A 56,587-nucleotide genomic window follows, 5' to 3' on the forward strand; every position below is an offset into this window, starting at 1 on the left:
CAACACGATTTTTACCGTAAGGCATAGATAGGCCTTGCTGTCCGATAGAGTCTTTCTGTTAATGACTCTGAAACGCCATAAAGTCGCGCAACTTCGTCGCGTCGAACTGATGGCATTGCTAATGCTGGCATTCGTAGGGCGGATGAGGGAGGTACGACCGTGATCCGCCGCTGGTGCAGGCCCTTTCCCACAAGGGGACAAGTGCCCACGAAGGCGGGAACCAATCTCTTGTGGGCTAGGGCGGGGTTATCTCTTTGTTGTGTCTCGTCACGATCTTAACGCTAAAAAACACACAATATATTTATGGTTTTCGCTTTTANCCCGCGAAGGCGGGAATCAATCTCTTTTCGTACTTTTGGCTTCATTCAAATACTTTGTATTCCCGACTTTTTTTCCGCTCTGCTGAGCGGGTAACTTTTGTCCAGAGCCACAAAAGTAACCAAAAGGTCTCTTTATCGGGCTATCGCCCAAACGTCTCATTCGCTTTGTTTAAGGTAGCGTTTAGCAACACGATTTTTACCGTAAGGCATAGATAGGCCTTGCTGTTCGAGAGAGTCTTTCTGTTAATGGCTCTGAAACTCCATAAAGTCGCGCAACTTCGTCGCGTCGAACTGATGGCATTGCTAATGCTGGTTTTCGTAGGGCGGATGAGGGAGGTACGACCGTGATCCGCCGCTGGTGCAGGCCCTTTCCCACAAGGGGACAAGTGCCCACGAAGGCGGGAACCAATCTCTTGTGGGCTAGGGCGGGGTTATCTCTTTGTTGTGTCTCGTCACGATCTTAACGCTAAAAAACACACAATATATTTATGGTTTTCGCTTTTAACTTCTTGTACTCTGTAAAGAAATGGTCAGGGAAGACGAGTGAATAACACATATCAAATTAACACGTCTTTCTCCCTTCACCTGATCTACATTAAATTTGAAACACTCGATTTTGCTTAGTTAAAATAGTGACTACAAGATAAGTAAAAACATGACTTAGAAATTCTGGTACTAACATCGTTTCGTTGAAAACGCCAAAATGATTACAACCAAGTCAGCGCTGCTTTTTTGCAGGAATAGCATCAGGGATAAAAGCATTAATTGCTTTACTAAAAATCCGAATAGATGGCTGCAAAACGACTCTTGTTAAAGCTTGATTTTGCTTGCAAAAAAACGGTGTGTCCATAGATGTTAGAATTTTTTGGAAGTATAGGGATATCTGATGAAAAGAGGTAGATATTATCTTGGACGAGTCGTTAAAATAAATCTCGATCAAAAAAGCTTGATGGATGCGATGACGAATGCTCCTATCATCACGGTAGGAAAATTCGACTGGACTATTACTGACATCGAGGACAATAGGAATGATGAATTCCCATATGTTTTCGGAAAGCTATCTAAGTATGCAAAGGATGGTCACGCAAAAGTAATTGACGAGATTAGCCGTTCTCAAGTGGACACCGATGTTCCGAACTTGCTTGAGGCTAGTTCATCATTTGTATATTTGCCTGAATGTTCAGGTATAGCGTTTTTGCATGTATGGAATGGGATACAAGAAGATGTATTTCCTCGGCGATTCAAGTCTGTAATTGAAGCGGCCTTTGATGGTTTTATGGTCGCTTGTGATATCGAGCCAATATCTGACTACAGAGCGTTCACTAGTAGACTAAAGAGATTGAGTCATTTTACAGAGTTTTCAGCAACAGTTTACCCACCAAACCCATTGTTCGGCCGATTGTGGGGTAGCCTAAATGAGTATATTGATAGTCGAAATGCATCTGAAGTAGCAATCAAAGAACAGACTTCTAAGCCAAAAGGTCTGAAATCAAAAATAGTTGAATTGATGGATAGGATCATGGAGTCGCCAGAATATGAACCTGAAGAGGTTCCTGCGATAGGCGATGCTGCAATCCTTATGGCTGCAGATGGTTATGGTCGAGGCAAAGTAGTTGGTATTGAAAACGGCGATGAAGTAGTTATAAAAACAAGTGACACCCAAAAAAGTTTTCTTCATGAGAAAGAGCCAGAGCCGCAAGAACTTGCTGTAAAGACTAAATCCCAGTTTGACAAAGTATCAAACGAAAGAGATATGAAGCATTAATGAAAGCAATCTACTATTTAAGGGTTTTCCTTGTCAGCTATGAGTTCGTTTTTCTAATTTTTAGCGCGGCCCTCTATATCCTCTTCGGAGAGTTACTTGAAAAGCATTTTCTTGTAGTTTCAATAAATGAGGATGCTTTAAAGTGGGCAATGCTATTCCCTATTAGCATTTCTGGGTGGACCTTGAAGGATGGTGTTAGTGTGATTTTTCCTGATGATAAAACATCGAAAACTTTACATGAATGGCCTGATTTCTGGAAACTTAAAGTTCATTTTAATGTTGGTATCATGAACAGCATTATTTACCTTCTACCGTGCGTAGCAGTCTGGTTTATTGGCGGACTGAATAAATTTGATGGCGCTTGGTTATTTTTCATGTTTGCTGTCGCAACGTCACTCAACGCATTCAGTTTTTATACCGCAAAAATAGGCATTCGGAGCGCTTTAATTAAGACTAATGAGTAGAAAAATTCTAACAAGCGCGTCAATTAGGACACTCGCAAGCTCGCGCCTATTTCGCGGGCGTTAGGCTATGCTCTCTTACCATGTATGCACTTGGTGGCTTTTGATATGTTATTATCTCATTAGATACACAATAATTCAGGCCGTTATTTTGAAGAAAATTTTGAGTTTAATTTTAGGCCTATCATTAATCGGTGTTCTTTGGGTGTTATCTACTGAAGAGCTAAGCGCTCGAGAAACTTCTTTATTTAGCTCCGTACTAGCTCTCCTTTCTATAGCAGTTTCTTGGTTGATCACTGACTTATACGCCGAAAAGAGTAAACAGTCTGCACTAGAAGAAGCAAAGCAATTTCACCTGGATAGTTTGAAAACGTACGTAATAAATGCGTCTGAAAAAGTAAACAATATTTCGAATGAATTAAGTCGACTAACACGTAGATTGAAGTCTATGGGAAATTCAGATGAAGAGATAATCTCCAGAGAAGTCGTTGGCGAGAGAATAGATAATGTTATTCACATTATCGAAACATTGAAGTCAGTAAACGATACCACAATCAATGATTGGCGTGGGATTATCGGCTTAGAAATCAAGACATTTAAAGAGCAGCAAGAGGAGCAACGAGAAAAAGAGATAAATAGCCTTCTGTTGAGAATTGAAAACTTGGAAGCATTGGAATTATCAGGTTCGGAAACAGAGCAATCTGTAGTAGATGCTAGATTATCACTCGATGATCTCTTAGGTGATACAGGGTATTCTTTGAACGAAAGTGAAAGTATTAACAGGGTTACGCGTCAGTGCCCAAGTTGTAGTACGATGTTTAGTTATGATCAACATACTCGAAGTGACAATTATCGTCACCTTAGATGTCCTAAGGCTTCGTGTAATACATTTCTTATTTCAGTCTATAAAAATGCTACGAGAAAAATAGATCTTCGGAAACCAAGAATGATACTTCATCAAGTTTCGTGTGCTATTTGTCAAGATATGAACGAAATTAGTGTACCTGACTGTGACGGCGGAAGAGGTAAGCAGAAGTGTAAATGTGGGAACATCATAACACTAAAGTATGACAAGAATTATGAGCTAATCGAGCATAACAGTAAGGCGCTACCGAAATCGCTCGAAGATGATATGCTTCCGATATCCGAAGAGCTCATTCAGGCTGTTAAGTCTAGGCTTCCTCAACAACCATGGGAAAAACATATCCATAAAACAATAGCTCAAGAATTAGGCGCTTCAAACTCTCAAGTAAACAAAGTTACTCAGGAGCTAATAAGAAGGGGTGATTTCTATCAGCAAGTCGATGGCGTGCTGTATGAAAGAGTCAAAAGCACTGCCTAACAATCTGTTTAAGAGGGATTAGCAATGCGTGGCATTTTCAGCATGCATTGAGTTCTGTGATTAAAGCGGTGTGCGGTAGCCTATCTAGTGCATTGCTCACCCCTTAGCAGAACTAGCATCGGTATTACTTGGCAATCTATATTTATAGAAACTAATCTTATCAAGGTATTCATTTTTAAATTGAACTGCGCTGCCGAGAAGGGTGTGTTTCGTGTCAGATCACGCCTCGTTCCTTGTCTCATCTGACCTACATTATCTGTTGGGTGAATATTTGCCTGATCACATTCTATCAATGAGGCTTAGAATTACTAATGAGTCGTACCATTAAACAATTATTCAAGGGCTATTTGTTACAGTTGGAGACGATTGTTAATAAAGTGCCGCCTGAGTTGTTCGCTGTGTCTTTAACGGATGATATGTTTTCTCTTGAGATGAACGCAAAAATAGCCGCCAATTTTGTGTTAAGAGGATATTACCCACTGTTAGAGAAAGAGGCTGTTTCGTTAATGTCTGATGAGCAGGGCAAAGCCGCCGTCGTTCGTCAAATCATAGAAACCAGAGAGTTATTAGAAAAGCTTCCTGAAATTCATAACCTTGATGATAGTAAAGTCATAACCGATAAGGCTGGTTTCTCAGAAATACACCTGTGCCAGTCGGATTTCATTCATCAATACACAGCGTCGAATTTCTTCTTTCATATGGGAATGGTTTACGCTATCGCTAAAAGCAAGGGTGTCGCGGTGAGTAAAGGCGATTTTGATGGTCTTCATTCTTATCCTGCTGACTTTAGCTTTGTAAAAAGTTAAGTATGGCTGGCTAAAAAGCTATTCGCCTTTGCGTATCTAAATTTATTGTGTTTTTTAACAAGGAGTGTTTAATGCGTATGTTCAAAATTGAGACATTCTCCCACGATAGTGGGGAGTTAATAGATTCAATGTCCGTTCCTACTGTATTGGTAAAATCTATGCTGACGTTGCTACCTAAAAAATTCATGTCTAAGTTTGATGAAAATGGAGATCAGCTAGAGGTGTTACTTTCTGCAGTGTTAAACCCTGATTACAATGGGGTTATTCTTGATTTGGTAGACGTTGCAGATAATGAGCGAGTTGTTTTTTCAGTGACTTAGTTGTGCCCATAAAGAGTTAATATCAAAGCTTTTATATATGCGGTCAGATGAACCCCCGTACTCTTCATCTGCTCCAATTCATTTACATCAAAAATTTAATTTTGTAGTTCATGTTCAGACTCCAATTTATCTCAAGTCTTCATCTTGAATATAATTACAACGTAACTACAATGTAAGTCATGGATGACTTAAAATTCGAATGGAATGTCGACAAAAGCGTATCAAATATAAAGAAGCACGGTGTCTCTTTTGATGAGGCAAAGACTGTGTTTACGGATGAGTATGCGCGATTAATTGGCGATCCTGATCACTCGCAAGATGAAGATCGCTTTTTGCTACTTGGTACAAGTATAGAATCTAACTTACTCGTTGTTTGTCATTGCATACGAGAAGCAGAAAGGATTTGTATAATTTCTGCACGTAAAGCAGGCAAACAAGAGCGTAAGATATATGAGGATTATCGCTATGCGTGATCATTATGATTTTTCAAATTCAGTCAAAAACCCTTACGCTAAAAAGCTTAAGAAGCAGGTCACGATAAGGCTTGATGAAGATACTGTTGAGTATTTTAAGGCGTTGGCGGATGATAAGGGAATTCCTTATCAAAGCTTAATCAATTTGTATTTAAGGGATTGTGCGCAATCACACCGTGACTTGAAGATGGAGTGGCAATAAGCCATTTTTATACATCCTAAAAAAAGAGTCTGCAGCATCTTTAAATTCAGACACTCAGACTCTAATTTATTTCTCAAACACGACATTCACTTGATGTCGGTCTAAAAAGAGACAAAGTATTGTTTGTCTCTGATAACGAATATTATACGTCAGCGCCGCCTAGAACTTTGTCTAGTTGCATTTCTGTCAAAACACGGTCCTGAATAGGCTGTTTGGCAGCGTTAATTTCATCCACTCCCCAGACCAAGCCAACAGGTGTGCGTGTTGGGCGTTTACCAGCAGGCATGTCTGCTAGGGCTAAATAAGCATCTACGACCATTTGTGGATTAGGTGCTTGATCACTCTGCATAAATTTACCGAATTCTTCGAACATGGCGGCAGGGATGTTTGCCAATTCACCGTAGCTGTCCAGTATATCTGTACGTGATGGTTGTTGTCCTGATGCGCTTAAACCTGTTGGGAATGGGCCAGGTTGTACGATGGCGACATCGATACCGAATGGCGCTACTTCGTAGCGTAAACCTTGAAGGTAGCCTTCTAAAGCATGTTTGGTTGCAGCGTAGGTAGAGAAATACGGAGCAGAAATTTGGCCAACCATGGATGAGGTGTTGATGATAAGGCCAGACTTAGCTTCACGCATCGCAGGTAAAACGGCCAGAATAGTGCGCATAGCGCCATAGTAGTTGGTTTCCATTTGCTCGCGAGCTTGGTCAATACTAAATGCTTCGGTAATACCAAGATACATTACGCCCGCATTGTTTAGCAAAACATCAATTTTTCCGGCTTTATTTAGTACGCTCGCAATGGCGTTTTTGACTGATTCGTCGTTGGTAACATCCATATCAACAACTTGAATTGAATCGCTATACGCTTCCAGCTCTGCTTTAACTGCAGAATTTTTACCTTCTGGACCGCGCATAGTGGCGAACACTTGATAGCCTTTATCTGCAAAATCTTTTACTGATTTTTGACCAAAGCCACTGCTGCTTCCTGTAATAACGATGCTTTTTTTTGTATTGCTCATTTTTTCTTTCCTATTCGATTTGCTAATTAAGTACCAGGCGGTACAATAAGCGCAAAAGATTAGTATGTCAAATTAAAATACTAGGTGGTATTAAAATGAGTTTAGATTCAATTAAGCCTTCAAGGGGGCGACCAAAGACCCTAGATCGCGATCATATTTTAGATGTGGCAATGAATTCTTATTGGAAAGAGAACATAGCCAATTTGTCTCTTAATGAAATTTGCAGGAGGTCTGGTGTATCAAAGCCTGGTCTTTATCGTGAGTTTTCAAATGAAGATGGCTTGATGAAGGCTGTGCTTATAAGGTATCAAGAGCAAGTGTTAGGTCCAGTTCAGCAGATGCTCAATAGTGCAACTCCATTTCGGGACGCTCTTGATAATCTTGTGGTGTTTGCTACTTCAGTTAGTTGTAATCATGAGTCCCCAAATGGCTGTCTTTTTATAAAAATGCGTGAATCACGAATTCATTTGGGTGAAGAAACACGAGCGCAAGTCGATTTTCTTGAGGGGCAGGGATTAGTTACTTTCAGAAAGTGGGTAGAGCGCTCAAAGGCCAAAGGTGAATTTACTGCCGATATGTCACCAGAGTTTGCTGCTACTTATATTGATGCTCAGCTAGGTAATGCTTCGTCACAGCTTGCACGAGGCGAAGACCCACAGATGGTCAAGAAGATACTTGTGGCTGCTTTTTCTATCTTGAAGTAGGCATCTGTTAGCTCAAAGTGCTTTTGGATAATCAAATTTTGCTGAGTTCTGTGTAAATGGTTCAGAAAACCTCATTTTCATAAAAAAAAGGGAGTCTTGTAGCGTTTTCTCATCTAAAACGCCCCAGACTCCAATCATCTCACTTCAATCTTTTCTCAATCACTGCACTGACCTTGGCGTTTGCGTGAATAGATAGCTCACGGCTTGTGCCAGTTGTGGGCTGATGTGTCCGCTGCGTAGCAGTGACCAAAGCGGTTGTTTGGTTTCTGGGTGTTGGCTTAGTTCGGCTGCGATTTGTTTGAAGGCTATATAGCCATCTTCTCGATGTGCCAGTTTTTCCATGATGATGCGTAGTAGCTGTGGGTTTTGGCCTAACCAATGTGGGCATTTTGCCGCGAGTGCGGCGATAGGGTGAAGGTCGTCGTCTTTGCATTCTGCTAGGCTGCCAAGCAATCCAAACAGTGATAATAATAGTGTGTCGTTTAAGTCTGCTCTGGACAGGGCGCGTAGGTAGCTTGCTTGCATGAGAGCATCTTGCTCGGTTTGCAGTTGCGCGATAAGCGTGTCTTGTAATTTACTAGACAGGTTTTCGTGCTCAAGAGCGTGGCATAAAGCGCTAACAACAGGTTTGGTAGCTTGTTGAATGGCTTTTTGTATTAGCTTTTGGTATTTGTCTTCGTCTACTCTGGCAGCGAGTTCTGCAATACCTTGAAGTCCTAGTGTTTGCCAGCTGTCGTCTTCTTCTGTTAGGTCTGATGACAGGTACTGAACAACGTCATCGAAGTAGTGCGATGGTGCTTTGTGTAGGTCTTTGCCTAGAATGGCATGCAAACTTGCCATGCGCTCTTGATCTGGTTTGAAGGCATAAGGGCTGTCTTCAAGGGCTTCTGATAATCCTGCTTCTTCGCCTTTATGCAATATTTTATCGACGATGCTTTTGATAAAATGATCGCGTGTGCCAAGGTTTAAACAGCCAGCTTCGTCTAGCGGTAGTTTAATAAACCAAATAACGCCTTGATCAATGATGTCTGTTTTTTTAAATTTTTTACCTTGTTGGCTTCCCATGTTTAATAAACATGCCAGCCAAGCATGCTGGCGGAATGGGAAAGGGTAGGCTTGTTGTTTACGGTCGAATTGTACAGTTTGTTGTGGCGTGATTTTGGTGATGTTGCGACCTATGTCATAGTAGCTTACGTCACAACCAACCAGATCAAATAAGTCAGACAGAGATTCTATTTTGTTCATGATAAAGTTTTGGCTCTTGTTGCCGATAAGGGCGCTAGTGCGCGCCGTTATACGTGTGCTTTTATATTGAGTTAAAGTTGCGCTATCTTACCGTTTTTCAAAGGAGAAATCAGGTTGAAAAAAGCCTTTTCTGCCCATCATGTGTTGGCTGATTTATTGATGGACTTGCAAATGGCAATGCAAGATTGCGATGTTTGGGAATGTGAAGCGCCAAGCGATAAAGCGTTACAGAGTTCTGAGCCTTTTTGTATTGATACAATGAGGTTCGAGCAATGGTTGCGCTTTGTGATGATTGAGCGGTTTAAAACAATGTTAGCAACGGGAAGTGATCTACCTGTGCGTTGTCATATTTCGCCAATGGCTGAAGAAGCGTTTAGTGATAAGCCACAGGCTAAAGTTGGTCATATTGTCACCTGTTTAAATCGGATCGATCAGCATTTAAGTGGTAGTTTGTGATATCTGATCAGGTTCGTCATCCACTGGTCAAAGATCTTGCCTGGCTGGTGGAAGGTCATTATATCGAGCGTGATTTTGATCTGCAGCCTTATTGGGTTGCGGATGTGAATGAACGTTTGTTAGTGCTGGACAGTGACCCAGAACCTTTGGTTGCGGCAATGGCAGCATGTAAGTCGCACTTTCTTGGTAGTTACTTTGAGACGTTGTTTTCGTTTGCGATAGTACATTTATCCCATTTGAAAATCCATTTAGAGCATTTCCAAATTGAAAGTGAAGGAAAAACGCTGGGTGAAGTGGATATGCTGGTTGAAACGCCTAATAGTGAACTTCACCAATTTGAAATAGCCATTAAGTTCTATTTAGAAAGGCCTGATCTTTTTCCTCATGATTGGATCGGGCCAAATAAAAATGACAGTTTATTAAAAAAAGTCACTCGAGCAAGAGATCATCAGTTACAAATTTTGCAAACAGAAGAAGGTTTGTCTGTGATTGAGGACGTTGCTAAAGGGCGACATCCTATTTCAAATCTATTGGTATTTGGGCGATTGTATTCTGCTTTAAATAGTCAGGAAGAGGTGAGTACCTGGTTTAACCAGGCCAATCACGGCGGTTGGATCCGTGTATCAAATATTGATTTACTAATGTCGTATTTTTCACACTTTACAATCTTACAAAAGCCTCATTGGTTGGCTTCGCCCAATATTAATGATAATTTTCCTTTCAATTCTCTGCAATCTGCCTACAATCTTGTAGGCGAATTCCTACTTGATGACCGACCTCAACATGTATTTTTATGGCAGGCTTTTAATACAGCAGAAATATTCAGTGACAGTACAAACAGAATAAGCCGATGTGTGTTTATTGTGCCCGACTCATGGTGAGAGGTTCGACAGAATTTAATATCAGAATGAATAAAATGTATTTTAGTAGCCTTCAAAAGAAATGACTGATTTATCAAAATTACTGCATCGTAAAATGCCATTAGCTGCTTGGATTATAGACATAGAGCAATCCAGTGTGCCATGGTGCAATGAGGCTGCAGAAATTCTATTGATGGACTCATTGAGTGACATTAAATCGGGTCAGCGTGTGATTGGGTCTGAGTTAAAAGATCGCTTGTCTTTGTATATAGAGGCGCTTGATGTTGGCGAAGCTCTGCCGTTCAAATGGCCATTTGTTTCGAAAGATGGCTCGCATTACAATGTAAGTGGCTCTGTTATTTCTTTAGGTGGTGCGCGCAAGGGCTTATCGGTCGAGGCGCATCCTGTTTTGCCTCCTCGTGTGTCTAACAACAATTCCAACTGCGGTCTTCTTTCACAATTTAGCACCTTATCCTTTGCTGTTTTTGAACAGAGCGGTGTCTACGTGGAATCCAGTAAGCGTTTCGCTGAGCAGTTTGGTGATATCAAGCATGTGCGAGATTTATTTGCGGTATCTGGTGCTGCCAATAGTTTTATTCGTCGTTTAGCCCAGCGGGAGAGTTTGTCTCAAGAGATAAGGCTTTCTACTAAAAATGGGGTTCGTTGGCACAAAATTGAAGTGTCGCATCAGCCGACTACCGATGTTGTCTATTTGTTAACTCACGATATTCAAGAAGAAAGAGATCACGAAGTCGCGCTTTATCGTCTTAACAATTACGATGGTTTGACTCATTTACCGAATAGGAACTTGTTGTATCAGCAGTTAGAAAGTGCCTTGGTGAATGCGCGTAAGCGTCATCGTCAATTTGGTCTTTTGTACTTGGATTTAGACGGTTTTAAAGTGATCAATGATAACTTTGGCCACAGGGTGGGTGACGAGCTTATTCAGCGAGTTGCAGAACGCATAAAAGACAGTATTCCCACTGCTGCTTGTTTGTATCGATTGGGTGGTGATGAATTTGTGGTGGTATTGGAAAATACCAATACCATTGAAGAGTTAGAAAGCATTGCTCAAAGCATCATGCAAAATGCGAGTAATACCTATCCTGTTGCCAAAATGGAAATGATGATTACCGCCAGTATTGGTATTGCAAGCTATCCGCAGCATGCCGACGATATAGATAATTTGCTCAAAAATGCGGATGCCGCCATGTATCGAGCCAAGTCTACAGGCCACAATATGTATTGTGTGTATGAAGATCACATGGCCGATAACATCAATGCGCATCTCACATTGGGCGGTGGTTTGCGCAAGGCGATAGAAGAAGAGCAATTCATTCTTCATTATCAGCCGAAGGTTCGACTTCCTGATGAAGTCGTAGTGGGCGCAGAAGCCTTGATTCGCTGGGTTCATCCTGAGCTTGGGATGATCAGTCCTGATCAATTTATTCCCTTGGCAGAAGAAAGCGGTTTGATTCTCCCTTTGGGGGAGTGGGTCATTCGAAGAGCTTGTCGTCAGCTACAAGAGTGGCGTGAAGCGGGTTTGGCACCGATCAAACTGTCGGTTAATTTATCTAGTCGTCAATTTATGCAAGCTGATTTGGTCGATATGGTACAGCAAGTGTTAGAAGAAACGGGTGTTGATCCAGAGTATTTTGAGATTGAGCTGACAGAGAGTATGTTGATGGCAGATGCCCAGCAGTCGATTGAAAAACTACATGGCTTTCGTAAGTTGGGTCTGACTTTATCTATAGACGATTTTGGTACTGGCTATTCGTCGCTCGCTTACTTGAAAAAATTCCCAATACAAACCCTAAAAATAGATCGTTCTTTTATTCATGACCTAGGTCTGGATTGCGATAACGATGCCATTGTGAAAGCAACCATTGCGATGGCAAATAGTTTGAATTTAAAAGTTATTGCAGAGGGTGTGGAAAATCGCTCACAAGTCGATGTCTTAAATGGTTACGATTGCCAAGAAGTACAAGGTTATTTGTTCTCTAAACCTTTATGCAGTGACGATTTTCTTATTTATCTGAAAGATCATAGCGAAAAGATTTAGACGCTATAAGTTAAAATGAAACGTTGAAATAAGAAAGCTTTATAGCTTTAGCTTTTTTTTGATGTTCTGCTTGCGGCTAATAGGTTATTCTCCTTGCTCAGCGCCAATTAATAAACAATGGGTACACTGTGTCGACGCTCGAAAACCTTTCTTGTCCGATAGATGCCGCACCGTTAAGCCGTGATGAACGTGTTTTAAAGTGCGAACATGGACACACTTATGACGTAGCCAAAACGGGTTACGTAAATCTTCTTCCTGTACAAAATAAACGCTCTAAAGATCCTGGTGATAGCAAAGAAATGGTTGCAGCGCGGCAAGCCTTTTTAAATCAACAGCATTACTTTCCTATTGTTAACGCTATTTTATCTTCTTGGCCAAAAGACCATTTAGTCAAGGGCGTCCGAATTTTCGATGCAGGCTGTGGCGAAGGTTATTATCTTAGCGAAATAGGTAAGACTTTAAGCGATCGAGATATTGCTATAGAGCGCACAGGGCTCGATATTTCAAAATGGGCAATTTTAGCAGCAAGCAAGCGTGATAAAACGGTGAGTTGGTTAGTTGGTAGTAATGCAAGTTTACCAATGCCAAAGGATCGTTTTGATGCCGTTTTATGCTTATTCGGTTTTCCTGTGTTTACTGAGTTTTCACGGGTACTAAGTGGCGATGGATTGTTGCTATTGGTCGAATCTGGCTCAGATCATTTGATTGAATTGCGCAAAATACTTTACCCATCGATTCATGAATATAAGCAGACCTTTTCTGAGGGGCTCGCAGATTTTGATTTGGTCTTGGAGCAAGCGGAAACTTTCACTTTCACCCTAGATTCACAAATACAAATTCAAGATTTATTAAGTATGACGCCTCATATTCATAAGGCGTCATACGAAGGTCGAGAAGCTGTTAAGCAGCTCGATTCTATCATCCTAACTGCGGACATTAAGCTTCGCTGGTATCGAAAGAAAATTAAGGAAGTGAATCATGTCTAGCCATTTAGATGACCTTTTTAATAAAAACAGAGAGTGGGCTGCGAAGGTTACGGCTGAAGATCCAGAGTTTTTCTCTACATTGTCTAAGCAGCAACAACCAGAATACCTCTGGATTGGCTGTGCTGATAGTCGCGTTCCTGCTAACCAAATTGTCGATCTATTGCCCGGTGAAGTCTTTGTTCACCGTAACATTGCTAACGTTGTGGTGCATACCGATTTGAACTGTTTGTCGGTTATTCAATTTGCGGTTGATGTGTTGAAAGTGAAGCACATCATGGTTGTTGGTCATTATGGTTGTGGTGGTATCAAAGCTGCAATGGGAACCGAAGAGCACGGCATGATAGATAACTGGTTGCGTCATATTAAAGACGTTTACCGCTTACACAGAGAAGAGTTGGACGCTATAGAAAGCGAACATAGTCGCTTTGATCGTATGTGCGAATTGAATGTAGTCGAACAAGTTGCGAACGTTTGCCAAAGCAGTATTGTACAAAATGCATGGAAAAATGGACAAGAATTGCATGTACATGGCTGGTGTTACAGCATTGATAATGGTCATATTACGGATCTGAAAAGAACCGTGTCCAGTGCTGAGGAATCACTTGAGCAAATGAACAATATGTAAAAAAGCGAGCTTTACGTTATTTTGTAAGCCTTCTTGAAAAGTAAAAAAACGAGCCATGTGCTCGTTTTTTTGATTACTTGGCGATGGATAGACAATTATAAATTGTTGTTTTCCGCAATGGTCTTGGCGCAGCCTGCGATAGTAGAGCGAAGCCAGATATGGCCCGGATCGTGTTGCAGCAATGGGCTCCACAGCATTTTTAATTCGACCGGTGGAATTTCAAATGGTGGAGGAAGAACCACAACACTAGTGTTACCCTTCATTAGACGAGTTGCCAATGACGGTAAAGTCGCAATTAAACCAAGCTGTTCTGTTGCTCGCATAGCAACATTGTAGTTACGAGTAAACAAGCGAATATTGCGTTTAAAGCCTAGATCAGCTAATGAGCCATCTACCCAGCCTAATTTTTGAACTTCTTCTGGTTGAATGCCAACGCCTACACCAAATCCTGTTTTACTTACCCAGACATGAGGAGAGGCAAGATAGGTTTCTAACGTGAAGTTTTTGGCAATCTCAGAATTGGCTGGTACCAAACAAGAGAAGTGGTCAACCCAAACAGATTTTTGGTGAAACGACTGTGGCAAGGTATCGAAGCGATTGATGACTAAATCGACTTTACCTTTTTCAACGTCATGAAAGCTCACATCACTTGGATTCATTACATCGAGAATGACGTTTGGCGCTTCTGCTTGGAGCTTTTTCATTAGCGGTGGAATGAGTGTGGCTTCGGCGTAATCGCTGGCCATAATGCGAAAAACACGAGAGCTGGATTCCGCTTCAAAGCTTTGTCCTAAGTGCAGAACTTCATCAACAGATTGTAAGATACTTTGTACACGCGGCTGCAATTGAATCGCCAGAGCAGTAGGCATCATGCCATCACTGGTTCTGACTAATAGTGGGTCATGAAATAGATCTCTTAAACGTCTTAACCCGTTACTCATCGCTGGTTGTGTGATACCTAGTTGGTTGGCGGCGTGAGTGACATTTTGCTCCCGAAGTAAGGAGTCTAAATAACGAAGTAAGTTAAGATCTATTTTGTCTAACTGCATAAGGGAAGAGGCCCGTGTCCACTAATCGTAGGGGCTGCATCATACTCCATTTTAGCAATGAATAGAATGTTAGCCCCCACTCAGTAGAGAGATTACACAATAAGGTTATTAAGATTGCTTGGTGAGTTGGTCGATAACTTCATAACAAGCGCCCATAGTGTGATAGTCGGTTTTGCCTGCTGGGCTCTTGCAGTCATCGAAAGCCTTATTGTCTCTAGTCAGAATTCGAAACCAAGCGCCGTATTGATGGTCGATCATGTGTGACCAGCTGTATTGCCAAAGTTGTTGGTATTTATCCCAATAATGCTCTTCTTTGGTGGCGAGGGCTAACATAGCGGCAGCTGCAAAGGATTCGGCTTGAACCCAGAAATACTTGTCACCGTCGCAAATATTACCCTCTGGGTCGTAGCCGTAACAAAGGCCGCCGTTGGTTTCGTCCCAGGACTTTTCCCATGCTGAATTAAACAGTTTTTGAGCGGTTGGTACTAGCCAGTCTAGAGGCGAGCGCTGGTTAATCAAAAGTAGTAGTTTAGCCCATTCTGTCTGGTGGCCTGGTTGGAATCCCCAAGGGCGAAACAAATGTTTTGGGTCTGCTTTGTTGTAGTCCCAATCAACTTGCCAATCAATCGTGTAATGTTCCCAAATTTCACCGCCAGCTAGAGCGGCTTGGCGCAAGCAAATGTTATTTGCTAATAATGTAGCGCGTTCAAGGTAATGAGGTTCTTGCGTGGCGTCGTAAGCGGCAAGCAATGCTTCGCAGCTGTGCATATTGGCGTTTTGTCCACGATAAGGCGAAACATCTTGCCAGTCGCTGGATATTTCGTCTTTGTATAACCCAAACTCGGCATCCCAAAAATGCTTTTCCATGACATCAAAGGTTTCTTGAATCCATGGTTTTGCTTCTTCTACACCAGCTTTATAAGCGGTTGCATAAGCGAGTATAACAAAGGCAAAGCCATAACAATGATTGGTTTCATCAAGATTTTGTTCTTTGTTGAGTAACCAGACATAGCCGCCGTTTTCTCGGCGATGACGATTTCTCAAATAGCTTAAGCCGTGACGTGTAGCCTGTAAATACTCAGCTTTGCCTTCCGCTTGATAAGCTTTAGCATAGTTGAATATGAAGCGAGTGCTGCTGACCAAGTGGCGAGTATTTGCGTCGTAAATGTCGCCACTGTCTTTGAAGAATTGAAAAAAACCACCCGCAGGGTCAATGCAGTTTGGGTGATAAAAATTCATTGTTGATTGAATGTGGTCTTTTAAAAAAGCGGCAGATGTAAACTCTGGAAAAGAAGGCATGTTGTCGTCCTTTGCTTCGGCTCTGCTGTATAATCTGAGCCTTGTTATTTTTGTAAAGCTGATTTCTCATCTTAATGAGTTATGCGATTAAATCAATTAGATTTATTAAATGATGGCAATCCTTTGAGATCTTTGCACAATGTTACGAGTGAAGTAGAGAAAATCTTCCTAATTTATTGGCTCAATATAAGAATAGGGTTATATGAAATCGTCAGGTAGTACTTCTGAGCAAAGCCGCATTTATAATGAGCGCATCATTCTTCATTTGGTTCGACAGCACCCTGAAATCTCTCGAGTAAAGATTGCCGAACAGACGGGATTAAGTGCTCAAACGATTTCTGTGATCACCTCGTCTTTGCTTGAAAGGCACTTATTACAAGTTGATGGCAAGGTAAAAGGTCGTCGAGGCCAGCCTTCTATAAAGCTTAGCATCAATAAAAAAGGCGCTTATGGTTTAGGCATCAATGTCGATCGTGATCATATCAGCGCTGCTTTGTTAGATTTCAGTGGCGAATGTGTTTTGCTGTTAGAACGAATGGTGTCGTTCTCCACTGAAAATTTAGCTAAGAAAATCGCTCAAGATTTGATTGAAGAAGTGAAAACAACACTAGGAGAAGATTGGAGCAAGATTCAAGGAATTGGTCTGGCAAGGCCCGATTATATGGATTCTTGGTTGGAAACCTTGGTGACGGACTCGGATCAAAGGGCGGATCTAAGCAATCTAAAAGCCGCTTTGGCCTATTGGCAATCGGACGCGTTTGAGACTTGGTTGACGGATTTAACCGGCGTGCCCTGTTTCTGCGAAAACGACGCTGTCGCTGCGGCGACCAGTGAGTTGTTGCTGGCATCGATTACGCCACAACGGGACTTTTTTTATCTATTCGTGAGCACTGCTTGTGGTGGCAGTTTTGTAGCTAATGGTGAATGTTACTTTGGTGCTCACGGAAAAGCCGGTAGCTTTGGTTTAATTCCCACTGCAACGGGCAAGCATGGCAAATGGATTCTTGAAGCCTTGTCTTTGTCGTCCTTGCGTCGTTTTTTTGCTGATCAGCAAACTCAATGGCCTTTGTCTGATGAGCTATGGTTTGGCTCTGAATACACTACACTTATCGAGCAATGGGCAAATGAAGTGGCGTTTGAGGTGACTCCGGCTTTGGCATCGGTGATTGCTTTATACGATCCAGAGGCGGTTTTGATTGGCGGTCGTTTACCGTCTCCTGTATTGGCTGCGTTAATTGTCTGTCTTGAAAGTGCGTTAACAGCACACAGTATGTTGCCGTTACCAGCGATTCGTATTGCACAAACCGGTCATACCGCCGGTGTTTTAGGTGCTGCCGTGTTGCCGCTTTATGGGAGCTTTGCTCCGCAGCAAAATCTATTGTTGCTAAGTTCAAAATCCGCCGTTTCAGTCTCTTAAAGAGAGCAAAATAGAAAACTAAAGAGAGAAGTGATGAGGTTAGAAATACAATGTGAAGACAGAATAGGTATGGTGCGAGAAGCCCTCGACTTATTTATTCCTCATGGTATCGATATGCGCTTAGTGGAAGTCGATACCAAGCGTCGTTGTATTTATTGTGGCTTTTCCGATATACCTTTTTCAAAACTGCAGCAGTTGTTAGCGGATATCCGTCGCTTAGATAGCGTAGAAGACGTTAAAACCGTGATGTTCACGCCATCTGAAAGAGAACACAACGCGCTTTATACCTTGTTAGAAGCCTTACCCGATGGTGTGATTTCTGTTGATTTGAAGGGCAATATCACCATGGTAACGGAGCTTGCTGCACAAGATCTGAATGTGCCTGTGTTGAACCTGCTACACAAACCTGTTCAGCAGTTTATCAAAGGAATTAATGTTTCCAAAGAAGCATGGGCGAATCCACGTGATGGCATGAGTAAACGAATTCGCATTCGTAACAAAACTTTATTGCTGGAAATGAAACCGATTTTTGTCAGTGACGACGAGGGTGTTGCCAATCCTGCTGGCACTGTAATTTATTTGAAATCTAAAACACGTTTGGATCGACAAGCTGAAAGTTTAAAGCAAGCGCCAGATGCAGAGAATCATTTAGAAACCTACTTCCAGCCAGCGCTAATTAAAAGCGCCGTTATGAAACGAACCTTGTTGCAAGCAAAAGCCTTTGCACAAGTACCAATGCCTTTGCTGATTCAAGGGGAAGTGGGCACGGGCAAGCGAGATTTGGTTGATGCGCTGTTTCAGTATTGGCAAAAGCGTCAGGGCGAGCTCGAGGCGCAGCTTATTATTCGCCATGCCAGAGAAATAGTGAAAGACGACATCATCGCATTAGAAAAACTGTCTGGCTGGTTTGTGATTGAAGATATTGAATTCCTTGATGAGCAAGCTCAAGTCGCCTTAGCAGATTGGTTGTCTCGCCAACCAGGTGAAAGTACTAGCCTTGATAGTAATGTTCGTTTGGTTATTTTGTCTTCGTTAAGCCAAATGCAGCTTGGTAAAGGCGATATTTTAAACAAAGATTTGTATTTTTCCTTGGCTGCTTTGGTGTTACCTATGCCATCGATTAGGGAGCGAAAAGAGGATATAGAAGGGCTTGTGTTGCAAATTGTATCGGTTCAAGCGGAGCGTTATCGCATGCCTGTACCTTCTATTTCAAAGGGGGCTTTAACTAAGCTGGCTTTGTATTCTTGGCCTGGTAATTTGAAAGAGTTACAAAACACTTGTCTACAAACCTTATTGACGACTCAAGACAAAGAGTGGCAAGCGGATGATGTGCAGTTACCAGAGAATAATTACATGGCTGACATGGTGTTGATTGATGATTCGTTGGAAGTGACAGTAAAGCAATGGGAGGCTGAGTTACTAAAACGACTTTACCCCAGCTTTCCAAGTACAAGGCGGCTAGCTAAAGCTGTTGGCATGAGTCATAGTGCAATAGCGAATAAACTAAAAGAGTACGGGATAAATACGTATTTGCCAGACTGAAAGGTTTCAATCTGGCAAATAGATAGAATGGAGAAAGGGTTAGTTAGTATGGGCGTCTATGACGTGGTACAGGACGACGTACTTCTTCGCGCTCAATCTTGATTGGTTGTAGCTTTGTTTTCGGTTGTGCGGTGTTTTTCTGGATATTGGCTACCAAGAAAGCAATTGCTGCGCAGGCAGCGACGAATAACAAAAATTCAAACATGGCATTTCTCCAAACTAATTATTCTTTTAACAATCATGGTTCAAAATGATCGTTGGGTAAAGGCTAAATATGTTGTCTTTAAGTTAATGGAGGAGATTTTTTGTAAATCAACCCCAACCTTTAAGATTACAAGTTATACCTTTTAAGATTACAAGTTATACCTTTTTCTTAGATACCTTGCTACGCCATCTTCATCATGATGACCAATGACATCGGTAGCAGCATCTTTCACATGAAGCAATGCGTTATCGGTTGCAAAGGCTTCATCTGAAGCAGAGAACATAGATAGATCATTGTCTCCATCTCCAAATACTACCAACCTTTCGGCACCAATTTCTGCTTTTAGTTCCATCAATGCAGAACCTTTACACACATTGCTGTGGTGGATGTCTAACCAGAATGCATCAGGGTTATAAATGCCACCACCGGAATAGGCGGTTAAATGGCTGTGTTTTTGGCTATCTAGGACAATTTTTTCAATAAACTCGGGGCGGCCCATCGCACTAATATTAGTGATTCTTGCATTATGAGATAGCTCCGCTATGGGGTGAAGACTCATATTTTTATGGTTGCCCAGCTCATTGGCGATGTGGTCGCTCAAATGTCCAGTCAGCGGCGAATGGTAAACTCTGTGCGAACCATCGTCTTCTAGGCAAAAAATAAAAGGCGTGACTTGGTTTTCTTCAAAAGATGTAAGCAGCTCTGAAATATGGCTTTGTGATAGTAGGTTGCGATGACGATATAGATTTTGTTGAGGATCCCACCATTCAACACCGTTCTTAAAAATCTGCCAGTTTGGGAATTCATGTCCTTCAATACAAGGCATGGCTGCAAAGTGAGTTCGGCCTGTCGCAACCGTGTAGAAAACCCCTGCAGATTTTAAACGCTCAAGGGTATCGAGTGTGTAATCAGACAGGCGTTGATGTCGATTAAGTAGAGTTCCGTCTAGATCAAATGCCACTAATTCCATAATCACCTCATATATGCAATGTTCAACACTATCGCATTTTATGAAAGGGGAGTTCAACCATTAAGGCATGCGTTAAGCTATTTTTTGGATTGCTTGGAAAGGCCACAGCGAACAGTAAGTGTGTGTTGTGGCCTTTTAAGAGACTAGTCTTTCTGAACAAGCGCTGTCGCTGTGAATGTAATACCGCTCCAGCCATTTTCAATAAATTGGCGAATGTTTTGATGGTCGCTGGCTTCTGGATTGTCTAACACATCGACACGGTAAAAATCACCAAACAAATTCAGTGTTTCTATTTCAGTTAGCTGGTGAATAGATCCGAAAGAAAAAATCTTACAAGAACCATTGTTTTCATTAATGCCATTGGTCTGCTTGCCATTAGAAAACGCAGCAGGCGTGAATTCGTACTCGCGCTCAATGACATCAATGACTTCTTTGAATTGAACCTGTTCTGGCGTGCTTTTGATTTTTTCGATTAGCGTTTGTGTACTTAGCATTGGTACTCCGTCAATTAGTCGGTTTAATAAAAAATGTCGGTTTAATGTAATAATTTGATGGATTATAAAGTTAGTGATCAGCGGTTGGTTCAGCGTATCGAACGGTCACTTTGAAACAAATAAAAGCAATTATGCCACAAGCGGCAATGGTGCCAAGCATGGGGACAAAAGTGCCATTGTGAAGAATACTGATGACGGCGCCACCTAAGGCACCAAAGGCGAAACGAGAGGTTCCGGCAAGTGCTGTGACGCTACCGTTATGACTACCTGCATGTTTTAACGCGCCTGCCATAAAGCCACTTCCTAGAATTCCCATTGGTCCCATAAATGACATACTGGCAATGATGATAATCCATAGTGGTGGGTGATCGAAAAAGCTAAGAGCAATCATTAATATTGAGGCAGCCAATGGAATATATATAGCATATTTAGATAAAACTTCTGTTCCAAGCTTTTCAACATAACGACCATTAATGGTTGAGGCCAGCATCATAGAAATAACGTTTAAGCCAACTAAGAAGCCGAAGTTTGCCGGATCAACGCCATATATTTCAATGTATACAAAGGAGCAGCCAGTAATAAAACTCATCATGCCCGCAAAGTAAAAGGCAGAAGCCGCGATATAACCCATGACCGAGCGATTTTTAAGCAAAATTATGTAGTTTCGAATCGCGTTGCCAAATGAGAAGGGGGTGCGTTTTTCAACGGGGAGCGTTTCAGGTATGGTGCGCAAAAATAGCACAATGGCGAGAATTGCTAGAATGCCTAGCAGGACAAAAATATAGTGCCAATTTAAAATGGTGAGGATGGCACCACCGATAATCGGTGCCGCCAAAGGTGCCAATGCCATCACTAACATGATCATCGACATGGCTTTGGCAAATTGATTAATCGACATACCGTCTTTCACCAAAGCAGGAATGCACACAGCTACAGCGGCACCGCCCAAGGCCTGAACTGCTCGTCCCACTAGCAACATTTCGTAACTTTGTGTCAAGGCACAGATAAAGCTGCCAATAGCAAAAACCGTTAAACCACCGACCACAACTTTACGTCGGCCAATAGCGTCGGAAATAGGGCCAAAAAGAATCTGTAGAAAGGCAAACACCAGCAAATAGATACTTAACGTCATCTGAATGAGGCCAATATCAGTGTTTAGGCTCTTGGAAATAGTTGGGATACTTGGTAGATAAGCGTCAATTGCTAAAGGTGTCAGTCCTGATAAAAGACCGAGTACTAAAATAATAGGGAATGTGAGTTTCATATGGCAACTTAAAAGATTGGTTAATCGGTTTTATCGAGTTGCACTCATAAATCCGCAAAAGGTTTGATAAATTATAATCTGTTTACGTTTGATCGTTTAGTTTAATTGTGCAAACACTGAGTAAAACCCAGTAGGCTACAATTTGTAAGGGTTATCTTTTCTGGTTTTCATTTATGGAACGTGGTTCAATTTCGCTTTCATTTCTAGTGGGTAAATAAAGTCCATTTTATTGCCCTGTCCAGCACCCATTTTTGTTTCATTTTGTTTTTCTAGTGGTGTCAAGTTTTAAAGGTTTAATAAGGAATCTTATGTTACGTTTTTTTGAAAAATGGGTGCCTGCTTACCCTGATATAGAAGCCATACAGGCTCCAAAAACGCTGTTTGCGTTTTGTCGTTACTACTCAAGAGGGGTGGAGCTTCCGCTGTTTCTAATGTCTCTTTTGACCGCCGCGATTGCTATTTTAGAGGTGACGTTGTTTAGCTTTATGGGGCAATTAGTCGATTGGTTGATTAATAAGGACCCAGACACTTTTTTTGCTGAAGAGGGCACGCATTTATTATTAATGTCTTTAATGATTCTTGTACTGATGCCTTTAGTGACCTTTTTTCATTCGGCAATTATTCATCAAACCCTATTGGGTAATTACCCAATGCGTATTCGCTGGTTGTCGCATCATTACATCTTGCGTCAAAGCATGTCGTTTTTCCAGGATGAGTTCGCTGGGCGTATTTCCACCAAGGTGATGCAAACGTCACTTGCGGTTCGTGAAACCGTGATGAAATTGCTCGATGTCTTGGTTTACATCGGTGTTTACTTTATTTCTATGGTCGTGCTGATCGCAAAAGCAGACTATCGCTTGATGATCCCAATGTTAGGTTGGTTGGTTTGCTATGTTTTGCTGCAAATGTACTTTGTTCCTAAACTGAAAAAAATCTCCGCTGATCAAGCCGATGCCCGCTCAACCATGACAGGACGAGTGGTAGACAGCTATAGCAATATTTCAACCGTTAAGCTTTTCTCTCATCATCAACGTGAAGCGGATTATGCAAAAGACGGCATGGATGGTTTCTTGCAGACGGTTTACAAGCAAATGCGTTTGGTCACTATGCTCAGTGTAGGTGTGCAAACTTGTAATTATATTTTGGCATTTTCGGTAGCAGCTCTGTCTATTTGGTTATGGACGGGCAGCATCATTAGTGTTGGTGCAATTGCTATTGCAGTGAGTTTAGCACTTAGGCTAAACGGTATGTCTCAATGGATTATGTGGGAAATCAGCGCGCTATTTGAAAACATCGGTATGGTTAACGATGGTATGAAAACACTGTCTCGACCTATCGAGATAGAAGACAAGCCAAACGCGCCAGCACTTTCAGTACCTCATGGGCTTATTGAATACGATGCGGTCAATTTTCACTATGGTAAGCAAGACAGTAAGGTCATTGAGAACCTTGTCTTGTCTATAAAAGCGGGTGAAAAAGTCGGCCTTGTCGGTCGCTCTGGTGCCGGTAAGTCAACGATTGTTAATCTATTGATGCGTTTCCATGACATTGAATCAGGTCAAATTCGCATTGACGGACAAGACATCAGCGCTGTTCAGCAAGATTCGTTACGTGGTCAAATTGGTATGGTGACTCAGGATACGTCTTTACTACATAGAACGGTTCGCGAGAACTTACTTTATGGTCGACCTGATGCCACGGAAGAAGAAATGATCGCTGCTGCTAAGCAAGCAGAAGCTCATGACTTTATTCTAGACCTGACCGATCCGTTCGGTAATGCAGGTTACGATGCCATGGTCGGTGAGCGTGGTATCAAGCTTTCCGGCGGTCAGCGTCAACGTATTGCCATTGCGCGAGTCTTGTTAAAAGATGCGCCTTTGTTGATTCTAGATGAAGCAACATCTGCATTGGACTCTGAAGTAGAAGCTGCAATTCAAGAGAGCTTGTACAAACTGATGCAAGGTAAAACTGTGATCGCTATTGCTCATCGCTTGTCGACCATTGCGGCAATGGATCGTTTGATTGTTTTGGATAAAGGCAACATCATAGAGCAGGGCAGTCATGATGAGTTGATCCAGCATGCTGGTATTTATGCATCACTTTGGGCGCATCAAACCGGTGGTTTCTTAGCTGAAGACATTGATATCGAAGATGTTGAGCTGGAAGGCGCGAAGTAAAAATACAGTTCCTGTTGGAATCGATAACTTAGAGAAGGGCTTATGACGTATTTTATTTTGTTTCTGGCTATCTTAGCTGAAGTCATTGCTACGACTGCTTTAAAAGCGTCAGACTCCTTCACTAAATTGGGTCCAAGTATTGTGCTGGTGGTTGGTTATGCTATGTCGTTTTACCTTTTGTCCATCGTGATGCGATCTATGCCAACAGGCGTGACTTATGCAATTTGGGCTGGCTTAGGCATTGTTTTGATTTCGGTATTTGGCTATCTGTTTAACAGTGAAAAGCTTGATTTGGCGGCGTGTGTTGGAATGTCGTTGATTGTCGCTGGAGTGGTGGTGATTAATGTATTTTCTAAAACGGTCAGCCATTAATAAAGAGTTGAATACTGGAAGCATAAAAAACTCGCTGATGGATTTCAGCGAGTTTTTTTGTTTCATCCGCAAGCTTTATGTGGTTTTTGTATTAAAGAGCGTCTGCTATTTCTTTCACTTGTAATCTGAGGCTTTGTAAACCATTGCCTGACAAATACCAAAGTTTAGGTGACAAATAAGCGACTTGGATGGATTGACCACCTTGATCAGCAAGCTCTGATTTTAGCTTTTCAATATCGAGTGATTCTTTTGTGTTACCAATCGCTGCGCTACGGTCAACGATAAATAAAGTCGTTGGTTTCATCTCTGCAATATTGTTCACGCTAAGTGATGTAAATGTACGAGTGCCGCGTTTTTGTGGTGTTACATGAGACGGAACTTTTGATGCCTCTAAGCCTAATAACTGAGTCGCTATAGGTTCATCTCGTAATCCGAAAGAGCCATTGTTATGTGTCACAACCAGAATAGTCGGATTGCCTTTAATGCCAGTTTTTGTTGACTCTATATCTGTGCTTAGTTCTGCAAGCGCTTTATTTGCAGTGTCTTTAGCATTAAATAAAGCCGCAATTGAGCTGACGTTTGCACTGAAACTTTCCCAGTAATTATCACCAGAAGCTTCAACTTGTTTAACTTTACCGATCCTTTCTAGAGCGTCTTTTTGGCCTGCTTGGCGACCAGTAATTACGATAAGATCAGGATTGAGCGTTTTGATGGCTTCTAGGTCTGGTGTTTTTAAGCCCCCCACATCAGTGTAACGAGCGTCATTAAATTGTTTCAGATAGTCTGGAAGAACTTGCTTTGGTACGCCAACCACTTGGCTTTCTAAGCCTAATGCAGTGATGGTATCTAAACTGCCAAGATCAAAAATCGCAGCTTTAGGCAATTGCGTTTCTGCTGTAGACAGTTGGCTGAAGGTGATCAATGTTCCGATGGCTAGGATTTTTCTTAAATTCATCATGTTCACAATTACCTGTGTCTTGAAATAAAAAGAGCTTGAAATAAAAATAACCATTATCAATTATTGATAATGGTTATCATTGTCTCATTTTTATTGACAGGTTTTGTGTCTATAACCTAGCACGGTGTGTTGCTAAACATGAAACGACAATTAACTCTCTTTGATCTTCCCTTTCTTGTTAGCAAGCCAAACAAACTGATAGGGCATTAAGGTGACTTTGCCTAAATGGTCTTCGTAAACTTGTTCAGACACCAAATCTGTCCAGTCATCGGTGGCAATTAGGTTAAGTTCAGACAAGTTAAAGCTTTGCGGTTGGTCTGTCATATTGTAAACGGCAAACAAGCTTTGTCTTCTGTCTAAGCTTTGACGCCAGAAGGCGAATAGGTTTTCACCCATGTGTAGCACATACTGAGTAGCATTTGGGTGAAAGGCGGGTTGTGCTCGGCGTATTTGAATCAATTTTGTTACGCTTTGGAACACCTTCTGATGATGAGTTGGTGTATTCAAAACATGATCTAAATCTTCCATATCCCATATATGGCGGTTGATTGAGCGAAATTGACCAGTATTGTCCACACGCTCTAAATCGTTTTCTGTGCCAAATAAGCTATGAATATAAAAAGCAGGAACGCCTTCCAAAGCCATCATAACGCCAGCGGCGCAGAGGAAACGAGCAAATTGCCATTTGTCTGGGCCGTGCAGTGCTGATCCTGATAAGGCATTCCAAAGACTAATGTTGATTTCATAAGGCTTGGCTTCACCTTGCGGCGTAGTACGTGAGCTTATTTTACCGCCAAAACGCTTCATGGTATTGATTAGCGTTTCCAGTTCCCATTCCGACAGCAAACCTTCCGTTGGACGTAAGCCAATGCCATCATGAGAGGCTAGGAAATTCAGGTAGGTTGTGCCTTGCTGAGCAGGCGTCATGCTCATTAACCATTGTTTCAAGTGGCTGCTATTTCCCGTAACCAAGCTATTAATAAGTAAAGGTGGCAGTGAGAAGTTGTAGATCAAGTGGGCTTCGTTGGCGTTACCAAAGTAGGTGAGGTTTTCCTGATTTGGTATGTTGGTTTCGGTGATAATTACAGATTCTGGTGCGTAATGTTCGATCATCAATCTTAATAAACGGATGATTTCATGGGTTTGCGGCAAATTGATGCAAGAGGTGCCTGGGACCTTCCAGAGAAATGCCACTGCGTCCAAGCGAAACCAACGAATACCTTTTTCAAGATATAAACGAATGATACGCAGGAACTCTAACAGAACCGCTGGGTTCTCAAAATTCAAATCAACCTGATCATGACTAAAAGTACACCAAACATGTTTTTCGCCATTTTTAGTTTGTATCTCTCGCAACAATGGCGAAGTTCTAGGGCGAACCACAGCACTTAAATCAGCATTAGGATCGGCTTCATAAAAGAAACTCGCACCCGGCTCAACGCCAGCTTTGTAATTTTCAAACCACATACTGCGGCTTGAGCAATGGTTGATGACTAGGTCGCCCATGACTTTAAAGTCTTTAGAAAGATTAACCACATCGGCCCAGCGTCCGCAAGATGGGTTGACGGTTGTGTAATCCATCACGCTAAAACCATCGTCTGAGCTATACGGAAAAAAGGGTAGTAGGTGAACGGCGGAAATACAATCTGACAATTTGCTTTTAACGAACTTATGCAAAGTCTCCAAAGGCGCTTCTTCTTTTTTGCGCAAGGTATCCGCATAGGTAATCAGCATAATGTCTGATTGGTCCCATAGATTTCTATGAGGACGAGGAGACTCAGTTGACGGATCTAGATTAAATGTGGCTAAGCACTTTGAAGCCAAATCCTTATTGTCTAAGCTTGGGTAAATGACTTGCAAATGAGCGATTAGGCGCTGTTCTAGATGCGACAAAGGAGCATTTTCCATGTTTACCTACCTGTCTTTTTAGTGATTGAAAAGCAACGTAGTAACGTTCAACTTAGCAAAAAGATTACTTTAAGGGCCAGTTCTTTTTTTGATCGATCTTTTATTTATAGTCTTTATTATTGTTTAGGACCGTATTGGGCCATATCCAATTCAACGGCTTGAGCCAGTTGATTCATGACGCCAGGGAAAGCGCTCACAACACGGTTCCAGCTTGGAATAAATGGTGTTTCCATTGGGTTGTCTAAATACTGGTTGCCTGCTTTCATAATGTTACTGGCGAACAGTTCAACCGCTTGCTCTTCCGTATGAACGTCTAATTTTAGGCCGTTGATTTCCGCATCGTTGCGGTAAGTCTCTATAAAGTCGAGTGCAACGCGATAGTAGGTAGCTTTAATCGTACGGAAGGTTTCTTGGTTGAAAATAGTGCCGTTTGTCGCCAACTTTCTGAAAATGGCTTTGGTGATGTCGATGGACATTTTAGACAAGCCGCCATCGTCATTATCGGCAGACAAGTCTTGGTGTTTGTGATCATAAATATCGGCGATATCCACCTGACACAAACGGTTGGTTGAATAGTTACGGTACATTTCACTCAGTACGCCAATTTCTAAGCCCCAGTCACTAGGGATACGCAAATCCGTCATCACATCGCGACGGAATGAAAACTCGCCAGCGAGCGGATAACGGTAGCTGTCTAAGTATTCTACGTAGTCCAAATGGCCAAAGACTTTTTTCAGCGAGCACAATAAAGGCGTGACCAATAAACGGCTAACACGGCCATTCATTTTTCCATTGGCTGCGCGAGCATAAAAGCCTTTACAGAATTCGTAGTTAAATTTTGGGTTCGCCACAGGGTAGATAAGACGAGCCAACAATTCACGATCATAAGTGACGATGTCGCAATCGTGCATGGCAATGGATTCGGCTTTGCCTGCGGCTAGGTTGTAACCCATACAGAACCATACATTACGGCCTTTACCTGGATCAGATGGCGAAAGGTGTTCGCCTTTTAATACGCTGTCGATTTCCCTTAAGCGAGGGCCGTCGTTCCAAAGTACTTTAACGTTTTGTGGTAATACGCTGAAAAACTCTAATGCATGACGGTATTGATCTTCTGTTGCTCGGTCTAAGCCGATGATAATTTCAGACAAGTAGGGAACTTGCTGCAAATGTTTAAGGATATTCGGCATGGCGTCTGTTTCCAGCTCGGAATACAGACAAGGTAGGATAAGAGACATTGGGCGTGTTTTAGCAAACTCACACAGTTCTTTTTCCATTTCTTCTAACGGGCGGTGTGCCAGATTGTGAAGCGTGGTGATGATACCGTTTTGATGAAAGTCGCCCATAGTAATTCTCCTAATGTCGTAATATGGTGTGTTTATTGTTCTTTTCGTCGCTTACAAAATACCTTGTTTAGTGAGCTGTAAATTAATCGCCTGAGCCCAGCCTTCTGGCCCATAAGCATCACTAAGCCAAGCATCGCTTCTATTTGGAATTTCTGGTGGCGCATGAACCGGGGAGCGAATCACCACTGGAATGTCGGCTTTGCTCAACATGCCTACGTCGTTTTCACCATCGCCTAATGCCATAGTAGTAACGTCTTCGTCACTTTGTTGTTCATACAATTCTTTGAGCCATAACATGGCGTTTGCTTTATCACAGTGCTCGCCCATCAGATGGGCAAAACGGCCACCTTTCTGAATTTGCACACCAAATGGCGCAAGGTCGTCACGCAATACATTAAGAGCAAGGTTAGAGTCGGTCCAAACCATAGGCTCGGTAAATTCTCGTTGCATGGCTTGCTTGGCGTTTTCTTCACTCAAACCTGTGATGGAAACCAGTTCTTGCCATGTCATCTCGCTGAAGCGTTTAAAGGTATATTGATCTTGCTTGTCATTGGTCAGTTCGATTAGCTCGTCGCGTTTCGGGCCAAACGATTTACGCCAATAATCGCCGCAGTCCTCTAAGTCTTCGTTTATAGAGAGGGCTAAATTTTTAGGGATATAAACGGCAGAACCGTTTTCTACGATAAAAGCGTCTTGATGGTTGAGCGCTTTTCTAAGTTCCACAAGCTCAACAAAAGTCTTGCTGGTGTTGATCACGCAAGGAATAGAAAAAGTCTTCAGCGACTGTAAGGCCGCCAGTGCTGGTTTGAAACTGTATGTGTGATGATCGAGTAATGTGCCATCCAAATCGGTAAAAATTAAAAGCGTTGTCATGTCGATTCCTTTTTGGGTCCATCAAAATACCGCTGGTGGACGTTAGTATAAGTCTTGCAAATCTGGTGCCAGTGCGTAAAAGTGGCGTTTTCCTTATGAGGACAGTCCTAAGATAAACTAGGCTATGGAACAAATAGATGACAAGTTTGCTACGTTTATGTGTCTTTGTGATTTTGGCTTTGTTGGCGTTCGCAGCAAACTCTGTATTGTGTCGTCTGGCGCTGAGCGATGGGCTAATCGATCCAGCTCAATTCACCGCGTGGCGCTTGTTCAGTGGCGCATCTACCTTGGTCTTGCTTAGCGTTTTTCAGTGTCTCAAAAAGCAACGAAATGATGTTAAAACTGTATGGCTAGAAGGTAGTTGGTTATCGGCTTCTGCGCTCTTTGTGTATGCCTTGGGCTTTTCTTATGCCTACGTCACATTAGAAACAGGAATAGGCGCTTTAATACTCTTTGGTGCGGTACAGCTTACCTTGATCTTATTTGCCGTGTGGGCAGGGCAAAAGCTGGTTTGGTTGGAATGGTTAGGCTTGGTGATCGCCTTTGCTGGCTTTGTCTATTTAGTGCTTCCTACTTTATCATCACCTTCTTTATTGGGCTTTGTCTTAATGACGCTAGCAGGTATGGCGTGGGGCTTGTACACATGGCGAGGTAAAATTTCAGCTAAGCCTTTATTCGCAACAACGTCTAACTTCGTCAGAACCATTCCCATGCTACTGGTCGCACTGATTGTCATTCATTTTAATACGGCACAAGCCGCCAGCCCGCAGTTTGACGGCATTATGCTAGCGATCGCTTCTGGCGCTATTATGTCTGGCTTAGGTTACGCAATTTGGTACGCTGTCTTGCCTTATCTTAGTGCTTCCATGGCTGCTGTGTTACAGCTACTGGTTCCTATCATTGCCACAATAGGAGGCGTAGTTTTTGCCAAGGAATCCATCACCTTACACCTCGTTATCGCAACGTTAAGCGTCCTAGGTGGCGTCTTGCTCGTTATTATTGCAAGAAAACGAACACCTAAAAATGCCTAGTTTTGGTGCGTTTATATCTCAATGCGCCATAATTGATAGGCTTGTGTTTGAAAATTGATCGTTTTTTCCAGCCTAACAATGTGATTACTTTCTCCTAATGGTGAGATACACCATCACTCTTAAGGTTGCGGGTGTATTCAACTAAAGCCATCTGTTCAATTTCTAAAGTACAATTTAGCATTGGTAAGCACTTCTGAATATAAAACTACCCATCTAGAGGTAGGTGGGTAGTTTTACTTATACCAAAATTTAGATATTTTTAGATATTAACAGCAATGTTATTTAATTTGGCAATGGCCTCACTCGGTAAAATCAACTTCGCTGCGGCTAAGTTTTGTTGTAGATGTTTAGTTGAAGATGTTCCAGGTATTAATAGAATATTAGCTGAACGCTGAAGTAACCAAGCCAAAGCGACTTGCATTACTGTGGCGTTTAGTGATATCGCAACTTCTTCTAAAATGGATGATTGTAGTGGTGTGAAGCCGCCAAGTGGAAAGAAAGGTATATAGGCAATGCCTTCTTTTGCAAGCAGATCAATAAGTGCATCGTCTCTTCTGTGTACTAGGTTGTACTGGTTCTGTACACAAACAATTGGTGCGATACTGCGTGCTTCCTCAATTTGGTTTGCAGTAACATTACTGACACCTAAGTGATGTATCAGGCCTTCTTTTTGTAACTCGGCCAGTACGGATAATGGTTCTGCAATAGAGCCTTCGGATGGGCCACTAACATCAAACATAGCTCGCAGATTGACTACCTCAATTTGCTCAATACCAAGGTTGGTTAGATTATCATGCACGGCTTGAATAAGTTCAGGCTTTGAAAGAGCTGGCAACCAATCGCCTTTTTCATTGCGACGAGCACCAACCTTAGTCACCAATAACAGTTCTTTAGCATAAGGGTGTAACGCCTCACGAATGATTTGGTTCGTAATATGTGGGCCGTAAAAATCGGAGGTATCTATATGGTTAACGCCACTTTCTATTGCGGCTTGAAGGACAGCAATGGCTTCTTTTTTATCTTTAGGCGGACCAAAAACACCCGCGCCAGCCAACTGCATAGCGCCGTAACCCATTCGGTTGATTGTTTTATTACCGAACTTGAATGTACCAGCTTGTTGAATGTTAACCATGATGATTTTCCTGTGTGATCTGTTGGGTAGGTGACCTATTCTAGGTCTCATTAATTTGTGCGACAATCCATTTAATTGGAATGTATTGTGCGAGATTTAGAACAATGAAATCATCTATAAATGACATTACGGCATTTGTTGCTGTTGCCAGAGCTGGCGGTTTTCGTGAGGCTGCAAGAGTAGAAAATATAAGTGCTTCACGTTTAAGTGATGCCATACGACGCTTAGAAGGGGAGTTAGGAGTAAGATTGTTTCATCGTAATACTCGCAGTGTTGTCCTCACGGAGGTGGGTATGGTTTTGTTAGAGCGTATGAACCCTATTATGAGTGAATTTGATTCTGCGTTAGATATGGTCAATCTATATCGTGATAAACCAGCGGGTAAACTTCGTCTTAACGTACCTGTTAGTGCTGTAAAATTAATATTGCCAGCTATTGTTCCTGCATTTTTGGAGGCCTATCCTGATATTGAACTGGACGTGACGGCGGAGAGTAATGTCATCAATATTATTGATGCAGGTTTCGATGCTGGTATTCGTTATGACGAGCGACTAGAACAGGATATGATTGCCGTTCCTATCGGCCCACGCCAACAACGATATGCATTAGCCGCTTCACCTAAATTATTAGATAGATTAGGCCGACCAACTCACCCTCGTGACCTATTAAATTATCCTTGTTTAACCGGTCGGTTTCGATCAGGGGTGGCCAACACTTGGGAGTTTGAGAAAGATAATGACACTATAGATATAAAGGTTTCAGGTCCTTTAGTGGTTAATATAGGTAGCGCAGTTGACCTTGCTGTAGATGCTGCGGTTGCTGGCACGGGGGTTATTTATTTGTTTGAGGAATGGCTACAACCTTATTTTGATTCAGGGCAACTTGAACCTATTCTTGAAACGTGGTGGTTGTCTTTTAGTGGGCCGTATTTGTATTACTCTGGTCGAAGATTGGTGCCTACTCCCTTACGAACCTTTATTGATTTTATAAAAGATATGGATAAAGAATGAGTTGAGTTGCTTGTTCTATTGTGCCTTTGCTTTAACCATTGGCATATTTAAAAAACGGACACCTTTCAATGGCGTCCGTTTTTTGTGAGAACTAACTACTTACGCTTCAGGAATGTATTCTGAAAGCGCAGCGTACGCCACGGTGAAGGCGCCTTCTTGGAATGCACGTAAGCCTGTGGCTTTGAAAGGAATCGGCATTGGGTTGTGTTGCAAGGAATAATTGGGGGCAGATGAAAAATCGCCTTAATTTTCATCTGACCCTAAATTAAAATTGACGACACCAATAAAGTGCACCGCCACAGGCTTCAATACCAATGACGCAAGGTGGAAGATTAGCAATGCAGGGCAACAACTTGCTACGGCTGAGATTTTTTCTGATAACCGTTTGCCTATGGCTGTCTAAGCCGTGTAGTTGAAAGCTGGTTTTGCTCAAATCGACTCCGAGAGTACATGCCTGACCTTTTGGGTTCTTCACCTTTAACAGCCATCAAACTTAAGATAAAATAGCGTTGGAAATATCGTCTAGAAGAGAGGCACCTTTAGGTGTCCAACCTAATGCCTTTTTACTTTCTTCGCCGGACGCATTAAGCGATAGCTCTGCAAAATAAGCATAGGGTCCGAAATAGTCTTGAGCTTGTTCTTTGGTTATGGCGTGAGTTGGAAGGTTAAGTCGATTACCAATGGTTTGCATAATTGTCTTAAATGGAATGTTTTCCTCGCCCACCGCTATGTATTTATGTCCACTTTCTCCGTTTTCTAACACTAGACGATATAAGTTGGCGGCATCTGATAAGTGAACAGCAGCCCATTGATTATTTGTGTTTTCAATGTAGGCAGAGACTTGTTTACTTTGCGCAATCTCTAGTATGGGACTAATTAAGCCAAATTTATAAGTATTATGAACTTGTGGTAGGCCAACAATCATGCATCTTGCACCATTTTCATGACAGACTAAAGCGGCTTCATCTGACGCTGCACGTGGAAACTGCTCAGAATGAGACCCTATAGCCCAAGGCCCTGATGTGACAATGAGTGGGCATGATTTATTATTAAGCGCTTTTCCTAGAGCTAAGATAATATGTCGATCATCTTCGCAGCTTTGTTTGTAGATAGCGAAATCATGATTGAAGGCGGTATGGATCACCGCATCGACACCTTCTATGCCTGCTAAAATTGAATTGATATCTTGTAATGATCCAATGTGTGCGGTTGCGCCAAGATTCTCTAACATTGCAGCACTGCTTTTATTGCGTGCTAGTCCCACAATATCGTAATTATTGTCTAGAAGATTTTTTACGATAGCTTGCCCTAGAAATCCTGTTGCGCCAGTAACAAATATACGTTTCATAGTTTGCTCTACTTTATGTTGGTCAAAAAAGTCATTGTATGAAGTGCTGAGCTTTATTAAAGTAGTGACCTTATCGTGGTATAGCAACTAATAGGATAATTGTGAAAAGTACGACAGAGCAGCACCTTGCTATATTTCTAAAGAAAAAACGTCAAAGCATTGATCCTATTTCATTGGGCTTCGATAGTGTGCGCCGGCGTACTCCAGGGTTACGACGTGAAGAAGTGGCTCAGCGTGCCCACATTAGCGTGACTTGGTATACTTGGTTAGAGCAGGGGCGTGGTGGAGCTCCGTCAGAAGAAGTTCTATCACGTATCGCAAAAGCGTTATTGCTGACTAATGCGGAAAAAGAATATCTTTATCTCACGACGTTAGGGCATTTGCCTAAGACGGATTATCAATTATCTGATGTTATAACGCCACGATTACAATCTATCCTTGATGCTTTGAGTCCAAATCCTGCGATTATTCGTAACTTATCGTGGGATGTACTTGCTTGGAACGACGCTGCGGCTGTAGTTCTCACCGATTACTCATTATTGGCCCCAGAAAATCGTAATATTATGCGCTTATTCTTTTTAAAGAATGAAGTGAGAGCACACAATCCTGATTGGATTGATGCCGCTAATTTAATCGTTAGTGCTTTTCGCGCGGACATTGCTAGGTTAGGTGAAACAGAGCATACAGAGCAATTAGTGACCGAATTGTCTGAACATAGTGAGGTGTTTAAAAAGCTTTGGATAGCACAAGAAATTAGTAGCTCTAATGAAGGTGTGAAGTGTCTAAATAAACCAGATGTTGGCGAAATCTCTCTCGCGTACTCTTCGTTTAATGTTTCCAGTAGACCTGAGTTAAGTTTAATCGTTTATACACCAGAAACTGAAGACAGTTCCAATAAAGTAAAAAAACTGATTCGTGACTGTAAAAAAATATAATGCCTAGATTATTAGAGCGAAAATTAGCTTCTTTTACAGAAGCTATTTCGGCAGGACATTTTACTGATTTTAATTACTTGAAAGCGCGATAATTACGTAAAAGGGTTTTCTAAATAGCGAATAATATCCGTACATCCATTCAATTTTGCCCTCTTTTTCAATACGTAGACAGTGAATTTACTTGTCTAAAAATCCAATAGTCATCCTTCTTAGGGGGTAATTAGCCTTTAACGAAACGATAAAAGATGAATTCTATATAAATTCTTTCTGTGAAGTCGGTTGTTTTGTATGATCAAGTTACATTTAACGTGGGTATCTTGGTAAACATTGGGATGTTAGTTTATAGAGGAAATATCGTGGAAATTTGGAAGGTATTGTTCCGAAAATTCAGATAATAAGTGCACCACTCATGGTTGAAGCCACCCACGTCTGAAAATCAGTTATATCAATGCATCGTTTTGCATTCACCGCTAATAATTCAATAAGAAGCGACTAATCGTATTCTTAAATGATGAGTTATTGCTCAGATAAGGTGCTTGAAGGATGTGTTTAGTTAGCATAGTGTTTTAGCACTCTATTTAATAAGGAGAACACTGTGGATATAGATGAAGACAAAATCGATGACGCAGCCCTCGCTCTTTTTTATCTTACTTTGCATGATGATTTTGGCCATGCTTGGAAGCAAATTGATTGGAGTATAACCAATAGATTGCATGAGAAGGGTTATATTCATAATCCAGTTGGCAGATCGAAATCGGTAACCTTAACCGAGGAGGGGCTGGCGAAATCAGAGGCGTTGTTTACAGCGCTTTTCACTAAGGCCGATGGAAAGTGAAATAGCTTGTAGACAAAAAATGGACACTTCAGTCGTGTTCTATTTATTGTGTTTTTAACACTCCACATGGATCAATATGGAGTGTAGAATTTGAGGGAAGCAAAGGAGAGGATTATGAATAATTCACTTAAACAAATCGAAGAGCAGGCATTAAACCTGAGTCCAGAGGGTAGGATGGGAGGTTATTTGATCAGGTGCACCACTTAGAACAGGGATAACTATCAAAGATATCCCCGCAGTCTAATAAACTTAATTAGCTAGCGAACTTCAACTCTCCTGAGCCTTGCGCCCCAGCATTGTTCGAAGCAAACTCTTTTGCTTCCGCTGCGCTCATCACATTCCGGTCATATGGGCCACCACGCCATGAAGTTTCAGGGGATTTCTGACCTTCAACACTAATATTACTGCTGATATCAATAAACCCTTTCGCTACTCCTGCATCAGCTAAGACTCCAACCATACTTGGCTGACCACCACCATTGCGGCCATTTTCAAAGAAGTTTCCTTCCGATACTATCGTAGCACCTGTGTGTGCAGTAAAGCCTAGGTTGAAATCATCAATATGATTATTGTATACATCAAACTGCCCATAACGCATTAAGCCTGGCGCGCGCGTACTTAGATCTTCAAAGTCATTATGTGCAATGGTCATACGAGGATAGCCCGAGTACTTATCCGACGCCTCTTTAGTATCTTCTGGGTAGCCCAGAATTAAACCATATTTGTTATTTTCAAACTTAGAATTGGTTAAACTGACATTATCTGCGGTTCCGCCCACATACAGCAGTTTGTCTTTGCTATGATCATCTGCCCCTTGTTGATCTTTAGTACCGCTAAAAGTATTGTGATCGATCCAATAGCCTTCGCCCTTGTCAATGTAGAGTGGGATATCACCATTCGCATTGTATTTTGCATCATGGCTAAAATGTAGGTTTTGGAAAACGTCGTTACCTGCGCCTTCACCGCTTCGAAGATAAATGTTGTGTAACTTGTTATTGTCACCATCTCCTACTAAAGTTTTGTTAGCACCAAACTCTAAATCGGTTTTCTCTGTGGCTGAAATGTCACTACCTAACTTAATAATACGTGGTTCGTCCCCAGCCAAAGCCTGCTTCAACTCACCTACAGAGTTCACGGTGACGGTTTCACCACCAGTACCACCTTTTACACCTGCCGCTTTGGCGAAGCCTTCCATACCTTCAGTAGAACCCAGTCCTTGACTCGACGTTACTTTGGAAGTTTTATCACTAGCCTCAGTACTAAGGCCGCCTGTATTGGCAGCAATATTCGCTGTACCGCTTTCTACAGATTTCGTATCGACGGATTTAGTTGGGGCGCTCGGTGTTCCAAAGGTTTCTTTGTTGTTATCCATCATTCCAGTAACCGCTTTGGTCATTTCAGGATACTGATTATTGATTTGCCCACCACCATCTTTTGCTGGTGACACGGCACCTTTTAACGCAGCCCCCCCAGCATCTTGCAATACCGCTGGTGCAACGTCATGTGGTGATGGTTGATTATTCATTTGTGGCGTAGAAGCCCCCGTACTAGATGCACCAGAAGAGGGACTGTTTCCCTGCTTGTTAGCCCTTTCAAATAAGGACTGCATCATCTGATTGAGTAGATCAACAAGGGATTCCATGTTGCTCATACCATTGGCACCACCGAGTCCCGAAGCGCCTGCGCCACCAGCACCGGAATTTCGATCCATTAAATTGCCCAATTTTGACGACGGCTGACCATCAGCTGCACCACCGCTATTGCCTTGAGGTTGGGACTGGTTATTTTTCCCCTGTAACAATTGCTCTAGTATCGGCATAAGCAACTGAAGCGCAGCATTGTTTGTCCCTTTAGTATTTGTTTGAGGGTCAGCTTGGGACTTTGAGGGGGTAGGGAGACCACTTGGCTGATTGGGGCCAAGATGTATGCGAAATTCAAGATTCATCGACTTTACCTTTCTCTGTTCTCGGCTTGGCTGTACCTGTAATTCTAGATATCTGTGCATACAGATAAGGCTAGCTATGTTACTAGACAAACAATGAGTGGGTGAAAGTGGTTAAGGGTTCCCAATCGGAAAAGCTTATACCATTCAGACACTAAGAGTTATTTCCATGTTATCCAAGTTTCACTAAACATCTCAGCGCTCTTAACAGCGTAAACGGATGATTTCTTCTCTCCTTTTAGGAACCTTTGGGACATGCTTGGAAGCAAATTGATTGGAGTATAACCAATCGATTGCATGAGAAGGGTTATATTCATAATCCAGTTGGCAAATCTAAATCGGTGACATTAACCGAGGAAGGGCTGGCGAAATCAGAGGCGTTGTTTAAAGCGCTTTTCACTAAGGCCGATGGAAAGTGAAAAATAATTCAGACAAAAAAACGGACACCTTTCAACGGCGTCCGTTTTTTTATTGCTAAATCTTACTACTTACGCTTCAGGAATGTATTCAGAAAGCGCGGCATACGCCACGGTGAAGGCGCCTTCTTGGAACGCGCGTAAGCCAGTTGCTTTGAATGGAATCGGCATTGGGTTGTGCTGAAGGATGTCTTTGGTTTTTGCGCCGCTGAACAAGTCGACTTCGACCGTATCAATCAATTGGATAGCCGCTTCAATTTTAAAGCCTACCGCGCCGCCAGCGAATTTGCCTTTTGTTGGGCGTTCACGGATTACGGCTCTTTTCACTTTGTAATCTTCAAACAGTTTTTTCAGCATGAACTGAAATTTGCGCACGCTTTCGCTGTCGTTTGGGTTGTTCAGTGTGTGTCGAGTTTGGCGACAATCGGCGATTTGAAACAATCCGTCTTGTTTAGACAGAAGGCAAAGAATCACTTCGCTGCCTTTAATTTCGATACCACAAGTAATCATAACGAGGTCCTGAATAGGGAGTTTCGCGCATTATCGCACAGTTAATAGGTATTTCGCAGAGTAAAAAATACTGCTTGTTGAAATGGAAACCAGTCAGATCTAAGGCGAAAATCAAAGCAGCCAGTTTATTACACTCTTTTCATTTTGCTGCCTCTTATTATTCAAATGGATATTGTACTATTGCCAGATAATATTTTGTAAAAATGCAAATCACGATATTTTCTACTGTGAAAGTGTAAATAACTGCTTTTTACTCTAGAGGTGTTTTTTTCAATATTGACCATTTTTTTTATTTTTAACTAACATAGGGCTGCATAAAATGACTGCTTCATCGCCAATGGGCATTCCTCGTCCCCAGGTGAAATCTTTAGACGAAATTCTTCCTCACGAACCTTTGTTAATGATGGGCGCGGGCCCTGTTCCTATTCCTGAGCGTGTCGCCAAGGCCAATTCTGTGGTGATTAACCACCTTGGTAGTGTGATGGCGCAGGTTATTGGACAAGTTAAAACAATGGCGCGTTATGTGTTTCAAACAGAGTCTAAATGGGTGCTTGGCGTAGCAGGGCCAGCGTCAGCCGCGATGGAAATGGCGGTCGCCAATTTGTTGCAACCGGGCGAACGTATTTTATGTATTAATAATGGCTTTTTTAGTCATCGTATGGCGGAAATGGCGACACGTATTGGCGCCGATGTTCATGAATTGCACGTTGGTGTTCATGAAGCGGCAGATCCAGAGCGTGTTCGTAAAGCCATCGAAGAAACACGTCCTAAAGTATTAACACTGGTGCAAGGCGAAACATCGAATACGGTGTTTAACCATTCATTAGAAGAAATCACCAAGATTGCTAAATCTTATGGTTGTTTGGTGGTTGTGGATGCAGTTTGTACCTTGAGTACTATGCCGCTGAAGATGGATGCGTGGCAAGTAGATGTAGTTATCACGGGTGGGCAAAAAGGTTTGTCGTCCATTCCAGGTGTGTCGCTTTTGGTGTTTTCTAATGAAGCATGGGCGGCAGTGAAAAGTCGTACTAAACCAACGGCACAATGGTGTTTCGATGCTCAGCTTGCGGAAAATTTTTGGCATAACGATGGTTATCATTATACCGCGCCAGTATCTGGCATTATGGCACTGCATGAAGCTTTGAAACTGGTATGTGATGAAACGTTAGAGAATCGTTTTGCGCGTCATTTGCGTTGTTCTAAAGCGTTGCAAGCCGGCGTTGAGGGAATGGGCTTAGAATTGTTCATTCCGCCTGCATCGCGCTTGAATTCTGTAGTAGGGATTAATATTCCTGAAGGCTTAACGGCTGGACAAATTTGCCGCCATATTTCAGAAATGTACCGAGTTGAGATTGCTGGATCATTTGGTCAGCCTATCGTACGTATTGGCCAAATGGGCGAACAGTGCCGTGAACACAACTTGTTCCGCACTTTGCATGCGCTTGGTAGCACCATGCGCGATTTGGGCGTAAAAGTAGATCAACCAAACGGCATGGCGGAAATGGAAGCCTACTTACAGAAAATTCCTCGTACACTTTATCAAGTGGCTTAATCTTTTAATTTTTGTGGTCTAACCAGTATCTACCCAATACCCTTGGTTTCAACCGTCAAGGGTATTTTTTTGTTCGGCATTAAGCTGGCAAATAGGGCACCAGCGGTAATTAGCAGACAAGCGATAATTTGCCCAGTGGTAAGTTGCGCTTCGGTGAAAAGTCCAAGCCAGGCTGTCGATAGGGCGGGGGCAGTGTAGGACAACACCCCCAGCAGCGACAAATTGCCTTTTTTTACCCCAAAATCCCAGCAGAAAAAAGCGATGCCAACTGGCCCGAAGCCTAACCCTAAAATAGCAATCCAAGTGCTTGCAGGGAAGTTTATGGAAGGCTGCCAACTTTGGGCTTCAATCATAATATGCGAAGCGCCAGCTAATAGCGTGGTAATAAGGCAGTACCAAAGTACCGCGCTGGAAGGCACGCTTTGAAATCGTCGGTTTGCTACCGAATAGCTAGACCAAATCAGCGCGCAGGCAAAGGCGGCAGCGTAACCAGTCCAATTATAATTTGTGTTTGTTTCTATCAAGCTTGTCGATGCCCTCGATTGAAGCATGATGCCAGTGCCGATAAAGGCAATAACAGCGCCCACCAAGTGTGTCCATGACAAAGAATTGCCTGTAGTCATGCCGGCCATTAATACAATCAGCAAGGGCCAGAGGTAAGCGATAAGTCCAGCTTCTACTGGCGGTGCATGTTGGAAAGCGTAAAAGTAACAGAAGTGATAGAAATAAAACCCAAGCCCACCCATTAAGATGGCGGTTTTAGGTGTTTTTGACCAAGAAGATTTCAGTTCGCCTTTCACTAAATAAACGATAAAAAACAATAGGCTTGCAACGCCAAAGGTGAGGGTGAGCAAGAGTAATGGCGGTACTAAATTGGCTTGTGTAGTAAAAAGCGCAAGGCTACTCCAAAGTAAAATGGCGATGCTACCAATTAGGGTGGCTTGTGGTGAATGCGTTGTCATCTTGTTGTTTCCTTAATCCTGATCTAGTCTGATTAAGTGCCAGATTAACTTGTTCGCATGCTAAAAGCATTGTCAAAAGTCAGCGACTTGCTTTGTCATAAATTTGCATCTTGATACGTTAGAAATACATTTTTTAACATGATTAAGTAAGAAAAGTTGATCTATGACAGGGTAGTGACAGGTTTGAGAGGTAAGGTTTAGCCACTCAAGTTAATTGAAATATTTATTTTAAGAGCTTGATTAGCTAACAACAAAAAAAATAACAAGCAGGAGATAACCATGCTTAATACCATTTCTTTGAAGTCTGTTCTAATTTCCAGTGCAGTCGCACTAACTATGGCTGGACAGGCTTACGCCTTCGAACCAGCTCGCAGTGGTGAATGTATTGCCCCAGCGAACCCAGGTGGTGGATGGGACTTTACTTGCCGTAGCGTTGGTAAAGTATTAGTTGATGAAGGTTACTTCAAAGGTAACGTACAGACAGTTAACATGACGGGTGCTGGTGGTGGTGTAGCTTTCGCTCACACGATTAGTAAACGTGATACAGATGAAAACCTGATTGTTGCCGCTAGTACAGCAACAACAACACGCCTTGCTCAAGGCCAATTCCCAGGCATGAATGCTGACCAAGTTAAATGGGTTGGTACATTAGGTGCTGACTACGGCATTATCGCTGTTGGTAAAGATTCCAAATACACTTCTTTGACACAAGTTCTCGAAGCGCTTAAAAAAGACCCAAGTGCGGTTAAATTCGCTGGCGGTAGTGCATCTGGTGGTTGGGATCATTTGAAAGTCCTGATGACTGCACAAAAAGCGCACGTTGAGAATTTGCCAAAAATTCGTTACCTAGCATTTAGTGGTGGTTCTGAAGCCTTGGTTCAAGTTGTTGGCGGCCACGTAGATGCGTTCACTGGTGACATTTCTGAAGTAAAAGGCTTCATGGATTCTGGTGACTTACGCGTTCTAGCGGTTCTTTCTGAAGAGCGTTTACCAGCACCATATGACTCTATTCCTACAGCGATGGAACAGGGCATTGATTCTGTAGCTCCAAACTGGCGCGGATTTTACGTACCAGGTAATGCAAGCAAAGAATCTTACGATTGGTGGGTAAAAACCATGGATGAGTTGTACACGACTCAAGAATGGAAAGACGTCATGACTAAAAATGGTTTGATGCCATTCCACAAGTCTGGTGCTGAATTCACTCAATTCGTAAAAAACCAAACTTTAGATATCAAAATCTTATCGCAAGACATCGGTCTAATTAAATAACCTCAGACCGCTTTTGGAGGGGGTATTTGTTTTAATACAGAGCCCCTCCTGTTTTCGACTATTTTTCACCCTTTGATTTATTAACATGGAGCAGAGACATGCGTATTAACGATCGTGTGTTTGGCATGCTAATGCTTATTCTTGCCGTAGGTTACGGCTGGGAAGCAACGCAATTCCCCATTCCTTTTGGCGGACAGGAAAGTGTCGGTCCTGAAACTTTTCCTATTATGCTAGCCATTATTTTAGGTATTAGTTCAATTTATATGATTGTTCGTCCTGACCAAGACGAGAAATGGGCGCCGGCGGCCATGTTGATTGAGCTTAGTGTTGTTGTTCTTTCTATGCTTGCTTTTGCATGGGCAATTGAACCGATTGGTTTTATGCCTGCTGCGGCATTGGTTGTGAGCTTTTTAAGTTGGCGTATGGGAGCAAGCATTGCTAAGAGTATTATCACTGGTGTGACAAGCTCTGTAGTTATCTTTTTCCTTTTCAATAATGTGCTTGAATTAGCACTGCCTCTAGGTCTATTGGAGTTTTAATATGGATACTATGAGCTTATTAATGCAAGGCTTTGCGGTAGCATTAACGCCGGAAAGTATTATGTTTGCGGTTATTGGTGCTATTTTAGGTACCTTGATTGGTGCATTGCCGGGTCTTGGCCCTGCAAACGGTGTTGCTATCTTGATTCCATTGGCGTTTAGCTTAGGTTTGTCGCCAACTTCTTCTCTTATCTTGTTAACGTCTGTTTATGCGGGTGCCATGTACGGCGGTCGTATTTCGTCTATCCTGTTGAATATCCCAGGTGACGAGCCAGCCATGATGACCTGTTTAGATGGTTATCCAATGGCGCTAAAGGGCAAAGCAGCAGAAGCCTTGGCTATCTCTGCAATTGCTTCTTTTATCGGTAGCTTTATTGCGACAATCGGTCTAGTCATTCTTGCGCCAATCTTAGCGAAATTTGCCCTAAGATTTGGTCCATCTGAATACTTTGCCTTGTTTGCGCTGGCTTTTGCGACCTTGGGTGGTATCACAGGTAAAAACCAGTTTAAAACTTTGATGGCGGCGGCTATTGGTCTAATGATCGCGACGGTTGGTATCGATATTTCAACTGGAGTACAGCGCTTTACGTTTAACACTCTTGAGTTATTCGAAGGGGTTGATTTTATTATCGCGATTGTTGGTTTGTTTGCTATCAGTGAGTTGTTGTTCTTCTTAGAGCGCCATGCTGGTGATGGTCTAAAACAGGTTGCCATCAATAAACTTAAATTATCTGCAAAAGACATAATCAAAGTGCTTCCGGCTTCTTTCCGTGGTGCGGTACTTGGTTTTGTTGCTGGTGTATTACCAGGTGCGGGCGCTTCTTTGGGTAGCTTTATTAGTTACACTTTGGAAAAACGCGTATCGGATAAAGGTGAATTTGGTAAAGGTGACCCTCGTGGTGTTGCTGCCCCTGAAGCCGGTAATAATGGTGCTGCATCTGGTGCACTTGTACCAATGTTGACACTTGGTGTTCCAGGAAGTGGTACGACTGCCGTGCTTTTAGCGATGTTGATTTCTTTAAACATCTCTCCTGGCCCAATGTTGTTTCAACAAAATGCGGATCTAGTTTGGGGTGTTATCGCAGCAATGTTTGTTGGTAACCTTGTGTTGCTACTGCTAAACATTCCAATGGTAGGTATCTTTGTTAAACTGTTGAGCATTCCACCTAAATACCTAATGCCGATTGTTACCTTGATCGCATCTGTCGGTATTTATTCTGTAAGCCACAGCGCATTAGATTTGTACTTTATGATTGGCTTCGGTGTATTGGGTTATATCTTCCGTAAGATTGATATTCCACTAGTGCCAATCATTTTGGGTATGTTGCTCGGGCCAGAAATGGAGAAAAGCCTTCGTCATGCATTAGTGTTATCTGATGGTGACTGGACAGTACTTTTCAACAGCGGTTTGAGTATTGGTCTATGGACTGTTGCGATACTAGGTTTGGTTTTACCTATGATAGTAGGTCCAATTGTTCGCGCTAAAATGTCTAAGTCAAAAGAAGCTGTTAAAGACGTTTAAGCCCTGCAATACTATTGGCACTGTAATAACAAAATTCGAGCAATGTATGTTGCTCGGATTTTGTTGTTTTTATAATAAAAAACATGATGGCTAAAAGTTATGCGAATTCTGGTGGTAGAAGATACTCAGGTATTAGGGCAAGCGATCTGTGAGCGATTAACAAGCCTAGGGCATGGCGTTGATTTAATCGGAGACGGCAAGCGAGCAGATGAGTTGCTGAAGTATCAATCAGTCGATTTGATTTTGCTTGATCTTAATTTACCTGGATTATCGGGATTGCAATTGCTACAGAAGCTGCGCCAGCGTGATGATGATACGCCAGTATTAATTTTAACTGCTCGAGATCAAATCGAAGACCGCATAAGACTTCTCGACGAAGGTGCAGACGATTACCTAACTAAGCCGTTTGATTTTGGTGAGCTAGAAGCTCGATGTAGGGCCTTATTGCGACGCAAGCAAGGTTACGCGGCAAATGTCACTGAACACGGCAATATAGTTGTTAACCGAGACAGTCGTCAGGTATTTATTGATGGCGAGCTCACTGCTATCACTAACCGAGAATTTCGGTTGCTGGAAATATTCTTGGGCCATTTAGGTCGCGTCCTAAGTAAAGATGAAATCACCGATCACTTATTTAATTTTAATGAAACGCCAGGACCTAATGCGATAGAGCTTTATGTTGGGCGTTTGAGAAAAAAAATGGCCACGGGGGATTTGGCAATTAGTACTCTAAGAGGAATCGGTTATGTGGCAGAAATCGCCAAACCATCGAAACCTTAGTGAAGAGGAGGAAAAAAAAGCCTTAGCTAATGCTCCGTCATTACGATTTCGTTTTATACTCGCCGGTGTGCTTGTTATCGGTGTTATTGCAGGCTTGGCGATTAATTTAATCTTTGACTACAGCCAAAAGTTAGCTGATTTATCCTATGACCGTTTATTGCGCAGTGCCTTGCTGCAAATGGATGAAAACGTCGGTTTGATGCGTAACGAGGTGAGCATCGATATTCCTTGGTCGGCGTTCGCTACTTTAGCGCAAGCGGAAGAAGATCGGGTTTTTTATAAAGTAGAGAGTTTGGAGCAAGGGTTTATTACTGGTTATCAAGATCTTGATAGTCAGCCACCGCAACCTCCTGTTTCAGATCAAATTCAATTCTATAATCAAGAATATTCAGGCGAGATGGTTCGCTTTGCTTGGGTGCAGCGCCATATAACGGATCCAGAAACCGCGCAAACCGTGCGTATTATTTTAGGTCAAACGCGATTGTCACGAGAGCAAATGGCGTCTGCAGTGACACAAAAAGCCGTTGAAGTTGTCGTGTTTATCGTCTTGGTTGCTATTACTTTAATTATTATCGGCAGTCATCTTGTCTTAAGGCCCTTGCATCGAATTGAGCGAGCGTTAGAAGAGCGAGCCATGGGTGACCTCACGCCAATTGATATCAATACGCCAAAAGAGACTCATCATTTAAAAGTCGCCATCAACCATTTCATGGCGCGATTACAAACTAACCTTGAGCAGCTAGAAAACTATACTGCGGATGCGGCTCATCAATTACGTACGCCGTTGGCAAGTTTACGAGCACTGGCAGAAAATGCTCGTGATATTTCTTCTTTAGGAAACTCACCAGAGCGCCAACATCAGGCTTTAGAGAACATCGTTAATCAATGCGACACCTTGAGCCAGACGGTCACCTTATTGCTTAACCAAGCGGTGGTTTCTCACCGTTTGCAGACGCACCGATTAGAACCAATTGACTTGTTAGCACCCATTACGGCGTCTTGTCGAGAGCAGGCGGTGACGGCGTTGCATCAAGGAGTTCATCTTTCACTTGATTGTGAATTAAAAGAAACCATGATTTTAGGTGATTCTTTTTCGATTCAACAAATGATGCAAAACCTTATTGAAAATGCGGTACGTTACAGCCGTGCTGATGTAGATCAAGCGACGGAAGTTATCGTTCAAGTTAGTGAGTTTGAGCGCTTTTATCGCATTAAGGTGATTGATTATGGTAATGGTATTCCCGACATAGAAAAAGAGCGGGTGTTCGAGCGCTTTTATCGAGGACGTTATGATATTGCGGGCAGTGGTGTTGGTTTGGCGATGGTAAAAGATATTGTCGACCACCATTCAGCACGAATTCAGATATTGGATACCGAGCCAAAAGGCACCACGTTTCAAGTGGATTTTGCCAAATTTCGATTTGATGAGGGCACTTTATGAAACGGATGCTTTTCTGCTTGATGCTTATAGCTGGTCTTGTTGGAACTAGATCATGGTCAGCAGAACCTGTTTGGTTTGGTCATACTAATGCACAGCGAGTTTTGCTAATCAATTCAGCGATGGACTTGGCGTCCTTTGCACCGATTTTAAAAGAGTTTGTGATTCTTCACCCAGATGTTCGTGTAGCGTATCGAGATGTAAATACGTTGGAACTGTATTACCAGACGATAAGAGAGCAAAAAAAACCACAAGCGAGCTTAGTGATTAGCAGTGCCATGGATTTGCATCTTAAGTTAGTAAACGATGGTTACGCGCAAACCTATCAGTCGAGTTTTACCGATCGTTTGCCAGATAACTTTAAATGGCGGAACCAGCTGTTTGCTTTTTCACTTGAGCCAATTGTTATGTTGGTGAATAAAAAAGAATTTCCTGGAGAATTACCTGAAGATCGTCAGACTTTGCTGCAAACCATTCGTCAAAATGAAAAAACGATGACCAAACGAATTGGTACTTACGATATTCGACAAAGTGGTGTTGGCTATTTATTGGCGAGCCAAGATGCGCGACAAGCGGATGTCACTTGGGGGCGATTATTGGAAGCTTTTGGTAGTCACGATGTGCAAACCTATTGTTGTACGCACGATATTATTGACGATGTTGCGTCGGGAAAATTGGTATTGGGTTATAACTTATTGGGTTCTTATGCATCACAAAGGGCCCAAGAAGACGATAGATTAAAAATGATCCTACCGAAAGATTATACGCTGATGTTAATGCGCGCTGCACTGATTCCAAAAGGTGCGCCAAATGCAGAAGATGCCGGTATTTTCTTGGATTTTTTGCTATCAGATAAAGCACAAAAAATGATGCAAACACAAGGCTTGCTGTTTCCCATTCGCCCTGATTTAAATAATCCTAATGATCCTTATGTGGTGAACGCGCCAGGGCCAACTGGCATTATCGAATTAGATCAGCAGTTACTGGTAGGGCGTGATTACGCTAAACAAAAGCGTTTCATTCGTAACTGGGAAATGGCACTGGAAATTAGTGATGAAGATTAGCGCGGTAGCAGCCAGGCGTAACTTGATAGTATTTAGTAAATAGGCGAACAAGGGCGCTAGCATTACTTATTCCTGTTTTTTCGGCAATATACTCTAGGCTTTTATTGGTTGATCTTAACCACATTTTTGCTTCCCTTAAGCGGCGTTGCTGAAGGTATTGCTTCGGTGTCATCTTTAGGTGTCGCTTGAATAAAATAGTTAATTGGCTTGGGCTTAAATGCACGTCAGCGGCAAGTTCTGCTAAGCTCCAAGGCTCCTGAAAGTTATGATCTAGTCGGTGTTTGGCTTTGGTTAATCGGGCGTCAGCCTGCAGTATTTTTGCTTGCGGAATGGGCAATAAATGTTCCAGCAAATTTAATGCTTGTTGAGTTTTAAGGGAGTGATGAGATTCACTTATCAAGCTGGATAGAAATGGCAAATAGGCTTTGGTTTGAGTGTTTAGCTCGACAAAGTTATTGGTGCTTTCAATCTTGTGATCCCAAACGGGAAGAGAATTGAGTATCAAGCAGTGGTTGTCTTCCCTTGCTAAATGCGTATGAGCTTGATTTGTAGAGATCAGACAGGCCTGTCCAAATTGAACCGCTTGCTGGCGGTTTTCTACATCTAGTATTAGGCAGCCAGAAAGTGGCAAGACTATTTGAGTGTGATTATGCGAATGAGCACTCGCTGTATCTTTATAGGAAATGACTTCGATAAGGTCTCGCATGGCACTCATTCCTTGTTGTCTGTTTGGTACTCATTTTTGCTGGTGGTTACAGAAAGTATGATGATCTATCTTTGTTTTGCTGTAATGATATTAAAACTTAAGCGGACAAATCAAAAGGAAAGAATATGCGTTATTTATTTGCTCTAGTGTTTTCTCTCTCTATGCCAAGTGCATGGGCAGAGATGACGTTGACTGTTCTAGACCAAGATAATCTTCCGGTGCCGGATGCGGTTGTTATTGTCTCTAACCATGAAGTAAGTACGCCTAGTGCGGTTGCTGTAATGGATCAGATTGACGAATCTTTTGTACCGCGAGTGTTGGTCGTGCAAAAAGGTCAGTACGTTAGCTTTCCTAATAGTGATGATATCCGCCATCACGTTTACAGTTTTTCTCAGCCAAAAACTTTTGAAATTAAGCTCTATAAAGGCACTGAAATTGCCCCTATCTTGTTTGATAAGGCTGGTCTTGTGGTGCTCGGTTGTAACATACATGACGACATGATTGGCTATATTCTTGTAGCGGATAACACTTTTGCGCTGAAAACAGGCAAAGACGGCAAAGTACGTCTGCCAGTAAAAAAGGGTGATACTGTGTCTTTGTGGAGTGAGAGATTAATCGATGGCTTGGGTTCTATGAAGACAGTTAATATTAAAAACGATGTCGAGCAGACTCTTTCTTTGGGGCTTTTGCCTCCAATTGAAGCGATGGATCACAGTAGTATGAACACAGGATTTGGCAAAAAGAAATGGTCAAAATGATCCATATTTAATGAGTAGCAGAAATTTAATGAGTAAGAGCGTTATAAAAGTAGTAGCCATGAGTTGCTTAGTTTTGTGTACGGTTCCAACAATGGCGGCCGATGGAAAAATATTAACCACCGCCGGATTGTCGCAAGTTGAAGGCAGTGGTGGTGGCGGTCTTGTGCCATGGGCTACGTTAGCGGGATATGATAGCCGTGACGAAACCTCTGCATCGTTTTTTATCACCGATGTAAATGTAACAGATTATCGCCTTACGTCGATTGGCGTAGCGACCAGCTTTTACGACAGAGTTGAGCTGAGTTATACCCAACAGACATTTGCTTTGCCTGCGTCTTTGATTACAGGGCTGAGTCTTGACTCAGAAGATATTAAGCAGGATGTCGTCGGTGTAAAAGTTCGCTTATATGGCGATGCTGTTTACTCCACCTATCCCCAAGTTAGTGTCGGTTTGCAATATAAGCAATTAGACAGTGATTTTGTTGCTTCGTATCTTGGGGCAAAAGACGACAGCGGTACGGATATTTATATTGCTGCAACCAAGGTGCATTTAGGTGCGGTTGCAGGTTATAACCTAGTTTGGAACTTAACCGCCCGAGCAACTAAAGCGAATGAATTGGGGTTGTTGGGTTATGGTGGACCAGACAATACTAGTTACCAAGTGATGATGGAAGGCAGTGTTGGCTTGCTGCTATCGCCAAACTGGATTGTGGGTATGGAATATCGTCAGAAACCAAGCAATCTATCTAGTGTAGAAGAAGATGATTGGAAAGATATTTTCATCAGTTATTTGCCGAATAAAAACCTCAACATCACCGCCGCTTATGTCGATTTAGGTACAGTTGCCACCAAGAAAGATCAAACAGGCATTTATTTATCCATGACGGGGTACTTATGGTAAACCTATTAAAAGCATCGTTTCTTGCATTGAGTATATTTTTGGTTGCCTGTGCGACACCTGGTAAAGCACCACAAAGCCTATATGACGAAATCGGTGGTCAACCGACAATAGAAGCCATTACCGATAACTTTATCAACGAAATAAGCTTCAATGAAACTATCTATCGTTATTTTGAAAAAACCAATATAACTCGCTTCCGTGAAAAGTTCATTGAGCATCTTTGTGTGAATACTGGCGGCCCATGTACTTATACTGGTGACACAATGCTAAGAGTACACCAAGGTCAAAATATCAATGAAACTGACTTTAATTTAACTGTCGATTTGTTGGTAAACGCCATGAAAAAAGCCGGCTTAACCTACCCGCAGCAAAACCAGGTGCTTAAAGTGCTCGTGCCGATGCGTGGAGAGATGCTTTATAAATGATTTTTGATTGGAATTAATGGCTTTGTTCAATCGAAAGCGACCTGCGGGTCGCTTTTTTATTTGATCTCGGTCAGCCAATAGCAAAGCATTCATAGTCTTGTCGTGAGCATCGGAGTAGGGTGAAAGGTAACCTTTGTGAATTCACTACAAGGTAACGTCAAATAAGAGAAATAAGATGCTGGCTACTTTTACTGATTTAGCAGATTGGCTCACCTTCATATTATTTGGCTTATCTCCGAATTCGAAGCTCGGTGATGCGGTTCATTTCTTTATTGAAGACACGACCAAGATATTTTTCCTCTTGGTCATCATGATCTACTTTATTGCGCTGTTACGTGCATCTCTTAATATTGAACGAGTCCGAGATTATCTTGCCAAGAAAAATCGTTTTGTTGGCTATTTAACCGGATCTGTCTTCGGCGCAATTACGCCATTTTGCTCCTGTTCAAGTATTCCTGTGTTTCTCGGTTTTACCTCAGCTGGTATTCCTGTCGGCATTACCATGTCATTTTTATTGACCTCGCCGCTGATTAATGAAGTCGCTGTCTTGCTACTGCTTAGTTTGGTTGGCTGGCAAATTACCTTGATGTACGTTTTGGTTGGCATGGCGGTTGGTATCTTGGGCGGGGTGTTTCTTGATCTCATTCGAGCTGAAAAAATGCTGCAGCCTTTTGCTTTAAAAGCCTATCAATCGGCAACACCTGTCGCTGACTTAGATGGTGATTCTGTCGTAAAACCAACGCTATCTTTTCGTGAGCGACATGACTTTGCTAAGAATGAGCTGTGGGATATTTTCTCGCGAGTGTGGAAATGGGTTTTTATTGGTGTTGGTCTTGGTGCAGCCTTGCACGGTTATGTGCCTGTATCTTGGCTAGAAGGCAATCTTGGCGATGGTCAGTGGTGGTCTGTGCCTTTAGCTGTATTGCTTGGTATTCCGCTGTATTCAAATGCCACGGGCGTGATTCCCATCATGGAAAGTTTGATTACCAAAGGTCTGCCAATCGGTACCACCATGGCGTTTTGCATGAGCACTGTCGCGGCCAGCTTTCCAGAATTTATCCTACTTAAACAAGTGATGACGTGGAAATTGCTTGCCATCATTTTGGCGATGTTGCTTTTCTCCTTCACTTTAGTGGGTTGGATTTTGAATCTTGTTAACTGAAACGCTAATCAAAAAAGGAACAATCAAATGAAGCAAGTCAAAGTGTTAGGTAGTGGATGTAGTAAATGTGTGAAAACGGCTGAACTTATCAAAGCTATTGCCGCGGAAAACGAAGTTCCAGTAAATGTAGAGAAAGAAACCAGCGCCGAAGTCATTATGAGTTATGGCGTAATGAGCACACCAGCTGTGGTGATAGACGATGTTGTTGTGCATTACGGCTCGATTCCCGATAAGACAAAAATACAAAGCTGGTTTTGATTAGCGAATGTGATCCACATACCGAATATAGCGTGACGATTATGGATTCTCATAAAAGTCTTGTAGTAGGCTTATTGGCTAGTCAAGGAAGGTATGTTGTATGGTGAATTGGATTTCTCCTGAATTTCTTGGCTTTAAACTTTGAACCAACCAAGAATCTGGAGCATTTTATGATTCCAAAGACAGCAAAATTGCGTGTTGCAAGACCAACTGACAACCTAGCTAAAATCACCGACATGTATGTTAATGGTCTAGGTTTCAAACTGCTCGGTAGCTTCGAAGGTCATAATGGCTTCGATGGTTCTATCGTCGGTCATGAACAGCATAACTACCACTTAGAATTTACCCATCATAAAGGCACAATCGTCGGTAAAGTGCCGACGCAAGATAACTTACTCATTTTCTATTTTATCGACACGCAAGTATGGGAAGAATGCTGTGAAAAGATGCAAACAGCAGGCTTTGTGCATGTGCCATCCTACAATGAATATTGGGACGACGTTGGCAAAACCTTTGAAGACATAGACGGCTATCGCGTGGTGTTGCAAAACCGAGAATGGACCGCTTAATATCAAGCTGTATAGGCTATAAAATGAAAAAATACGTTATATATTCTTCTCTGGTGATATTGAATTTTGTGGTGAATTTCTTAATTTACAATTATTCCTTTGTAACACAAGCAACCCCTTATCTTCATGAAGAGCAGCGCGTAGAAAGTGCGATAGCCATGTTTGAGGTAACAGTGCCTGCTTTTTTTGTATCGTCTTGCTTCATGGCTCTGTTGTTTTATGTTGCTGCAAAAAGGTTAAATAAGGCCTAGTAATCACTATAAAATAAACCCTTATGATAGGTGGTACTTTTGAAAATGACTTTGTCCATCAGTAGTCAGCATCTCACGTGGTTAGTTGTTAGTATTATGTTGGGAATGACGATTGCTTACTGGTATACAGGTTGGCCAGTTATTGCTGCGTATTTCGGTATTCCATCAGGCATCTTGAGCGCTTTAGGGTTCTTTTTAGTTGATACGTTTTTCCTGAAATATGTACAAAGCTTGTTTAAGCGTTTTTTGTTAAGAGTGCTTTGTATGCTTATCATTTCAGTGGCTGTCTTTGCGATGTTTGTGCTTTTAAAGTGATATGGATAGGGTTTATTTACCAAAAGCCATGAATTCAAAGTACTGTAATTGCACTTAAGTCCCTTATAGGCCTGAAGGCGCGACTTACGTGAGAATGAAAGCTTCGCTTTCTAAGGCGCTATTAATTACAGAAAAGCTGGCGTACCTTTCAGTAGACTGCGGTCTTTGTCTTTCCATCCCTGAACCCCCTAAGAAATCAGTTCGACGTGCTTTTTTTAGGGAATCGATTACGAGACCTTATGGAGTTTCAGAGTCAGTTAAAAATCCCCTTTCTAGTCACTTCAAAAACAATCTATGCCTTACGATTTAATTCGTCTTGCTAAACTAAGTTCAAACAGAATAAATGAGACGTTTGGGCTGAAAGCCCGATAAAAGATTTTTTGGTAACTTTTGCATCGATTGGTAAAAGTTACACGCCCAGCAGGGCGGAATAAAGGTCAGGAATACAAAGCGATTGAGAGGAAACAAACGTACTCGCATACTCGAAAAACAAAAAAGGCGACTCATCAGTCGCCTTTCGCATTTCTAGTGTGTTTGCTTATCAAGCGTGAATATCACCACGTTTCACCTGCATGCGACGCAAGAACTCCGACATGATGTGCATGTAAAGTTCATCGCCTAGGTATTTGTCTTCTACGCCGCGGTCGATACTTGGGTTGTCGTTAACTTCGATAACGTAACCACGGCCGTTGATTTCTTTTACGTCGACGCCGTATAGGCCTTCACCAATCGGTTTGGTGGCGGCGATGGCGGCTTGTAGCACGCGTCGTGGCACTTCGAAGGTTGGTAAAGTATCAAATCCGCCGCTTTGGCTTTTGCTACCTGTATGTTGGTAAATCTGCCAGTGGTTTTTCACCATGTAGTAGCGACAAGCAAAGATCGGTTTGTTGTTCAGTACGCCGATACGCCAGTCGAATTCGGTGTAAAGGTATTCTTGTACCAATAACAAAGACGATTTTTTAAACAAGGTGTTCAAACTCTCAGTCAGAGCTTCACGGTTTTCTGCTTTGATTACGCCTTTAGAAAACGCGCCGTCTGGAATTTTTACGACCATTGGGTAGCTGATGACGGCTTCCAATGCGTCTTCTACGTTGTCTTCACCCTTGTGTACGATGCGCGTTTTTGGGCAAGGTACTTTGTGGGTGTTGAACAAATCTGCTAAGTAGACTTTGTTGGTACAGCGCATGATGGATTGTGGGTCGTCCATAACAACTAATCCCAAGCCTTCGGCTTTTTTGGCAAAGCGGTAGGTGTGGTGGTCGATGTTGGTTGTTTCACGAATGAACAAACCATCGTATTCTGGCAGACGCATAATGTCTTTTGGGCCAATCGTATCAACGTGAATGCCAAGTTGTTTACCGGCTTGGATAAACTTTTTAATCGCTTGGTCATCACTTGGCGGCATGGCTTCTTCTGGGTTAGTCAAAATTGCCATATCGAATTTCGCGGCACGTTGAATGCGGCCTTTGCTCCATACCTTGTTGCTAAAAGCTTCCAAAGATTCGGCGAATAGGGTTTCTTCTGCGTCGTTCAGTTTACTTTGTGATGTAGAGAAGAGGGCGGTGACTTGCCATTCTTTGCGGAATTTCAAAGTTACTTCCAATACAGGGCTAGGAAAACTCTCGAATAATTTGCGTGCGAATTCCTTCATTTCTGGATGAATCGTTTTGCCGAATACGCAGTGGAATTTCATTTCCATCGGTGCTTCTGGTTTGGCGAGTTTTTTTGCCAGCAATGGTAACCACTGAGAGATCTCTAACTCATATAGGTCTTTCTTGCTTAGGTCATTAAGCACGCGCACAGAAGGCATAACGTGATGACCACGGCTTTCTGCCAACAGGGAGCAGTAATATCCGTCAGACAGATATTTGCTGCTTTTACATAGGTTGATGATGCGTGTGCGTCCTTGGCTTTTTGTCGCTGCCAAGTTTAGGTATTGAGTAAAAGTGATCACTCGATCACTAGGTAAAAACGCTGACCAATCTTTGGCCTGATCAACAACGATGTAAGTCTGTGACATTGGTTATGCTTTTCCTTTTGCTTAAAGATCATTATGTTTGTTTAAAAGTGGTTTCAAAAAGAGGGTTAAAAAACACTCTCAATTTGTGCGGATGGTGCGCTTTATTTATTGTTTTAACAATAGTCTAAAATGAAAAAATAAAATGTTTTTTTGATGAAAAAATAGACTATCTTTTAAACAGGTTTCGCCCTAGAATGCGCGAAAATTTTCATCGTTAAACTGTCAGTAGTTCGACGATCCTAGCGACCTTTTGCCCTTTAGAGGCGATGTAATGATCACAAGCTCGGTCACCTGTTCTTCCCCAAATATTGATATACGTTTAGCCAGTATAGACGATTTAAAAGCATTGCTCGTTTTAGAGGGCAAAGCCTTTACTGGCGACCGTCTGAGTCGTCGTAGTTTTCGTCATGCAATTACCAGTTCTGGTTCAGCTCTATTTGTTGCTATGAAGGAAGACGGTGAACTGCTGGGTTATGCCTTGTTGCATCTTCGCCAAGGTACTCACTTGGCTCGTTTGTATTCGCTTGCGGTATCACCTGAAGCACGCGGCCTTGGCATCGGAAAATTGTTGATCCAAGCCTGTGAGAAAAAAGCCCTTAAAAAAGGCAAGATGTTGCTGCGTTTGGAAGTCAGTGATGTGAATCACAATGCCATCGCCTTGTATCAAAAAATGGGTTACAAGGAATTTGGTCATTACGATGCTTATTACGAAGATCAAACCGATGCAATTCGTATGCAGAAACGTTTGCGTCATGCCGGTGACGAGCAAACCACGCGAGCGATTCCTTGGTTAGCGCAAGGTACGCCATTTACCTGCGGGCCTGCTTCGTTGCAAATGGTGTTGTCTTCGATGCACCCAGATTATCAAGCGACGCCTAACGATGAGTTAGAGATTTGGCGTGAAGCGACGACGATTTTCATGACGTCTGGCCATGGTGGTTGTCATCCTATGGGATTGGCCTTGGCCGCTAAAAAGCGCGGCTTGTCTGCGGATGTTTGGTTGAGCGAAGAAGGTCCGTTGTTTGTCGACAGCGTGCCCTTGCATTACACTGCGATGCCGTTGGCACAATTGATTGAAGCGTTTGACGATGGCGCCTTGGCGATTATCTTGATCAGCACCTTCCGCATGGATGGTAAGAAATCTCCCCATTGGGTGGTGATGTCTGGCTACGACGAACATTGTATTCTGGTACATGATCCAGATTTAGACGACGATAAAAAATTACCTGACGATCCACCAAGTCCATTGGATTGCCAATACGTGCCGATTGCCCGTGATGAGTTTGAAAAAATGTCACGCTTTGGGCAAAGTCGTTTACAGGCCACTGTCGTATTAAAAAATCTGTAGTACGGCAAAGTTTGTAGCGCGGAAAACAGCTTAGTTTTTTATTTGTTTGATTTCTTATATC

Annotated in this window: 60 protein-coding genes and 1 pseudogene (1 of these 61 cut by a window edge); 38 read left to right on the top strand and 23 right to left on the bottom strand. The window is 42.3% G+C overall.

Annotated elements, in window-relative coordinates; all coding sequences use genetic code 11:
- Positions 1 to 201 (bottom strand): hypothetical protein (locus tag KPL72_RS17585; protein WP_219703910.1); only part of this gene is annotated, 201 nt, incomplete at its 3' end.
- 1,005 nt (positions 202 to 1,206) lie between these two features.
- On the opposite strand from KPL72_RS17585, the gene KPL72_RS17590 reads away from it, so the two are divergent.
- From KPL72_RS17590 to KPL72_RS17620, 7 genes are all read left to right on the top strand, one after another.
- Positions 1,207 to 2,085: a hypothetical protein gene (locus tag KPL72_RS17590; protein WP_219703911.1), complete on the top strand. Its 879-nt coding sequence runs from the start codon at positions 1,207 to 1,209 to the stop codon at positions 2,083 to 2,085.
- Entirely contained in the window at positions 2,085 to 2,549 is a 465-nt protein-coding gene (locus KPL72_RS17595; protein ID WP_219703912.1) for a hypothetical protein, read from the top strand. Before KPL72_RS17590 ends, KPL72_RS17595 begins: the two co-directional genes overlap by 1 nt.
- Positions 2,550 to 2,697: 148 nt before the next feature.
- Positions 2,698 to 3,888: a hypothetical protein gene (locus KPL72_RS17600; RefSeq protein ID WP_219703913.1), complete on the top strand. Its 1,191-nt coding sequence runs from the start codon at positions 2,698 to 2,700 to the stop codon at positions 3,886 to 3,888.
- 311 nt (positions 3,889 to 4,199) lie between these two features.
- Entirely contained in the window at positions 4,200 to 4,694 is a 495-nt protein-coding gene (locus KPL72_RS17605) for a DUF1993 family protein (RefSeq protein ID WP_249422326.1), read from the top strand.
- Positions 4,695 to 4,822: 128 nt separating this feature from the next.
- Entirely contained in the window at positions 4,823 to 5,014 is a 192-nt protein-coding gene (locus KPL72_RS17610) for a hypothetical protein (protein WP_219703914.1), read from the top strand.
- Between the two features lie 179 nt (positions 5,015 to 5,193).
- Positions 5,194 to 5,487, top strand: a complete 294-nt coding sequence (locus KPL72_RS17615; RefSeq protein ID WP_219703915.1) for a BrnT family toxin — start codon at positions 5,194 to 5,196, stop codon at positions 5,485 to 5,487.
- On the top strand, positions 5,480 to 5,689 hold the full coding sequence (locus KPL72_RS17620) for a BrnA antitoxin family protein (RefSeq protein WP_249422327.1): 210 nt from the start codon (positions 5,480 to 5,482) through the stop codon (positions 5,687 to 5,689). Before KPL72_RS17615 ends, KPL72_RS17620 begins: the two co-directional genes overlap by 8 nt.
- A 142-nt stretch (positions 5,690 to 5,831) precedes the next feature.
- Here the strand turns inward: KPL72_RS17620 and KPL72_RS17625 are convergent, their stop codons facing one another.
- Complete coding sequence (locus KPL72_RS17625; RefSeq protein WP_212918494.1) at positions 5,832 to 6,713, bottom strand: SDR family oxidoreductase; 882 nt, start codon at positions 6,711 to 6,713, stop codon at positions 5,832 to 5,834.
- Positions 6,714 to 6,808: 95 nt separating this feature from the next.
- Here KPL72_RS17625 and KPL72_RS17630 point away from each other — a divergent pair, with 95 nt between their 5' ends.
- A complete protein-coding gene (locus tag KPL72_RS17630; RefSeq protein WP_212918495.1) occupies positions 6,809 to 7,417 on the top strand; it encodes a TetR/AcrR family transcriptional regulator in 609 nt (202 codons plus the stop codon).
- 159 nt (positions 7,418 to 7,576) lie between these two features.
- Here KPL72_RS17630 and KPL72_RS17635 read toward each other — a convergent pair whose 3' ends face one another.
- Positions 7,577 to 8,662, bottom strand: coding sequence for a DUF3549 family protein (locus tag KPL72_RS17635; RefSeq protein ID WP_219703917.1), 1,086 nt, complete (start codon positions 8,660 to 8,662; stop codon positions 7,577 to 7,579).
- 114 nt (positions 8,663 to 8,776) lie between these two features.
- Here KPL72_RS17635 and KPL72_RS17640 point away from each other — a divergent pair, with 114 nt between their 5' ends.
- The 5 genes from KPL72_RS17640 (at position 8,777) to can (ending at position 13,651) form a co-directional block, all read left to right on the top strand.
- Complete coding sequence (locus tag KPL72_RS17640; RefSeq protein ID WP_212918497.1) at positions 8,777 to 9,118, top strand: YqcC family protein; 342 nt, start codon at positions 8,777 to 8,779, stop codon at positions 9,116 to 9,118.
- Complete coding sequence (locus tag KPL72_RS17645) at positions 9,115 to 9,999, top strand: DUF1853 family protein (RefSeq protein WP_219703918.1); 885 nt, start codon at positions 9,115 to 9,117, stop codon at positions 9,997 to 9,999. Before KPL72_RS17640 ends, KPL72_RS17645 begins: the two co-directional genes overlap by 4 nt.
- Positions 10,000 to 10,060: 61 nt before the next feature.
- On the top strand, positions 10,061 to 12,040 hold the full coding sequence (locus KPL72_RS17650; protein ID WP_219703919.1) for a putative bifunctional diguanylate cyclase/phosphodiesterase: 1,980 nt from the start codon (positions 10,061 to 10,063) through the stop codon (positions 12,038 to 12,040).
- A 128-nt stretch (positions 12,041 to 12,168) separates the two neighbouring features.
- Positions 12,169 to 13,026 (top strand): putative RNA methyltransferase, encoded by an 858-nt coding sequence (locus tag KPL72_RS17655; RefSeq protein WP_219703920.1) that lies wholly within the window; start codon positions 12,169 to 12,171, stop codon positions 13,024 to 13,026.
- A complete protein-coding gene (gene can, locus KPL72_RS17660; protein ID WP_212918501.1) occupies positions 13,019 to 13,651 on the top strand; it encodes a carbonate dehydratase in 633 nt (210 codons plus the stop codon). Before KPL72_RS17655 ends, can begins: the two co-directional genes overlap by 8 nt.
- Positions 13,652 to 13,746: 95 nt before the next feature.
- Here the strand turns inward: can and KPL72_RS17665 are convergent, their stop codons facing one another.
- Together KPL72_RS17665 and KPL72_RS17670 are read right to left on the bottom strand one after the other, a co-directional pair.
- Positions 13,747 to 14,700, bottom strand: coding sequence for a LysR family transcriptional regulator (locus tag KPL72_RS17665; RefSeq protein ID WP_212918502.1), 954 nt, complete (start codon positions 14,698 to 14,700; stop codon positions 13,747 to 13,749).
- Positions 14,701 to 14,808: 108 nt separating this feature from the next.
- On the bottom strand, positions 14,809 to 15,999 hold the full coding sequence (locus tag KPL72_RS17670; RefSeq protein ID WP_219703921.1) for an AGE family epimerase/isomerase: 1,191 nt from the start codon (positions 15,997 to 15,999) through the stop codon (positions 14,809 to 14,811).
- Positions 16,000 to 16,201: 202 nt separating this feature from the next.
- Here KPL72_RS17670 and KPL72_RS17675 point away from each other — a divergent pair, with 202 nt between their 5' ends.
- Positions 16,202 to 17,416 carry an ROK family transcriptional regulator gene (locus KPL72_RS17675; RefSeq protein ID WP_219703922.1) on the top strand — a complete coding sequence of 405 codons (1,215 nt, stop codon included), beginning with the start codon at positions 16,202 to 16,204 and terminating at the stop codon, positions 17,414 to 17,416.
- 33 nt (positions 17,417 to 17,449) lie between these two features.
- Positions 17,450 to 18,958 carry a TyrR/PhhR family helix-turn-helix DNA-binding protein gene (locus KPL72_RS17680; RefSeq protein ID WP_219703923.1) on the top strand — a complete coding sequence of 503 codons (1,509 nt, stop codon included), beginning with the start codon at positions 17,450 to 17,452 and terminating at the stop codon, positions 18,956 to 18,958.
- A gap of 43 nt (positions 18,959 to 19,001) precedes the next feature.
- On the opposite strand, the gene KPL72_RS17685 is transcribed toward KPL72_RS17680, so the two are convergent.
- The 4 genes from KPL72_RS17685 to KPL72_RS17700 form a co-directional block, all read right to left on the bottom strand.
- Positions 19,002 to 19,163 carry a hypothetical protein gene (locus KPL72_RS17685; RefSeq protein WP_157789920.1) on the bottom strand — a complete coding sequence of 54 codons (162 nt, stop codon included), beginning with the start codon at positions 19,161 to 19,163 and terminating at the stop codon, positions 19,002 to 19,004.
- 148 nt (positions 19,164 to 19,311) lie between these two features.
- Positions 19,312 to 20,133, bottom strand: coding sequence for an HAD-IIB family hydrolase (locus KPL72_RS17690; protein ID WP_212918506.1), 822 nt, complete (start codon positions 20,131 to 20,133; stop codon positions 19,312 to 19,314).
- 143 nt (positions 20,134 to 20,276) lie between these two features.
- On the bottom strand, positions 20,277 to 20,627 hold the full coding sequence (locus KPL72_RS17695; protein ID WP_219703924.1) for a HopJ type III effector protein: 351 nt from the start codon (positions 20,625 to 20,627) through the stop codon (positions 20,277 to 20,279).
- 70 nt (positions 20,628 to 20,697) lie between these two features.
- Positions 20,698 to 21,891: a Bcr/CflA family multidrug efflux MFS transporter gene (locus KPL72_RS17700; protein WP_212918508.1), complete on the bottom strand. Its 1,194-nt coding sequence runs from the start codon at positions 21,889 to 21,891 to the stop codon at positions 20,698 to 20,700.
- Positions 21,892 to 22,199: 308 nt separating this feature from the next.
- Between KPL72_RS17700 and KPL72_RS17705 the strand changes: the two genes are divergently transcribed.
- Positions 22,200 to 24,068 carry an ABC transporter ATP-binding protein gene (locus KPL72_RS17705; RefSeq protein WP_219703925.1) on the top strand — a complete coding sequence of 623 codons (1,869 nt, stop codon included), beginning with the start codon at positions 22,200 to 22,202 and terminating at the stop codon, positions 24,066 to 24,068.
- Positions 24,069 to 24,110: 42 nt separating this feature from the next.
- The gene (locus KPL72_RS17710) at positions 24,111 to 24,440 is read left to right on the top strand and encodes a DMT family transporter (protein WP_212918510.1); all 330 of its coding nucleotides are present in this window, start codon (positions 24,111 to 24,113) and stop codon (positions 24,438 to 24,440) included.
- A gap of 91 nt (positions 24,441 to 24,531) precedes the next feature.
- On the opposite strand, the gene KPL72_RS17715 is transcribed toward KPL72_RS17710, so the two are convergent.
- From KPL72_RS17715 to KPL72_RS17730, 4 genes and pseudogenes are all read right to left on the bottom strand, one after another.
- Complete coding sequence (locus KPL72_RS17715) at positions 24,532 to 25,398, bottom strand: ABC transporter substrate-binding protein (RefSeq protein ID WP_219703926.1); 867 nt, start codon at positions 25,396 to 25,398, stop codon at positions 24,532 to 24,534.
- 885 nt (positions 25,399 to 26,283) lie between these two features.
- Positions 26,284 to 27,306: pseudogene (locus tag KPL72_RS21520) on the bottom strand (alpha-amylase family glycosyl hydrolase); the annotation flags it as partial.
- A 116-nt stretch (positions 27,307 to 27,422) separates the two neighbouring features.
- On the bottom strand, positions 27,423 to 28,652 hold the full coding sequence (locus KPL72_RS17725; RefSeq protein ID WP_212918513.1) for a glycosyltransferase family protein: 1,230 nt from the start codon (positions 28,650 to 28,652) through the stop codon (positions 27,423 to 27,425).
- A 51-nt stretch (positions 28,653 to 28,703) separates the two neighbouring features.
- Entirely contained in the window at positions 28,704 to 29,525 is an 822-nt protein-coding gene (locus tag KPL72_RS17730) for an HAD-IIB family hydrolase (RefSeq protein WP_212918514.1), read from the bottom strand.
- A gap of 137 nt (positions 29,526 to 29,662) precedes the next feature.
- Here KPL72_RS17730 and KPL72_RS17735 point away from each other — a divergent pair, with 137 nt between their 5' ends.
- Positions 29,663 to 30,556, top strand: coding sequence for a DMT family transporter (locus KPL72_RS17735; protein ID WP_219703928.1), 894 nt, complete (start codon positions 29,663 to 29,665; stop codon positions 30,554 to 30,556).
- A 259-nt stretch (positions 30,557 to 30,815) separates the two neighbouring features.
- Here KPL72_RS17735 and KPL72_RS17740 read toward each other — a convergent pair whose 3' ends face one another.
- Entirely contained in the window at positions 30,816 to 31,688 is an 873-nt protein-coding gene (locus tag KPL72_RS17740; RefSeq protein WP_219703929.1) for an aldo/keto reductase family oxidoreductase, read from the bottom strand.
- Between the two features lie 104 nt (positions 31,689 to 31,792).
- Here KPL72_RS17740 and KPL72_RS17745 point away from each other — a divergent pair, with 104 nt between their 5' ends.
- Positions 31,793 to 32,698, top strand: coding sequence for a LysR family transcriptional regulator (locus KPL72_RS17745; RefSeq protein ID WP_219703930.1), 906 nt, complete (start codon positions 31,793 to 31,795; stop codon positions 32,696 to 32,698).
- Between the two features lie 99 nt (positions 32,699 to 32,797).
- Here the strand turns inward: KPL72_RS17745 and KPL72_RS17750 are convergent, their stop codons facing one another.
- Genes KPL72_RS17750 through KPL72_RS17760 form a run of 3 tightly spaced genes read right to left on the bottom strand, consistent with a single transcriptional unit; the run spans position 32,798 to position 34,046 of the window.
- Positions 32,798 to 32,911 carry a hypothetical protein gene (locus KPL72_RS17750; protein WP_283248027.1) on the bottom strand — a complete coding sequence of 38 codons (114 nt, stop codon included), beginning with the start codon at positions 32,909 to 32,911 and terminating at the stop codon, positions 32,798 to 32,800.
- Positions 32,912 to 32,963: 52 nt separating this feature from the next.
- Complete coding sequence (locus KPL72_RS17755) at positions 32,964 to 33,173, bottom strand: hypothetical protein (RefSeq protein WP_219703931.1); 210 nt, start codon at positions 33,171 to 33,173, stop codon at positions 32,964 to 32,966.
- 18 nt (positions 33,174 to 33,191) lie between these two features.
- On the bottom strand, positions 33,192 to 34,046 hold the full coding sequence (locus KPL72_RS17760; protein WP_219703932.1) for an SDR family oxidoreductase: 855 nt from the start codon (positions 34,044 to 34,046) through the stop codon (positions 33,192 to 33,194).
- A 101-nt stretch (positions 34,047 to 34,147) separates the two neighbouring features.
- Here KPL72_RS17760 and KPL72_RS17765 point away from each other — a divergent pair, with 101 nt between their 5' ends.
- Together KPL72_RS17765 and KPL72_RS17770 are read left to right on the top strand one after the other, a co-directional pair.
- Complete coding sequence (locus tag KPL72_RS17765; RefSeq protein ID WP_219703933.1) at positions 34,148 to 34,981, top strand: helix-turn-helix transcriptional regulator; 834 nt, start codon at positions 34,148 to 34,150, stop codon at positions 34,979 to 34,981.
- A gap of 595 nt (positions 34,982 to 35,576) precedes the next feature.
- Positions 35,577 to 35,816, top strand: a complete 240-nt coding sequence (locus KPL72_RS17770) for a DUF6429 family protein (protein WP_219703934.1) — start codon at positions 35,577 to 35,579, stop codon at positions 35,814 to 35,816.
- A 253-nt stretch (positions 35,817 to 36,069) separates the two neighbouring features.
- On the opposite strand, the gene KPL72_RS17775 is transcribed toward KPL72_RS17770, so the two are convergent.
- Positions 36,070 to 37,761, bottom strand: coding sequence for a pectate lyase family protein (locus tag KPL72_RS17775; RefSeq protein ID WP_219703935.1), 1,692 nt, complete (start codon positions 37,759 to 37,761; stop codon positions 36,070 to 36,072).
- A 245-nt stretch (positions 37,762 to 38,006) separates the two neighbouring features.
- Here KPL72_RS17775 and KPL72_RS17780 point away from each other — a divergent pair, with 245 nt between their 5' ends.
- The gene (locus KPL72_RS17780; RefSeq protein ID WP_283248028.1) at positions 38,007 to 38,177 is read left to right on the top strand and encodes a DUF6429 family protein; all 171 of its coding nucleotides are present in this window, start codon (positions 38,007 to 38,009) and stop codon (positions 38,175 to 38,177) included.
- Between the two features lie 69 nt (positions 38,178 to 38,246).
- Here KPL72_RS17780 and KPL72_RS17785 read toward each other — a convergent pair whose 3' ends face one another.
- Positions 38,247 to 38,684, bottom strand: coding sequence for a DUF3010 family protein (locus tag KPL72_RS17785; protein WP_219703936.1), 438 nt, complete (start codon positions 38,682 to 38,684; stop codon positions 38,247 to 38,249).
- Between the two features lie 319 nt (positions 38,685 to 39,003).
- Between KPL72_RS17785 and KPL72_RS17790 the strand changes: the two genes are divergently transcribed.
- Entirely contained in the window at positions 39,004 to 40,236 is a 1,233-nt protein-coding gene (locus KPL72_RS17790; RefSeq protein WP_212918524.1) for a pyridoxal-phosphate-dependent aminotransferase family protein, read from the top strand.
- 29 nt (positions 40,237 to 40,265) lie between these two features.
- Here KPL72_RS17790 and yddG read toward each other — a convergent pair whose 3' ends face one another.
- Entirely contained in the window at positions 40,266 to 41,198 is a 933-nt protein-coding gene (gene yddG, locus KPL72_RS17795; RefSeq protein ID WP_219703937.1) for an aromatic amino acid exporter YddG, read from the bottom strand.
- A gap of 279 nt (positions 41,199 to 41,477) precedes the next feature.
- Here yddG and KPL72_RS17800 point away from each other — a divergent pair, with 279 nt between their 5' ends.
- The 6 genes from KPL72_RS17800 (at position 41,478) to KPL72_RS17825 (ending at position 47,813) form a co-directional block, all read left to right on the top strand.
- Complete coding sequence (locus KPL72_RS17800) at positions 41,478 to 42,470, top strand: Bug family tripartite tricarboxylate transporter substrate binding protein (RefSeq protein ID WP_219703938.1); 993 nt, start codon at positions 41,478 to 41,480, stop codon at positions 42,468 to 42,470.
- Between the two features lie 98 nt (positions 42,471 to 42,568).
- Positions 42,569 to 43,009 (top strand): tripartite tricarboxylate transporter TctB family protein, encoded by a 441-nt coding sequence (locus tag KPL72_RS17805; protein ID WP_072841427.1) that lies wholly within the window; start codon positions 42,569 to 42,571, stop codon positions 43,007 to 43,009.
- Position 43,010: 1 nt separating this feature from the next.
- Complete coding sequence (locus KPL72_RS17810; protein ID WP_212918528.1) at positions 43,011 to 44,531, top strand: tripartite tricarboxylate transporter permease; 1,521 nt, start codon at positions 43,011 to 43,013, stop codon at positions 44,529 to 44,531.
- Between the two features lie 99 nt (positions 44,532 to 44,630).
- The gene (locus KPL72_RS17815; protein WP_212918529.1) at positions 44,631 to 45,311 is read left to right on the top strand and encodes a response regulator transcription factor; all 681 of its coding nucleotides are present in this window, start codon (positions 44,631 to 44,633) and stop codon (positions 45,309 to 45,311) included.
- The gene (locus tag KPL72_RS17820) at positions 45,277 to 46,752 is read left to right on the top strand and encodes a sensor histidine kinase (protein ID WP_212918530.1); all 1,476 of its coding nucleotides are present in this window, start codon (positions 45,277 to 45,279) and stop codon (positions 46,750 to 46,752) included. The genes KPL72_RS17815 and KPL72_RS17820 overlap by 35 nt, the downstream gene beginning before the upstream one ends.
- Entirely contained in the window at positions 46,749 to 47,813 is a 1,065-nt protein-coding gene (locus KPL72_RS17825) for an ABC transporter substrate-binding protein (RefSeq protein ID WP_212918531.1), read from the top strand. The genes KPL72_RS17820 and KPL72_RS17825 overlap by 4 nt, the downstream gene beginning before the upstream one ends.
- On the opposite strand, the gene KPL72_RS17830 is transcribed toward KPL72_RS17825, so the two are convergent.
- Positions 47,797 to 48,519, bottom strand: coding sequence for an AraC family transcriptional regulator (locus tag KPL72_RS17830; RefSeq protein ID WP_219703939.1), 723 nt, complete (start codon positions 48,517 to 48,519; stop codon positions 47,797 to 47,799). The two genes, KPL72_RS17825 and KPL72_RS17830, sit on opposite strands and share 17 nt — an antisense overlap.
- Positions 48,520 to 48,644: 125 nt before the next feature.
- Between KPL72_RS17830 and KPL72_RS17835 the strand changes: the two genes are divergently transcribed.
- From KPL72_RS17835 to KPL72_RS17870, 8 genes are all read left to right on the top strand, one after another.
- Positions 48,645 to 49,277: a methylamine utilization protein gene (locus KPL72_RS17835; RefSeq protein WP_219703940.1), complete on the top strand. Its 633-nt coding sequence runs from the start codon at positions 48,645 to 48,647 to the stop codon at positions 49,275 to 49,277.
- A gap of 58 nt (positions 49,278 to 49,335) precedes the next feature.
- Entirely contained in the window at positions 49,336 to 50,178 is an 843-nt protein-coding gene (locus KPL72_RS17840) for a DUF3034 family protein (protein ID WP_249422329.1), read from the top strand.
- The gene (locus KPL72_RS17845; protein ID WP_219703942.1) at positions 50,172 to 50,603 is read left to right on the top strand and encodes a group I truncated hemoglobin; all 432 of its coding nucleotides are present in this window, start codon (positions 50,172 to 50,174) and stop codon (positions 50,601 to 50,603) included. The genes KPL72_RS17840 and KPL72_RS17845 overlap by 7 nt, the downstream gene beginning before the upstream one ends.
- A 175-nt stretch (positions 50,604 to 50,778) precedes the next feature.
- A complete protein-coding gene (locus tag KPL72_RS17850) occupies positions 50,779 to 51,765 on the top strand; it encodes a permease (protein WP_219703943.1) in 987 nt (328 codons plus the stop codon).
- 27 nt (positions 51,766 to 51,792) lie between these two features.
- Positions 51,793 to 52,023: a thioredoxin family protein gene (locus KPL72_RS17855; RefSeq protein WP_212918537.1), complete on the top strand. Its 231-nt coding sequence runs from the start codon at positions 51,793 to 51,795 to the stop codon at positions 52,021 to 52,023.
- 170 nt (positions 52,024 to 52,193) lie between these two features.
- Positions 52,194 to 52,592: a VOC family protein gene (locus tag KPL72_RS17860; protein ID WP_219703944.1), complete on the top strand. Its 399-nt coding sequence runs from the start codon at positions 52,194 to 52,196 to the stop codon at positions 52,590 to 52,592.
- Between the two features lie 23 nt (positions 52,593 to 52,615).
- Complete coding sequence (locus tag KPL72_RS17865; RefSeq protein WP_219703945.1) at positions 52,616 to 52,843, top strand: hypothetical protein; 228 nt, start codon at positions 52,616 to 52,618, stop codon at positions 52,841 to 52,843.
- Between the two features lie 39 nt (positions 52,844 to 52,882).
- Positions 52,883 to 53,158, top strand: coding sequence for a hypothetical protein (locus KPL72_RS17870; protein ID WP_219703946.1), 276 nt, complete (start codon positions 52,883 to 52,885; stop codon positions 53,156 to 53,158).
- 541 nt (positions 53,159 to 53,699) lie between these two features.
- On the opposite strand, the gene KPL72_RS17875 is transcribed toward KPL72_RS17870, so the two are convergent.
- A complete protein-coding gene (locus KPL72_RS17875) occupies positions 53,700 to 55,178 on the bottom strand; it encodes a RimK family ATP-grasp domain-containing protein (RefSeq protein ID WP_219703947.1) in 1,479 nt (492 codons plus the stop codon).
- A gap of 271 nt (positions 55,179 to 55,449) precedes the next feature.
- Between KPL72_RS17875 and KPL72_RS17880 the strand changes: the two genes are divergently transcribed.
- Positions 55,450 to 56,526, top strand: coding sequence for a GNAT family N-acetyltransferase/peptidase C39 family protein (locus KPL72_RS17880; RefSeq protein WP_219703948.1), 1,077 nt, complete (start codon positions 55,450 to 55,452; stop codon positions 56,524 to 56,526).
- A 54-nt stretch (positions 56,527 to 56,580) separates the two neighbouring features.
- Here the strand turns inward: KPL72_RS17880 and KPL72_RS17885 are convergent, their stop codons facing one another.
- Positions 56,581 to 56,587: the 3' end of an amidohydrolase family protein gene (locus KPL72_RS17885; RefSeq protein WP_219703949.1), read on the bottom strand. 827 nt of this gene lie beyond the right edge of the window; the window shows 7 of its 834 coding nt (coding positions 828-834); the start codon falls outside the window, past its right edge — the gene reads right to left on this strand; the stop codon is at positions 56,581 to 56,583.

It is taken from the genome of Marinomonas lutimaris, from assembly GCF_019426345.1.
Taxonomy (GTDB): domain Bacteria; phylum Pseudomonadota; class Gammaproteobacteria; order Pseudomonadales; family Marinomonadaceae; genus Marinomonas; species Marinomonas lutimaris.

Bases quoted from the DNA above. Each gene is read 5' to 3' on its own strand.
- KPL72_RS17675 (WP_219703922.1), top strand. From the start codon at position 16,202: ATGAAATCGTCAGGTAGTACTTCTGAGCAAAGCCGCATTTATAATGAG.
- KPL72_RS17630 (WP_212918495.1), top strand. From the start codon at position 6,809: ATGAGTTTAGATTCAATTAAGCCTTCAAGGGGGCGACCAAAGACCCTA.
- KPL72_RS17725 (WP_212918513.1), bottom strand. From the start codon at position 28,652: ATGGGCGACTTTCATCAAAACGGTATCATCACCACGCTTCACAATCTG.
- KPL72_RS17610 (WP_219703914.1), top strand. From the start codon at position 4,823: ATGTCCGTTCCTACTGTATTGGTAAAATCTATGCTGACGTTGCTACCT.
- KPL72_RS17810 (WP_212918528.1), top strand. From the start codon at position 43,011: ATGGATACTATGAGCTTATTAATGCAAGGCTTTGCGGTAGCATTAACG.
- KPL72_RS17820 (WP_212918530.1), top strand. From the start codon at position 45,277: ATGTGGCAGAAATCGCCAAACCATCGAAACCTTAGTGAAGAGGAGGAA.
- KPL72_RS17840 (WP_249422329.1), top strand. From the start codon at position 49,336: ATGAGTTGCTTAGTTTTGTGTACGGTTCCAACAATGGCGGCCGATGGA.
- KPL72_RS17740 (WP_219703929.1), bottom strand. From the start codon at position 31,688: ATGGTTAACATTCAACAAGCTGGTACATTCAAGTTCGGTAATAAAACA.
- KPL72_RS17865 (WP_219703945.1), top strand. From the start codon at position 52,616: ATGAAAAAATACGTTATATATTCTTCTCTGGTGATATTGAATTTTGTG.
- KPL72_RS17710 (WP_212918510.1), top strand. From the start codon at position 24,111: ATGACGTATTTTATTTTGTTTCTGGCTATCTTAGCTGAAGTCATTGCT.
- KPL72_RS17825 (WP_212918531.1), top strand. From the start codon at position 46,749: ATGAAACGGATGCTTTTCTGCTTGATGCTTATAGCTGGTCTTGTTGGA.
- KPL72_RS17690 (WP_212918506.1), bottom strand. From the start codon at position 20,133: ATGGAATTAGTGGCATTTGATCTAGACGGAACTCTACTTAATCGACAT.
- KPL72_RS17735 (WP_219703928.1), top strand. From the start codon at position 29,663: ATGACAAGTTTGCTACGTTTATGTGTCTTTGTGATTTTGGCTTTGTTG.
- KPL72_RS17680 (WP_219703923.1), top strand. From the start codon at position 17,450: ATGAGGTTAGAAATACAATGTGAAGACAGAATAGGTATGGTGCGAGAA.
- KPL72_RS17705 (WP_219703925.1), top strand. From the start codon at position 22,200: ATGTTACGTTTTTTTGAAAAATGGGTGCCTGCTTACCCTGATATAGAA.
- KPL72_RS17850 (WP_219703943.1), top strand. From the start codon at position 50,779: ATGCTGGCTACTTTTACTGATTTAGCAGATTGGCTCACCTTCATATTA.
- KPL72_RS17635 (WP_219703917.1), bottom strand. From the start codon at position 8,662: ATGAACAAAATAGAATCTCTGTCTGACTTATTTGATCTGGTTGGTTGT.
- KPL72_RS17845 (WP_219703942.1), top strand. From the start codon at position 50,172: ATGGTAAACCTATTAAAAGCATCGTTTCTTGCATTGAGTATATTTTTG.
- KPL72_RS17860 (WP_219703944.1), top strand. From the start codon at position 52,194: ATGATTCCAAAGACAGCAAAATTGCGTGTTGCAAGACCAACTGACAAC.
- KPL72_RS17880 (WP_219703948.1), top strand. From the start codon at position 55,450: ATGATCACAAGCTCGGTCACCTGTTCTTCCCCAAATATTGATATACGT.
- KPL72_RS17830 (WP_219703939.1), bottom strand. From the start codon at position 48,519: ATGCGAGACCTTATCGAAGTCATTTCCTATAAAGATACAGCGAGTGCT.
- KPL72_RS17685 (WP_157789920.1), bottom strand. From the start codon at position 19,163: ATGTTTGAATTTTTGTTATTCGTCGCTGCCTGCGCAGCAATTGCTTTC.
- KPL72_RS17785 (WP_219703936.1), bottom strand. From the start codon at position 38,684: ATGATTACTTGTGGTATCGAAATTAAAGGCAGCGAAGTGATTCTTTGC.
- KPL72_RS17790 (WP_212918524.1), top strand. From the start codon at position 39,004: ATGACTGCTTCATCGCCAATGGGCATTCCTCGTCCCCAGGTGAAATCT.
- KPL72_RS17590 (WP_219703911.1), top strand. From the start codon at position 1,207: ATGAAAAGAGGTAGATATTATCTTGGACGAGTCGTTAAAATAAATCTC.
- KPL72_RS17625 (WP_212918494.1), bottom strand. From the start codon at position 6,713: ATGAGCAATACAAAAAAAAGCATCGTTATTACAGGAAGCAGCAGTGGC.
- KPL72_RS17605 (WP_249422326.1), top strand. From the start codon at position 4,200: ATGAGTCGTACCATTAAACAATTATTCAAGGGCTATTTGTTACAGTTG.
- KPL72_RS17835 (WP_219703940.1), top strand. From the start codon at position 48,645: ATGCGTTATTTATTTGCTCTAGTGTTTTCTCTCTCTATGCCAAGTGCA.
- yddG (WP_219703937.1), bottom strand. From the start codon at position 41,198: ATGACAACGCATTCACCACAAGCCACCCTAATTGGTAGCATCGCCATT.
- KPL72_RS17670 (WP_219703921.1), bottom strand. From the start codon at position 15,999: ATGCCTTCTTTTCCAGAGTTTACATCTGCCGCTTTTTTAAAAGACCAC.
- KPL72_RS17775 (WP_219703935.1), bottom strand. From the start codon at position 37,761: ATGAATCTTGAATTTCGCATACATCTTGGCCCCAATCAGCCAAGTGGT.
- KPL72_RS17800 (WP_219703938.1), top strand. From the start codon at position 41,478: ATGCTTAATACCATTTCTTTGAAGTCTGTTCTAATTTCCAGTGCAGTC.
- KPL72_RS17665 (WP_212918502.1), bottom strand. From the start codon at position 14,700: ATGCAGTTAGACAAAATAGATCTTAACTTACTTCGTTATTTAGACTCC.
- KPL72_RS17615 (WP_219703915.1), top strand. From the start codon at position 5,194: ATGGATGACTTAAAATTCGAATGGAATGTCGACAAAAGCGTATCAAAT.
- KPL72_RS17805 (WP_072841427.1), top strand. From the start codon at position 42,569: ATGCGTATTAACGATCGTGTGTTTGGCATGCTAATGCTTATTCTTGCC.
- KPL72_RS17730 (WP_212918514.1), bottom strand. From the start codon at position 29,525: ATGACAACGCTTTTAATTTTTACCGATTTGGATGGCACATTACTCGAT.
- KPL72_RS17815 (WP_212918529.1), top strand. From the start codon at position 44,631: ATGCGAATTCTGGTGGTAGAAGATACTCAGGTATTAGGGCAAGCGATC.
- KPL72_RS17700 (WP_212918508.1), bottom strand. From the start codon at position 21,891: ATGAAACTCACATTCCCTATTATTTTAGTACTCGGTCTTTTATCAGGA.
- KPL72_RS17620 (WP_249422327.1), top strand. From the start codon at position 5,480: ATGCGTGATCATTATGATTTTTCAAATTCAGTCAAAAACCCTTACGCT.
- KPL72_RS17760 (WP_219703932.1), bottom strand. From the start codon at position 34,046: ATGAAACGTATATTTGTTACTGGCGCAACAGGATTTCTAGGGCAAGCT.
- KPL72_RS17715 (WP_219703926.1), bottom strand. From the start codon at position 25,398: ATGATGAATTTAAGAAAAATCCTAGCCATCGGAACATTGATCACCTTC.
- can (WP_212918501.1), top strand. From the start codon at position 13,019: ATGTCTAGCCATTTAGATGACCTTTTTAATAAAAACAGAGAGTGGGCT.
- KPL72_RS17650 (WP_219703919.1), top strand. From the start codon at position 10,061: ATGACTGATTTATCAAAATTACTGCATCGTAAAATGCCATTAGCTGCT.
- KPL72_RS17875 (WP_219703947.1), bottom strand. From the start codon at position 55,178: ATGTCACAGACTTACATCGTTGTTGATCAGGCCAAAGATTGGTCAGCG.
- KPL72_RS17595 (WP_219703912.1), top strand. From the start codon at position 2,085: ATGAAAGCAATCTACTATTTAAGGGTTTTCCTTGTCAGCTATGAGTTC.
- KPL72_RS17855 (WP_212918537.1), top strand. From the start codon at position 51,793: ATGAAGCAAGTCAAAGTGTTAGGTAGTGGATGTAGTAAATGTGTGAAA.
- KPL72_RS17745 (WP_219703930.1), top strand. From the start codon at position 31,793: ATGAAATCATCTATAAATGACATTACGGCATTTGTTGCTGTTGCCAGA.
- KPL72_RS17695 (WP_219703924.1), bottom strand. From the start codon at position 20,627: ATGCTAAGTACACAAACGCTAATCGAAAAAATCAAAAGCACGCCAGAA.